This is a genomic window from Deefgea sp. CFH1-16 (assembly GCF_016881365.1).
GTDB lineage: Bacteria > Pseudomonadota > Gammaproteobacteria > Burkholderiales > Chitinibacteraceae > Deefgea.
Map to the genome: position 1 here is coordinate 1 of NZ_WLYT01000001.1, position 57,071 is coordinate 57,071.

A 57,071-nucleotide genomic window follows, 5' to 3' on the forward strand; every position below is an offset into this window, starting at 1 on the left:
CTTTACTGGCGTTGGCGAGGCGGGCTTCGAGACGGTCGGCGAAGGCGAATAACGTTTCGACCCGACGGACGATTTCGGTTTGTTCGTTTAGTGATGGTAATCGAATTTGAAATGCTCTAAGACCTTTAAGAGATACAGTCAATTGCGCTGTACCTGTTGCAACAGCGAGACCTTGCTTTTTTATATCCTCCGAAGACAACACGAAATACAAAAACTTAGAGGAAATCAGCTCGGTATTCGTCTTTAAAATTGCGATATGACGCTGAAAGGTAAAATTAGTATTTTTTTCAACCAAAGCTGGCATACAAATGGAGCCAGTAACAGAAAAAAGAATGTCCCCTCTACTTGGCTTGCGGCTATCTTTCAATTGTTCGAAATATTCTATTGGGACATATCGACTTGCCTTCTCTAAGCGCAAAAAACCATCATTAATTGCAGATATTGTAATGAATGGGATTCCTGTTTTGGCCTGCGGTGGAGCTTGGTGGTCGCCATCAGTAATTGAGTGACACAGCTCAGATAGCTCTTTTTGCCGCCATCCATCGGGGGTTGGAGCCCAACTTTCATCATGGACCGCCGATATTGGACGTTCTTCGTCAGACCAACCTACATTGTGCACATTTGTATAACCTTGCAGCTCTTTATTATCAATACCTAGATGGCTATACCCTTGCTTCTCACGCCAGTCGGCGGTGAGTTGGCCGCTGGTGGCGGCGGCGAGGACGGATTGGCGGAAGCGTTTGAGGAGCGGCGTGACGCGTGCGAGGCGTTCGCGGCAGGCATCGACCCGCGCCAAGGTCGCGTCGAGTTTGTCGGCGATGCGTTTTTGTTCGGGGAGCGGAGGAACTGGCAACTCCATAGCAATTAGATTTCCTTTGGAAATCCGTTTCCGAGTTGTTCCAGAGGAATTAACGTCTATGTATGCTCTGACAACTGGGGAATTAATCCAATTCATCAACCATTTATTCAGAACACCCGCTTTACCAGTTCTAAAAATAGCAACATCTACTACCGTCAAGCAACGCTGAGGCATTTTTGGAGCAAGGCAAGCTCGTCCAAGGGGGTCGGGCATCCGTGCAATTAAGACATCACCCTCATTAATTGCAGTGCAATTTAAGGCAGAGAATTTTTCGTTATTAACGAAACGGAAGATTTATCGATAAAAAACCCATCGCCAATATCAGCCAATTGGAGCAACCGGTTTTCACCATTCGGGTCTTGGTCTTTGCTTTCAATCCAATCACCATCAGTAAACAATCCATCTGCGGAATACAAACCGCCTAATTTTGCTTTCACCCACCCATTCGGCAACCCACTCATTCCGTCACCTCTTCACCCAACTCAGCCAGAATCGCTTCCAGCTCGGCCAATGCGCCGCCTAGCTCGTCCATTGCTTCGCGTGCCAAAACACTTGGCTCAGGCAAGTCGGCAGCGTCTTCGGCGTTGTCGTCTTTCAGCCAGCTAATATCTAGGCTGTCGCCGCGCTCGCGTATCCAGTCGCGACTAAACACACGGAAGCGGCCAGCTTCACCTTGGTCGCTTCGCTCGCTTGTGCCGTGCGGGTCGCTGCCGTAGGCGGCTTCAAACTCTGTGAAGTGAGCACGGGTAAACGGCGTGCGTTTGCCGAATTTGGGCATATTGGCGCGAGGCAAGTCATAGACCCAGACGTTTTTGGTGCTGGCGGCGGCCTTTTGGCTGACCTTAGTAAAAAAACAGCACATTGGTTTTGACACCCTGCGCGTAAAAAATGCCCGTCGGCAGGCGCAGAATGGTGTGCAGATTGCACTTATCCATCAAGTCGCGGCGGATGTCGCTGCCGACGCCCGCTTCGAATAACACGTTATCGGGCAGCACGACGGCGGCGCGGCCACCGTCTTTCAGATGGCGGTAGATATGCTGCAAAAAGGCCAATTGTTTATTGCTGGTTTCAAAAGTGAGGTCATCCCGCGTTGGTCCGCCGCCGCCTTTGGCGGTGCCAAACGGTGGATTGCTGAGCATGATGTCGCTTTTCGGTAAGTGGCTACCGGCGCTACCGAGCGTATTGCCCAGATGCACTACGCCTTGCTCGTCGCCTTCCATGCCGTGCAGCAGGCAGTTCATCAGCGCAAGGCGGCGGGTATCGGGCACCAGCTCCATACCCAGATACGCTTTGGTGCGCTGGAAGGTTTGCTGCTTGTCGTTCAAGTCGTACAAATCATCGGTATTGGCTTTGATGTAGCTATCAGCGGCAATCAAAAAGCCCGACGTGCCTGCGGCGGGGTCTTGGATGGTTTCACCGGCTTGCGGCTGAACCAGCGCGATGATGCTGTCAATCAGCGGGCGCGGCGTGAAGTATTGACCGGCACCGGATTTGGTTTCGGTCGCATTTTTCTCTAATAAACCTTCATACAAATCACCAAGCCCATCCTTCGTTGCCGAAAACCAATCAATGCTATCCAGAGACTTAATCAAAAGCTCTAAATGGCGTGGCTCGCGAAGGCTAGTTTGGGCGTTAGCGTAAATGGCAGAAATTAGCGGGTCCGAATGAACGCTGAGCTTGAGCAGCATAGCGCGGTATTCGTTGAGTAGGTTAATGCCGGACAATGAGGCCAGATGATTCCAACGCGCGTATTCAGGCAGCTTGTGAGCCGCCATTACACCGCTTTGGGTGCTCTCATACTCCATCTTGATAAATAGCAGCAGCACCAGCTCAGTAACATAGTTGCTGTAGTTAATGCCATCATCCTTCAGTATGTTACAAAGGTTCCAAAGTTTTTGGACGATATCGTTGTTGTTCATGGTGTTTCCTGATTCAAAATTGTGAGGTAGCCGCTATAAGCGAAAATACGGTTGCGTTTTTGGCCGGTGACTTCGCGCACGATGCCAAGGTTTTCGAGTGCGTCGAGTACCTTGCCGATGGTGGCTGGCGTGAGGCTGGTTGCGGCTTGCAGCGCGATGATGTTGGATACTGGCTTGGCAAACAGCGCGTCGAGAATTTGCGTGGCTGAGCCTGCAATGCGGCCTAATGGTGCAAGGCGGGCTTTGTCTTCGGCCAGTAGGCGTTGCAAGGCTTGCGCGGTGGCAACGGCTTGCGTGGCAGTAGCGGTAATCGCGTCAACAAAAAACAGCAGCCACGCCTCCCAATCACCGTGCGTGCGGACTTGTTGTAGCAGCTCGTAATAGGTTTGCCGGTATTGCTTAAAGAACACCGACAAGTACAGCAGTGGCTCTTTGAGTACGCCCGCTTCAACCATAATCAGCGGAATCAATAAGCGGCCCAATCGACCGTTGCCATCCATAAACGGGTGAATGGTTTCAAATTGCACATGCGCCAGCGCGGCTTTAATCACGGCAGCCGTTGGCGTTGGGTCGTCGTTGATGAATTTTTCTAGCGCCGACCAACAGGCATTGAGCTCGTTAGCCGGTGGCGGTACGAAAGTCGCTTCGTCAGCCCGATGGCCGCCAATCCAAACCTGATTTTTACGAAACTCACCTGGACTGCGTTGAATACCCCGCCCCGAGGTCATCAAGGCTTGGTGCACTTCGCTAATTAAACGGAAGGTAATCGGATGGCCTTGGCGAATGCGCTCTACACCAAGCGACAAAGCTTGCACGTAACAAGAAACTTCTTGCACGTCGTCCATCGGTACGCCTGGCAAGCCTTCCATTTCGTACAACAACAAATCGCTCAAGGACGATTGTGTGCCTTCGATTTGCGACGACATGACGGCTTCTTTGCGGACATAGCCGTACAGGAAAAGCTGGGTATCTGGCAGTAAAGTCGCGATGGCATCGAGCCGACCCAAGGCCAATAGCGCTTCGTTGAGGCGAGCTTGCAACTTGTCGTCAAACAATAGTGGCGGTATTGGCGGCAATGCATTGGGTATAAATGCTTGGCAAGCAATACCTCCGGCAATGCTTGAAGTGAAAGTACCCGTGACTCCGCGTTGCATTGAATTCTCTGAACTTAAAATAAGACGGGCGCTATTTTAACTTGGCGACAAAAATAAAATAAGGCCTTAGTTAATTTTATTTTCGGGCGTTTTCAACAAACGCACCTACCGCTACTAGCACCTTGTCTACGCGGCTTGCGGCTGACTGGCTTGCAAACTTGTTCGCCATAATTCATCAGCCAAGGTATCCAATACGGTCGGTAACTGGTTACCGAGGATTTTTTCTAATTGCTTCACACCGCCGTCCTTGGCAAAAGCATGGTTGACGAAATCACGGTCGATAACGATTTCATGCGTGAGCTGCTTAGCAATGCGGTCAAGCCACTTGCGTTGAATCGTCGTCCAGTTGTGCAGCGTGTAGATTTTTTGCATCGCATTGGCGACGCGCTGCTCGAATGGCAATAAGGCTTCACCAATGGCGACACGGCGAATGTAGCCGATGATGCTGGCGGCAATTTCCTGATTAGTGGCATTACGCCAGGCGGTTTTTAGCGTGCTTTCGGTAAAGCCGTTCGCATCAAGCAGTAAGCGGATTTCTTTGAGTTGAGCACGGGTTAAATCTCGCGGGCGATTCACCACCAAACTGAGCGCCGCTGATTGATTAAGCGAACGATTTATAAAATCAGCGAAGCTTTCCAAATAATCGGCAGGCTTATCGTACTTGCCGTAGGTCTGTTCGCGCAGCACCAGCTCATCTTTGTGGTGCGCAATAAAGGGGCGGTAATCGGTGCCAATGAGCTCATTGACCTCACCGAGCTGCTCTAACAGGCGCGTGTTTTGGTTGATAAAGTCGGCGGCGGCTTTGGGTCCAAGCTTGCGCAAGTGCGCGTGCATTTTGGCTGGCTCTATGCCCCACTGCTGCTCTAGTTCGGTGAGTTTTTCTTTCAATGCTGGGTTTTTGTCAGACTTTTTCTCGGCCTTGCGCAATACGCGCATCACCTTTTGGCTAACTGCAGCTAGCACATCATCAGCATGTGTTTTGCTTGGCGTGCTTAGGACTGCACCATCGCTAGACGGTTGTTGTTCGGCTGGCGTGGTGTAGCTGACAGGGTTATCTAATTCTTCCAGCAATTGCGCCAAGGTGATGTCGGGATTTTTCACCAAGGGCTTCATGGTGTTGACGTCTTCTAACGCGGCGTAAATATCGACAGGGTCGTAGATTTTGAATTCCGTCTTGCCGATTTCATCGCAACGGCGGGTGGCACGCCCTATCATTTGCTCGTATAAAATCCGTGAACGAACGCGGCGCATAAACACTAAGTGACAAATCTTGGGTACGTCGATGCCCGTAGTGAGTAGGTCAACGGTAATGGCGATGCTTGGATAACGCTCGTTTTTGTATTGCTTAATCATCTGGCTAACTTTGTCGGTCTTGCCGGTGATTTTTTTAACGGCAGCTTCGTTGTACTCATCGCCGTAAAAGTCTTTAAATGCGGTATCCAGTAAGCGTTTCACCATATCGGCATGCGCATCGGTGGCGCAAAAAATCATGGTTTTCTCGTCGCCCAGCGGATCGATTTCTTTGGCCAGCTCTTCACAAATTACACGGTTAAAGTCTTCGGTAATCACGCGGCGATTGAAGCTTTCGACTTCAAAACTCACTTCATCACTAAGTTCAGCGACATCAATTGCGCCCGTACGCGTATCAACCACCGAAACGGCTTCGCCTTTGTTGAAAGTGATGCCATGTTTGCTCAGTTGCGTTTCATAACGAATCGGTGGCTCATGGTCAATCAACCAATCATCGGCCACCGCCTCACGATAGCTGTAGGTGTAAACCGGCTTACCGAAAATATCGCTAGTGTGTTTGGCTGGCGTGGCAGTGAGGCCGATTTTGACGGCATCGAAGTATTCAAGCACTTGGCGGTAACGCGACAGGTATTGTGCTTGGTCGCGCACGGCTTGTTCGCCCTCGGTCATTTCTTGGTCGAGCGTGTAACCTCGATGCGCCTCGTCAACGATAATGCAATCGTATTCCCCCACCAGCGGCGGCGAGTCGGCATCATCAAAAATACGCCGCACCATCGCTTGCACAGTAGCGACTTGTACGCGGGTTTCGGCCTCGGCGGCCATATCACCCAAGTCGGCAATGTTATACGCCTTAGAGAGCGTTAAACCTTGCTCTAATGGCGCCTCATTAAACACATCTAACGCTTGCTCGCCCAAGGCAGTGCGGTCGACCAAAAACAAGATTCGACGGAAACGTTCGGCTTTTAGGAAACGATATATCAGGCCGATGATAGTGCGCGTTTTGCCTGTACCTGTTGCCATGGCCAGCAAAATATTACGTTGATTATTCGCCAATGCAGCTTCAACGCACTCAATTGCACGTTGCTGATAATCACGCACTTGTAGATACGCAAAGCCTTCAACTTTTAATTGGGCTTCAGCGTCTTCACGACTACGTTTGAGTAAATCTAGTAACTGATCGGGCGCGTGAAAACCCATTAGCGCATTTGCCAAATTGGCAGGATGACGTACATCGCGAAACCAAATACCGCTTTGCTCTAGCAATTGCTTGAAATATGGTCGGCCATTGCTGGAATACACAAACGGGATATGAAATAGCACCTTATCGCCGGCATGAGCGCCATCAATCCATGCGGTGCTCAACCCAGCTAATTGCCATGCGGGTTTGTGTTGCGCATCAATACGGAAATGATGCGAATAGCGCTCAGCCTGCCCGATTTTGCCAGCAACGTTTTCATTCTCGCGCTTGTTCAACGACGGCGATGGGAGTTAGGCCCGCAAACAAAACATAATCAGCTGACTGCTTACCGGCACACGGCCATTCAGCGATGGCTTTGTTTTTGTTACGTTCGGGGCGAGCGCCTGCGGCATAGGTGAGCATTTGCGTATCCGCTTCCCAACCTGCGGCAATCAGCTGCTGGTCGATAATGATGCGGGTGAGTTCTTCACTCAGCACGATATGCTTGGTGGCGGCAGTGGTTTTTTTGCGGGTTTGGCTGGCGGTGTCTTTATTGATTTGCTGCTGCAAGGCGGCGATTTGCGCGGTAAATTCTTGCTGTGCTTGCGCGTACTTAGCTTCATGCTCAGCGGCCATTGCCTCGAAAGTACGGGCCTCAACATCCATTTGGGATGCCAGTACCGCATATTGCTCTTTCTCTTGAACAATGAGGTCAGCCAACTGCTGATTACTATCGAGCGCTTGCTGGGTATCAGTCAGTTGACCACGCAGCTGTTCAATTTGCTTTTGCAATTCACGTAATTCTGCGCTTGGGTCGCTTGGTGCGACAAATGCCCCTGCTTTAAACGAGACGCCTTGCTTGCCAAATGCTTGGTGATACCAAATGGCCAACACCCGTGCCACTTTGAGGCCTTCCATGGCTTCTCGGTGCTGGGTTTGGAACTGATGCGTTGCGCGGTTACCTTCGATGCGCAACGTATGAAATAGCGTGCGGATTTCAGGCTCTAGTTCACGATTGAGTTTGTAGAGCAAGTCGCTTTGCGTCGTTTTGTCATCAAACTCGACACCATAACGCACTGCTAAATCCTGCGCTAAGGCTTCGCCAAATTGGCGTAGCTTAATCAGAGTGGTATTGGGGTCACAGGCAAAAACGAGTTCAGCCGTTCCGGCAAGTTGCACCAATAAAGCGGAGTGTTCGGCTAGAAAGCCAAAATTACTTGAAGCTGAAAATTTATTCTCAATCACACCGCGCACTCAATTAAGCAATATCACGCCACTTTACGCGAAAACTGACATTTGCTGAATGAGAAGCAAGGAAAAAGACCAAAGTCACTCGATTTTACGCTCATGCAAAAAGCGCGCTTTATTGCTGCACACTTAATGCATCCAACACTTTATTCAAAATATAGCTTTAACTACTGATCGAAATTGGCCTTTGCATTGGCCAGCATATCTTCTAGCGCTTGGATTGATATAGTTGCTGGTGGCGTACTGGATGGAGCTGGAGCATTTATGTCATGGGTCATTTCATTGATTCTTAAAGCTTGTCGCTCTAGTGTGATGACCACTTTAAGCGCGCTCATCAAGTCACGTGCCACCCTTGCATGGTCAGCTAGATTGATTACGCGCTCAATGGCGAGTTTTTGATAGATTTGCCGCGTATTTTCATCATAGTCATCATTGAATGCCAATTCGAGCAACTCCGTTAAGCTTAGCGAGCAGTTTGGTCGTAATTCATGCATTAGTTTGTTCACCACTTCACGCGCTTTGGCGATGTCTTGCCGATGGGTGCGCATTATGTTGATGATGGTTTGACCCGATACGCTTAAAGCGACTTGCTCGCCATCATCGGCATATGTGGACGCACTTTCGCCTCGCGCGCGTAGGGTTTGCGTCAGCAAGGACTGAACGCCGTGATGACTGAACGCAGCACCATTGTCTTGCTGGGTTTTGCGTCGTTCACGTTCTTTGTGCTCATCACCAATATCAATCAACATTGAATTTTGAGCCGTCGCCAATACGCGCGGGGCGAGATTGCGTTGCCAGCCTTCTAAAGAAGCTTTGCGCCGAACGGTGATGTCAGCAATATTTGCACCTGATGCAATCGCTCGAATCGACAATATTCCGGCGATAAAATCACGCTCTATCGAGCTCCAGTCAATTGCATTGCCTGCACGGTCATTGCGGTAGCGTTCGCTATCTGGCTTTGCATTTGTGCCATGTTTTACTGGCTGCTGACTAGATTTACTCGTCATATTCATTTCCTCTCGACATAAAAAAACCGCCGAAGTGGCGGTTTGATGTTGCGTGGTTGTTTGTGTATTCGCTATGTGTTTTGTTGCCAAATGATTCAAGTCATCGACATGGCATGCTTGAATAAAATCAACCTCCCCATCTAACTCGCGGTCATTGAGAGGTTTAAGTCTATGTTTAGTGGGCAATGGCATTAAATCGTGATGGTTAATCTTTGAACGCCCATACAATCGTCGACCATGAGTAGGTATTTTGGTTTCTACTTTTGCGATGTAGCTCGCATGCCACTTTGCCTCCTGATAACCCTCTACGGTCTTTAAATCGTGTACTTTTGTTGAGCCCGCGTCCTTGCTAAGGTGGAAACTATCTAGCCAGCCAGTTTTTTGCAAATCAGTGCATATCGCATAAAACTTAGCTAACGTATGCACGGATTTATCCAAAATACATATCACATGATAATGCTCATAGTCACATTCAACCCCTTCATAATCATGCGACCTAATCTCATGACACCAGACATAGTGCATTCTCGCCCCTTTCCGTAACATGCGCCCTGACAAGGTTTTCATGACCTTCGATATGCTTTCATTATTGAGGGTTGTAAACCGAACCACAATCGCGATAGGTCGCTTAGATGTTGCCAATCCTTCATTGAATACTTGCTCAATGCCTTGCCAGATTGGTTTAAAAACTTGTCGAAATTTCTTTGCGCTCGATGCGACCTCGGTGATTTCATTTCGGACTTTCATCCGTGGATTTTTGGGGTCGGGTGTATCACAAGCTAAACCAGAAGCTAAACCACTAGGTTTAAACCCCTTTTTGCTAGGGCTATTCAAACCCTTGCGGCGCTTGGGATGAATAGACTTTACATTTTGGGTTTGGCGAGCAAGTTGTGTCATTCAAATTTACCAAAAAAAATGGCAACCCAAAGGTCGCCTTAGTGCTACTGGTTACTCGTAATTACCCGAAAATTTAATGACTACTTTGGTTGCCAGTTAGTGCTCGTCACATTGAAATACGACGCCAAAACGGGCTTATGTTTTTTCCACTGGTAGGCCGATAATCTTGTGATTTGCTGCAAGATTTTGTCGTTATTCGGAATGCCGCCATTAATTCGGCTGGCCGTTAGTAGCAAGTAATAAGCCCCAATCTGCTCGGTTGAAAGCCCCCATGTGTTATTCAGGCTATCTTGTAGCGTTTCCATAAATTGCTCCCAAAAAAAAGCCCCACCAAGATGGCAGGGCTAGAAACGAAAAAACCCGCAAAAGCGGGCTTGGCGGATAACGATTATTATGAGTTCTGGATGAGGTTGATCCCCAACTATAGCAAAATCTTACGTTTGACATATCAAGCGCGTCAACTTCGTTAATAAATTCCGTTGTATTTTTGATTAAATTTTAACCAAAAGATATTGAAGCCACGTCTTCAGCAATCAAAACAAAGATTGCTGCGGTGAGGGTATGAGGTGTGACCGAATTTGCGGTAAGGCATCCGCGCGCATCAATTCAGCTGGATAATTTCTTTAAAAACGTTCGCGCTAGCTCAGGGCTTTTGCAACTCAGCCACGCGTCATAGTCGGCCTCGGGAATGATGACTAGGTTTCGCTTTTCATCGTTTGGTTTGTGCATGCGTTTCATCAGCGGATGCTCATCCGCGTTGATGGTGATTTGCGTGAACGAATAGCTGCGTCGGCCATTTTCTTCTTCCCATGCGCGCCACAATCCGGCCACCGCAAACGGCGCATCATTGAGCAAGCTGATTTGATGCCTTACCGCTTTGCCTGATTCATAACACGGTTCAAAAAAGCCCATCATCGGCACCAGACAAAGCTGGCTGCGTTGCCATGCGCCTTGATAGCTTTTGAGTTGGCCTATGGTTTCGGCACGGGCGTTCATGGTGCTATAGCGCGCACCTTGCGGTAGTTGGGCCTTGGGCAAAAATCCGTAGTTCGCGACCACAGCTTGTCGACCTTGGCGGCCATGCACAATCATCGGCGCAGCGTAGTCTTGCCACACTTCATCGGGCCAGTCGGCCTTGGGCTCAATCGCGGCAAATTGGCTAAGCACTAACCGTTTAGGAATTGGAATGTAATTTACGCACATAAAAAAGAACGTTCGTTCTATAATATTCTGATTCAGATGGTTTCAGGATAACTCATGTCATTGCATTTGCACCCGCCAATCCCCGCTGCACTTGAAGCAAAGTCACTCTATTTACCTGTTATGGGTGTTTCGGTTTCGGCGGGATTCCCGTCGCCAGCCGAAGATTGGGCCGAAGAGCGTGTCGATTTGAATCAGCGCTATGTGCAGCATCCTGAGGCAACCTTTTACTTTACGGTTGCAGGTGACAGCATGGTCAGTAGTCTTGCCGAACGCTCCATCCCTGATGGCGCAACGCTGATTGTTGACCGCGCATTGAGCGCCAAGCACGACGATATTGTTGTGGCGGTGATTGATGGTGATTTTACCGTGAAGCGCTTGTACTGCCGTGGCGCACGCTTGGCTTTGATTGCTGAAAATCCAGCCTATCCGCCGATTGTATTGGGCGACGAGCAAGAGTTATCAATTTGGGGCGTGGTGACAGCGTGGATAGCGAGGCCACGATGATTGCCTTGGTCGATGTGAACAATTTCTATGTATCGTGCCAGCGGGTATTTGAGCCCAAGCTGATGGGTAAGCCCGTGGTGGTGCTCTCGAACAATGATGGTTGTGTAGTGGCGCGCAGCAGCGAAGCCAAAGCACTGGGCATCAAAATGGCAGCACCATGGCATCAACTGCTAGACTTTGCGCAGCAAGAAGGCATCATCGCTCGTAGCAGCAATTACGCGCTGTATGCCGATATGAGCCATCGGGTGATGACCATACTCAGCCGCTTTAGCCCGAACCAAGAGATTTACAGCATCGACGAATGTTTTTTGAGTTTTGATGGCTTGCTGCAAGACCATACTGAAATAGCGCAAGACATTCGCCGCACCGTATTGCAATGGACGGGCTTACCCGTCTGCGTTGGCATTGCGCCAACCAAAACGCTCGCCAAACTTGCTAATCACATCGCCAAGAAACAAGCGCCATTCAATGGTGTGTGTGCATGGCAGCAACTCAACCCCAACCAACAAGACGCGCAAATGCAGGCTTTGCCAGTGGGTGACGTATGGGGTATTGGTCGCCGAATATCAGAGCGCATGGCGCAGGAAGGGATACATACCATCGCGGATTTAAGGGCCAGCAACGCTGACCAGATACGCCAACGCTACAGCATTGTCGTGCAACGCACCGTGCATGAACTACGCGGCATACCCAGTATTGAATTGGAAGAATCGACACCCGACAAACAGCAAATCCTGTGTTCACGCAGCTTTGGCCAAGCGATTTATACCGAGCAAGAATTAGGTGAAGCCATCAGCACCTACATCGCTCGCGCGGCTGAAAAACTACGTCAACAAGGCTCACTCGCAGGCAGTTTGGCGGTGTTTATACGCACCAACCCATTTCGCCCTAAAGACCCACAATACAGCCAGCACATCCTCGTTCCGCTCACGCAAGCCAGCGACGATACGCTACTGCTGACTCGCGCCGCGCTATGGGTGCTCAAACGTATTTATCGAACGGGATTTGCCTACGCCAAAGCAGGCGTAATGCTGTGTGACTTGCAACCCAGAACGGCAGTCCAAGGCCATCTATTTCTACAAACCGCCGACCCCATCAAACGTGCGGCACTCAATAAAGTGATGGACGACATCAATCGCCAATGGGGACGCGGCTCAATCCGTGTTGCCAGTGCAGGATTTAATCACGGCTGGAAAATGCGCCAAAAAACCTTATCGCCGTATTGGACCACGCGGTGGACGGATTTGCCGATTGCTCGATAAATTTGAAGAAATGTGGCGTGACAGCTTGCCATCGCATTACAAAATTAAAGCCCCGTTATATGTCACTCTTGCATGGATGCTAGCGCTCTCAAGCGTAGCCCATCGAGCCTATAGCTGAGTCTTTCTGTAACCCGCTCGGCACCAAGACTTTCGTAAAAAGAGATGCCTTGGGTGTTGGATGATTTGACCGGCCAATCCACTCGACAACAGCCGTTATCTAATGCGTACTGAGCAACCCAAGCTAAAATAGCTTTGCCAACCCCAAGGCATCTTCGGCCTGAGAGTACATAGAGCTCTTTTAGTTGTACTTGTCGGTTTTTCTCCGGCATCGGATCGACAAGCGAATAGGTCAATGTCATGGCGGCGAAACCGACAACAGTACCCTCATCACTACAAGCAACTACTAAACGAAGCGGTGACATAGGCGCCAAGATATTTTGAAGCAAATGCTCTTGAACAACCAAGCGAGAAAGCTCTGAGCCATCATTGTAGAAAGTGTGAAGCTCAAGCAACAGGTCAACTAAAGACTCGTGCTGAGCTTCTGAAACTAATTCAACACGCATTGGCACCTTTTGTATAAACAAAATTCTTTTTTTAATTGGGCTGCATTTCATTTAGCCCACCGTGTTGCGGAGACTTGTTAAATATTAATTGTGCCTTCGAGATAGCTAACACAGAAACCAGAAACGAAAACTTTTGAATTTTCAACTTTGCAATAGAGCACGCCAGAACGACTTGAAGCCTGTAAGGCAACCAGTTCTTGCTTATTAAGTATTTTAGCCCAATAAGGTGCAAGACCCGCATGAATTGAACCCGTTACTGGATCTTCAACTCCACCATTCGCAGGCCAAAAATACCTAGATGCAAAATCAAACTCTTTACTCCTTGCAGTAACTACTACGTCGAGTGGCCCTAGTGTTTTCAATTTTTCCAAATCAGGCACAACAAGTTTAACCTGCTCTTCATTCTCCATTACTGCAAAGTAAGCCTGTTGATTCTTTAGATACGCAATTGGACGCATTGATAGACCTTCCTTCAAATTTTCTGGAATTTCTGTGATTTCAACAGGCTCTCTATTTGGGAACGCCATTTCAATTAGACCATTCTCCCTCAGGTTAACAATTACATTTCCTACAGCTTCAGCCCAAAATGTAATTTCAGATATAACAGTGCTCGTTGAGAAAATTACAAATGCACTGGCCAAAGTTGCATGACCGCAAAAATCAATTTCTTTAATAGGAGAAAACCAGCGAATTTCATAAATTCCAGAAGAATTACATACAACAAATGCAGTTTCTGATAAATTATTTTCACTTGCTATACTTTGCATAAGTTCGGCAGAAAGCCAGCTCTCAAGCAAGACTACAGCGGCTTGATTTCCGCTAAATTGTTTCGTAGTAAACGCGTCTACTATGTTTATATTTAACTTCATACCTTCCCTATTTAATTATTAAGTAGACCTCACGTTGAGGCCTAATTCTATTCAAGATGAGGTCTAGCTCTATTTTTCTCCTAGTCTGTTGATTTTTTATAAGCGATCAACCGTTGAAGGAAAGTTTAGCGTAACCAACTAAATCAGACATCTAACTAGGATTTACCTTTGCACTAACAACCGTTTTTACACTCTTGGCTGGCTGCCGCTAGTGGCCAACATCATGCACACGAAATGTGCCCGCTCCCGACCCAAAGGAGCCACTCTAGTCAATTAGTAAGCTTGCTAACTCAAGGGGGGCGACTTCCAAACCTGCAAGGTCGGCATTGAAGTTAACTCCAGCAAGCAGGCCATCTTTATGCATTCCATTAAGCCAATTATCTATAAATGATTTAAGTTCGATTTCTGCTGGTTGATAGTTCGCCCACTCTGCTTTTGCATGCCGCTTTGCGTAAGCCTGCTCAGACCAAAAAAGTAAAACTTGGCAGTCAAACTCATTTGAGTCGCAATTAGCCCAGCCATTCTCAGATTTCAAACCCCAAACGATTTTAGACTCACGAACCTTCTTAATGAAGCGCACATAGTTATCATGCAAATCTGAAACGAGATGTAAATTCATTAATTTAGCCTCCTGATTCTTAATAAGTTCCGCCTGTAGCCGACTAGCACCTGTTATCGACCCTAAGCGGAAGGAAATAAATTATGTAGAGCCCTGATTTCTTGACCACGCCTGAATTTCATTTAGTCGTTTTTCAAGGTGGCTGATATATCTAAAATCCTTGTTGATGTCATCATCTGCCTGCAAAATCTTTATTGCTCTGATGACTCGCCATCCATAGCCTTTTGATGTCGATTTAATAAATGTTTTAACAAACAAATCAAGTAGGCTCTGTTTTTTCTTGATGACAATTAAAACATCAACAGAGCACCATTTACTTAAAGGGTCCATAGGTGAATTTATTTCTTTCATGCACTGATGAAGGAATTCATTCATTAAATTTTCACGATTTCTATTTATCGCTACCAGCAGAGGCCTGCAGGCAACACAAACCCGCCGGTTGGAATCATGGCACATCATTGCAGATTGGAAGGACTCACTCAGTATTTTGTTTATTGAAAAGTCTGATGCTTTTTCTGCGACAGCACTTAATGCTTGGCAACGATACCAAGGGTGTCGAATTGATTTTGCAAGTAGATAAGCAGCATCAATATCCTGACTGACAATCTGGTTAACTTGCTTCCTGAGTGCAACACCTTGCGCCCAATCAGATTGATTATTTCTCATTAAGTTGCTCGTTTGTTTGGAAGCAGAGGCGAGGTTTGTTGTAGCCGTCCGCTCTTGGCCGACTGTGGCCTGTCGCTCAGTCTAACCTAGTCGATTCAACCAAGCATTAACCCTAGTTTGTTGGTGGTGAAATTGGTCAGCACACAGGTGAATGTCGATAAGATTTGGCGGATAAATCGAGTTAAATTTACAACCTAGGTCGACGTCTAATTCGTCACATACTCAACATCAAGCACAGCAAGCCAGACACTCCAAATTTACCGTGACTCACGCAGCATTTATAAGTCTTGCGTAGACGAAAAAATCAAAACTTGCCCTATCCTTTTTTGACACAACGCAGGGGCAATGCTGACAAACTATTGAACGACACGCATGGTGCGATTCTGTACGTGGCCGCACTTCAATCTAATGATTGATTGAGTTGCAATACCAACTGTGAGCGATACCCTATCAAGCCACACATTGAAAAATAGACATTTTGTCACGACTAGCGAGATTAAATTAACACCACCAACACACTCAAAGGGGGTGTTAAATCAACACCAGCAGCACACCCAAAGGGGGTGTTAAATCAACACCAGCAGCACACCCAAAGGGGGTGTTGAATCAACACCAGCAGCACACCCAAAAGAGGTGTTAAATCAACACCACCCACAAAAAACAAAGACAATTTACCCCACAACATGTCCTGCCCTACTTATCAGCGGTAAAGTTAAACCCGACATTCACAAAATTTTGTAGTCGGTACTACATCAAATCAAAAGTACCAATAAGGTATACCTCACCGAAACCACACAAAACCGCTTATCCATTAGTTCCAAAATAGGCATTTACCACTTAAACGGCACTACCTATATTGAAACCATATAAACGGAACTTTTAATGGGGTTTCACCATGTTTGTTCGAGCCTACCTGCGTGCCAGTACCAAAGAGCAAGATGCCAGTCGTGCGCGCGCCAGCAACTTGATGCGTTTGCCGCTGAACATAATTTACGCATTGCCAGTTATTACATAGAGAATGAAAGCGGCACCAAACTCGACCGCCCCGAGTTAATGCGACTCTTGAATGATGCAAGTCACGGTGATGTCTTACTTGTTGAGCAAGTCGACCGCCTCAGCCGGATGAAAAACTCAGACTGGCTCACGCTGCGGCGCATGATTGCGGAAAAAGGTGTGCGAATTGTGGCGCTGGATTTGCCGACCAGTCACAGCATGCTGAAAGATGGCGATGGCTTCACCGCGCTGATGCTGGCTGCCATTAACAACATGCTACTCGACATGCTCGCCGCGATAGCACGCAAAGATTACGACGACCGTCGTCGCCGTCAAGCCGATGGCATTGCTAAAGCCAAGGCGCAAGGCCTATACGCAGGCCGCCCGAAAGACGCTGAGCTGCACCGCAAAATTGCTAGCTTGCTGGCGGAGGGAAAATCGTGGAGTGCCATTCAAGATTTGCTCGGCTGTGGGCGTGGGACGATTAAGCGGGTGAAGGATGAACTAACGTTAGTTAACTCAAAAATAGCCGTAGACCTATAAAAACGTCGCTCAAGGCCTGAACAAGTGCTTGCCTGCTGGATAATGAAATCTAAAGCGAGTTGCACCGATTTCCCAATGCATCATTCTATGCACCATACTACATAGCAGGCAATAAAAACCCTTTGAAATCAAAGGGTTGTTGGCACAGCTGGCGGAGAGAGGGGGATTCGAACCCCCGACAGGGATTAACCTGTGGCCGCTTTCCAGGCGACTAACTTAAACCACTCATACATCTCTCCGCAAGAGAGGCCGAATCATACCGAAGCCACCTCTTAAAGGCAAGCGCGGCGCGGGATTAATTCAAATCCAGTGCGCCCTAGCCTTTTATTAGATCAAACCTCAGCGACTGGGATTTTACCAATTTTGGCTTGCCACTCTTTAGGCGCAGTTGCATGTACCGACGTGCCATTCGAATCCACGGCGACGGTAACAGGCATATCGACCACGTCAAACTCGTAAATGCCTTCCATGCCCAAATCGGCAAAACCGACTACGCGGCTGGCCTTGATCGCTTTCGACACCAAGTACGCAGCGCCGCCAACGGCCATCAAATACACCGACTGGTGCTTTTTGATCGCATCGATCCCAGCTGGGCCGCGCTCTGCTTTACCGATCATGCCCAGCAAGCCGGTTTCTGCCAGCACTTGCTCGGTAAATTTATCCATTCGCGTCGCGGTGGTTGGGCCAGCAGGTCCGATAATTTCGTCACGTACAGCATCAACTGGGCCAACGTAATAAATAAAGCGCCCAGCAAAATCCACTGGCAGCTTCTCGCCTTTATTAAGCATATCGACCATGCGCTTATGCGCTGCATCACGCCCAGTCAACATTTTGCCGTTGAGTAGCAGCGTTTGGCCGGGTTTCCAGGTTGCAACTTCTTCACGCGTTACCGAATTCAAATCCACGCGGGTGGCGGCGCTCGATGGCGTCCACGTTACATCGGGCCAATCTTCCAATTTAGGCACTTCCAATACCGCAGGGCCTGATCCATCGAGCGTAAAGTGCACATGGCGCGTTGCCGCACAGTTCGGAATCATCGCCACCGGCAAGCTAGCGGCGTGCGTTGGGTAGTCTTTGATCTTCACATCAAGTACCGTCGCCAAGCCACCCAAGCCTTGCGCGCCAATACCTAGTGCGTTGACTTTCTCATACAGCTCGACACGCAGTTCTTCAACGCGATTTTGCGGGCCACGGGCGATTAATTCGTGAATGTCGATTTCTTCCATCAACGCTTCTTTGGCCATCACCATGGCTTTTTCGGCCGTGCCGCCAATACCAATCCCCAGCATGCCGGGTGGACACCAGCCTGCGCCCATCAAAGGTACGGTTTTCAACACCCAATCGACGATAGAGTCTGAAGGATTCAGCATGACAAATTTGGTTTTGTTTTCCGAGCCGCCGCCCTTGGCTGCGATATCAATTTCCATCGTACAGCCCGGCACGATTTCATAGTGAATCACCGCTGGCGTATTGTCCTTGGTGTTTTTACGTAAGCCTGCTGGATCCATCAAAATCGAAGCGCGCAATTTATTGTCGGGGTGCATGTAAGCACGGCGCACGCCTTCGTTAATCATATCCGTCACGCCCATCGTCGCGCCTTCCCACTGCACGTCCATCCCAACACGAACGAACACCGTCACAATGCCAGTATCTTGGCAAATCGGGCGATGGCCTTCGGCACACATGCGGCTATTGGTTAGGATTTGCGCGATGGCATCTTTAGCAGCAGGGCTTTCTTCTAATTCATAAGCCCGACCTAAAGCTTGTATATAATCCTTAGGGTGGTAATAGCTAATGTATTGCAAGCTATCGGCAATGCTGGTGATGAGATCGTCTTGGCGAATCTTACTCATTATATGCTCCGTAGGGTCCAGTTTTACGCCCAAATTGTAGCGTATCCTGCGGCACTACCGATCATCGATCAGCTAGATATTTCACCTACATCGTTAAATTTAATTTTTAGAGCTCAAGATGCCAACGATCGCCCACTACCTTGCGCAACAACCGGTGTTTAATCCTGCGGGATTACTGCCTTTTTATTTCGGCACTAATCAGCTCGGCTGGGTTGGGCCGGAAATCGCAACGCTATTATGTAGTCAGACTCAAGATTGGAAAATAAATCAGCAAACACTCTATCTTGACAGCCCGCAGCCCGCACAAGCCATGAACAAGGCCGCCAAGCTATTGCAGCAGCAAGGCTTAATTCAAGGGTGGCGTAATGAACAATACGGGGTATACGCCCCGAGTTTGATTGCGGCTAACGATTTTACTCAGCCTGTATTGGCATTAGAGCGCGCCGCCTTTCGCCGCTTTGGCCTACTCAGTCGCGCAGTGCACATCAATGGTTACTATCCCGATGGCAGCCTATGCATTGCACGGCGCGCGAAAACCAAGAGTATTGATCCAGACCGATTAGACAATATGGCCGCTGGCGGCATACCCCTTGGTGAAGACCCTAAAGATTGTGCAATCCGTGAATTATTTGAAGAAGCGGGTTTAAATGCCCAATTCAGCGCTACGCTGGTGTTGCAAGAAACCATCCTCATGCAACGCAATGAAATCGATGGCACTCACCGCGAACTACTGTATTGCTTTGATTTGGCGTTGCCAGCCGATTTTATACCGCACAACCAAGACGGCGAAGTCGCCGCTTTTTATCGTATGTCGCCAGAACAAGCGATCATAGTTCTTCCGCAAATGACGTGGGACGCTGGTGTTGTCACTGCCCATTTTTTACAACGACAACAACTTTAGTACTTGTGATCGCAACAAAGCCCTAAATCAACACCAACGCCCAATTGGCGCATCACCATTGCGTTGCAAAAAAATCTAGTTAGCCATTTATTCACTAATAAACCAATAAGTTAAGGCAAAATAGCTAACTAAGCTAAAAATGCAATCAATTCATTTAAAAACTTTTCAAAAATTATTTTCTCGGCTCACACGAAACGAGATAAATAATAAAAACACATGACAACAGGAATACAACCCATGCCCAATTATGCCATCTATGCCAAGCTAGCTTTAGTTTCATTGATATGGGGTGGTACATTTGTTGCCGGTCGCTATCTATCTGCAGATGTGCCACCATTATTATCCGCTTGCCTGCGATTTTTCTTAGCGAGCATGACATTAATTATAGTTATTAGCATAAAAAACAATTTAATTATTGAATTATCAAAATCACAAATACTAAGATTAATTACACTTGGGTTCTTCGGTGTATTTTTATATAACGTTTTCTTTTTTTATGGACTGCACTACACCGATGCTTCACGAGCCTCTCTGATTGTTGCTCTCAATCCTGCATTAATTGCATTAACCGCCTTTTTTATTGAAAAAGAAAAAATATCTCGCACCAACCTGATAGGAATAATGGCCTGTGTAATCGGCGCGACAACAGTTATTCTCAGCAAAAATACATCCATTACTCACTCAAGCAGCGAACTATGGAAAGGTGATTTACTCATTTTGGGCTGCGTAATCAGTTGGGTAATCTATACGGTTTTCGCCCAAAAAAATAGTTTTGGAAATTGGACCAATTCATACCGTGACTTATTCTGTGATTGCAGGTACGAGCATGTTATTTATGGCGCTTGTTTTTCAAGGCGGAGATACCATTTCAGCAATGACCTTCATCACGCAAAAACAAATATTGAGTCTGATGTATCTTGGCGTCATTGGATCCGCTTTAGCTTATATTTTGTATTACGACGGAATACAAAGCATTGGCGCTACAAAGGCAGGAGGATTTATTGCGCTCAATCCGCTATCTGCGGTGGTCCTTAGTTTTTTGATTCTGGGTGAAAACTTAAGTAGTTCCATGTTGCTCGGCGGCATCATCGCCATTACGGGCATCTATTTTTACAACAAATAACGCACTCACTGAGCAACTAAAAAGTGATTTCTACAATCATCTCATTCCAACAAAACCAACAATAACAGTCAAAACATCTGACTTTTCATGGCGCTTAAAAGTTTGACATGCTCGGCGGTGTTAACTCGGCAGGCAGGTGTGGCGCTTTGGCCAGCCAGCTCACTAAAGCGGCGCTACTCATGGGCTCGGCGATTAAATAACCTTGCACTTCGTCACAGCCCATCACGGCCAGCGCTTGCCAAATTGCAACGGTTTCCACCCCTTCGGCGACGACTTTCAGACCCAATATATGCCCGATTTCAATCATGGAGCGAACGATAGATACGCTCTCAAACGTGCTATTCATCGACATCACAAACACTTGGTCGATTTTTAATTCATTCACCGGCATTTTAGCCAAATAGGCAAAGGACGAATAACCAGTACCAAAATCATCAATGGATAGCCGCACCCCAAGGGAGCGTAGGCGAGCAAGATTTTGCAGCATCACGTCGGGCTTATGCATGACACCCGTTTCGGTGATTTCAAGGCAAAGATTCGCGGCGTCACCCGCCTTAATCAGCTGCGCTTCAACAAAATCGACAAATTGCACATCCTCGACATCGCTCACCCCCACATTCACTGAAATCAGTAAGCGCAGTCCGGATTGTTGCCATGCGATTTGCTGACGCAATACTTCGTGCAGCACCCACTCAGTAATGCCGCGTAATTTTCCGGTTTTTTCTGCAAATGGAATAAACAAGCTCGGAGAAATCCAACCGCGATTCGGGTGCTGCCAACGCACTAACGCTTCGGCTGCATTCACCAGCCCTGTGGCCACATTAATTTTGGGTTGGTAATACACCACTAAATGATTTTCTTGCAAGGCTTCGCGCAAATCACCCAATAAAGTAAATTGATTTAAGCGATTTTCTTCACGCGAAGGATCATATAAAACACTGCCCTCTCGATTTAACTTGGCAAAGAACATCGCCACTTCAGCATGACGCAATAAGCCCTCTGCGGTATTGGCATGCTGTGGAAAGATGGCAATACCTGATCGGATTGCAATATGAATTTTTTGCTCGCCCAATAAGACCGACGCAGACAAGGCTTCTTCAATTTGTCGCATTTGCAGCTGAACTTGCGATTCATTCTCTGCCGAGAGTAATAAAGAAAACACATTGCCCGACACTCGCCCCACTAACCGAACCGGATTGGCTTGCAGCAAAGAAAATCGATCCGCGATAATGCATAAGGCACGGTCACCCGCTTCAAAACCAAACGCATCATTGACATAACGAAAGTCAGCCAAATCAATCATCGCCACCGCCAGCCACAATGGGTTTTTACTGAGTGCCACGGTTAAGGCCTCAGCAAACTTTACGCGATTGGGCAAGCCGGTTAATCGATCGGTAAATGCTAACTGATGCAATAAATGTTCACGCGCCGAAATCGCGTCGCCCATGGCATTAAACGCCGAAGCCAAGCTACCCAATTCATCATGCCGATGAATTGGCATGCGGACATCAAATTCACCTGCGGCAAAACGGCGCACCGCCAAAGAAAATCGCCGCAATGGGGCGGTCATTTTGGTGGCTAAAACCCACGCCACCCCAGCGCCAATCAAAAACAAAATCAAGCAACACAAAGCAGCTCGAATTTTAAGCTGAGTTTGCTGCGCCAACACCGATTGCATCGAGATATCAGCAGCTAAAACATAAAATCCGCCACCATTGCGCGGCATCGCGATCGCCGCGGAACGAAAAACACCATACTCATCCCTGACCTCACCAAAATAAGTTTTCCCGGTATTGATCGCGGCTTTAAATCGTAACTCTTGATCGGCATACGGTTGCAAAAAATGCCCATAGCGACCCTCTTTAACTTCGGCCGGACTGGCGCTGTCTGCCAGATAGCGCACCTGTCCTTGCTCTATGGCTAAGACGTATAAATAACGCACACCAACTTGCTCGGCATAGCGATTTAACTGCAGCACATTGTGCTCATAATCGGCACTGGGAATCGATCTACCGCTAAGGGCACGATCTAGATATTGCTCAGGCAAAACAAAGGGGATAGCTCGCGCTGCGGTCAATAAACGACCATCCAGCTCGGCAATTAAGGCCGTATTTAAAAACACATACAGCGCCGCAGACAAAGCCATAGAAATTAACAAATTCAGCGACAGCAAAACCAATAGAACTTTGGTTCTTGCTCCCCTAAATTGATTAATCAATCTTGTGCGAATGTCCAAAATGGCGCCTCAAACTCAATTCATATTCATTGAGCTTAATTAATAGACCGATTTGCTGCGACGCGCAAAGAAAGTTACGTGAAATTTACCCAATCAACCACTTTCTTCTATCTTTCGACATCACCTGGTTTTCTACTGGGTTTAACTGCAAACCAATGGTATCCAAAGCCGCCCATTGTGGCGTTACTTGGCAGCTAAACAGCACATCACGGCGAAACGCATGCACTTCAAGCGAGCGCACCGGTAACTCAGCGCCTTGCGTAGCAGTCGCTAGCATGGCATCAAATTGACTGGCATTCACCCGCAAACCATCGATTGCCACCAGCACGTCTCCTGCTGCCAAGCCCGCTTCTTCTGCGGCACCGGCCGTCATCACATTGAGCAACTTCACGCCCATCGCATCACTTGCGCTCTTCACGCCCAAACTCAACTTGGGCGCGGCTGCTTGTGCTAGCCACCCACCCCGATCTTGCGCTGAATCGGCCGCCCTTTGTTGCCATACAATATCTAAATCGGCGAGCAAATCTTGCAGTGGCAGCGGCGCAGTTGAACGTAAGCCTAATTCAAATAAATCGGACAAATCAACGCCCGTCACCCGTTGGGCCAAAGCTTCCCACTCGGTTTCGGCAATTCCTCGTCCTGTGGTCTCGAAAGTCGAGCCATACTCTTGCCACAATGCACGCATCACATCATCCAACGATCTTTGCTGCTGCGTGGCTTGGCGTATCGTTAAATCCAAACACAATGCAAATAGCGCCCCTTTGGTGTAATAGCTCACCAGCGCATTGGGGCTATTTTCATCTGGTCGATAATACTTAATCCAGGTATCAAAGCTGGCGTCTTCTAGATTCTGCACTAGACGGCCATACCCCCGCTCTACACTAGTTATGGTTTGCGACAATAAATCCAAATAGGCCTGCTCGGTAATCAGCCCCGCGCGCAGCAAACATAAATCATCGTAATACGATGTAATGCCCTCAAATGCCCACAACAGCCGCGAATAATTCTCTTGGCTTAAATCATACGGCGCATACGCTGCAGGTTTAATCCGCTTCACATTCCAGCTATGAAAATATTCATGGCTGCACAAACCCAAAAATTGACGATAGCCCGACTTCACTTCAGCTTCATCCGCACGAGGCAAGTCACTGCGATTGCAAATTAACGCCGTCGATGCCCGATGCTCTAAGCCACCGTAGCCCTCGCCCACTGCCAGCGTCAGAAACAAATAATCTTTAAATGGCGCCGGTGTGCCAAAAAATTGAATTTGATACTCACAGATTTTTTGTAAGTCCTGCGCCAATCTGGGCAAATCGGCTTGATGGCGACCGGCAATCACGATGCGATGCGGCACACCTGCCGCCATAAACTCAATTTGAGAAAAATCACTCATTTCAACCGGATGATCAATGAGATCATCATAGTTTTGCGCCAGATACTGACCAAAACCAGCGGCATCGACCTGCTGCGCAGGTAGACTGGTAGCCACTCTCCAAGTGCTATTCTGGCTAGGAACAATCTTTAAGCTGCAAGGTTGATCTTCTTGACCGGCCACCGCCAAGAAAACGCTAGTGCCATTAAAAAACCCGCGTTCATGATCCAAATACGCACCGCGTACCGATAAATCAAAAGCGTACACTTGATACGTCACTCGCAAAGGCGCTGTAACCGCAGCCGCCTGCCAGCTCGATTTGTCCAACTTAGTTAGCGGCACCCGAACACCGGCTGATTCGGCTTCAATACTGACGATATGTTTGGCAAATTCACGCAGCAAATAACTACCCGGAATCCAACTTGGCAAATGCACGATCTGCCCTGCCGCATCAGGCTGCTCAATCGTCAGCTCAACCGCAAACAAATGCGCGGCAATATGGTGGGGCGTAATTTTGTATTGGATGCTCATGATCAATAGAGTCCTCAAAATGGGTGTTGCATCTTTTATTCAAGCCAATCGTTCGATGCGGCTCGCATTGAACGGCCTAGCTAGCTAGTCACGACTTCTTGAAACAAAAGACCTTCGCAAAAAAATGATCCTCAAGTGTTACCTAGGGTCTGTTGACGTTTGGTTTTCCGCCGCGCTGGATCGATTTTCGCGGCGAATCAAGGCGTAGTAAGCGACGCATAGTCATTCTATGTGAGCTTGCTACAACACAGAGTCGCCGCGAAAAGCGCCCAGCCCGCAGGGTTTGGCGGATTTTGGCCTGATGCTGCGTTACCAAGCGCTGGCGTAGAATGACTACGCTGCGCGCTTCGTGCCTTGCCTCAGGCCAAAATCCGCGCAAACGCGGTTGGCAAACCAAATGTCAACAGACCCTAACGATCAATCACTTTAAATCTGTTGATGGGCTGATTCGATCATGTCGCCGCGCCAGCCCATAGCAAACTTTATTCTCGACGCCAGCCAGTACCTTGCGCCGTATCTTCCAGCACAATCCCAGCGGTGGCCAATTCATCCCGAATTCGATCCGATTCGGCCCAGTTTTTTTGCCGCTCGCGCCGCTTTACGCGCCGCGATTGCCGCTTCGATTTGCTCTGGTTGCCAAGCACTATCGCTGCTACCGGCTTGCAAATACGCCTCTGGATCGCGCTGCAATAAACCCAATACATTGGCCAAGGCTTTTAATAGACTCGCCGCAGCAATGCCTTGCTCAGTGACGCCGTGTTTATTGGCTTGCAAGGCCAATTCAAACAACACTGCCACCGCTTCGGTGGTGGCAAAATCATCATCCATCGCCGCTTTAAAGCGCGCCGCCATCGGGTGTGACCAATCGATGGACATGGTTTGAGCAGGAATCGACTTTAACGTGGTGTATAACCGCGTTAAGGCATTTTTAGCATCGTCCAAATGCGCGTCGCTGTAATTGAGTGGGCTGCGATAATGCGCGCGCAAAATAAAGAAGCGCAAAACTTCCGCATCGTACTGCGCTAAAACGTCACGAATAATGAAAAAATTACCGAGGCTTTTCGACATTTTTTCATTATCAACATTGATAAAGCCATTATGCAGCCAGTAATTCACATACGGATGGCCGTGCGCGCCCTCCGATTGGGCGATTTCATTTTCATGATGCGGAAACTGTAAATCCTCACCACCACCATGAATATCAAACTGCTCGCCCAAATGGTGGCAACTCATTGCCGAGCATTCAATATGCCAGCCGGGACGACCGCTACCCCACGGTGAAGCCCACTTCACTTCATTAGGTTCGTCAGACTTGGCGCTTTTCCACAACACAAAATCCGCTGGATCTTGCTTATTTTCGTCAATATCAACGCGCTCACCGGCACGCTGATCATCTAAATTTTTACGTGATAATTTGCCGTAACCTTGGAATTTACGCACCGAATAATACACATCGCCATTAGGGGCCGAATACGCTAAACCACGATCAAACAACTGCCCAATAATCGACTGCATGCCATGAATATGCTCAGTGGCACGTGGCTCATGATCTGGACGAATAATGCCCAACGCAGCGAAATCTTCATTCATTGCGGCAATAAAGCGCTCGGTAAGCGAATGAATCGACTCGCCATTTTCAGCGGCACGGCGAATGATTTTGTCATCAATATCAGTGATATTACGCACATAATTCACTTTGTAACCCGACTCGCGAAACCAACGCGTGATGACGTCAAACACCACCACCATCCGCGCATGGCCAATATGGCAATAATCGTAAACCGTCATCCCGCAAACATACATGTTCACAATGCCGGGCGTCATCGGTTTAAATTCCTGCTTCTCGCGGGCCAAGGTATTGTACAAAGTGATCATAAAGGGCTCGTAATTGGATTTAGTCCGTCATTCTACCAAAGCTACCGAGTACGCCCAACGCTGTTTACTGAAAAATTCAAACTTCACCTGCGCTTTAACGTGATGCGATCAATTACTTACACGCACCACCTTACGCCAGCGTCACTTTACACATCAAACGCACTATTTTCGCAAAAAACCAAACAATGCCACTAAAAAATCACGACCACTGTAAATTACTCAATAAACAATAAGGCACAAATGAGAAAATAACTAAGCACAAATTCAACTCAGCTATATAACCACTTCATTTTTTTTTACTAAGAACGACTAATAGCAATCCAAAAACAATACATGAAGCACCCCATAAGCTTCCTATTGTTAATATTTGACCAAATATTAAAAATCCAAACAGAGTAGCAAAAAGTGGGTCGCTAGTTTCTATAATTTGAACCTTTCCTGCCTCACTACCTTCTATCGCTTTTGTAGTAAAATAAAACCCACCAATAGTAGGAAAAACAACAAGGAAAAATATTGGCACCATTGCATTATAATTAATTTCTATAGGACCAGAAAAAACCGCAGGCACAAACAAATAAAGACTACCAAAACCAAAAAGCCACACCAACTGACTAAAACCACACCCAACCTTAAGGAATTTAGATAAAAATATAAATAACGCATAACCCAAACCGCCGATCAACGCCAAAAACATTCCAAAATAACTACCTGTAACAACAAACTCATAGTTAAATATTAAACAAACTCCAAACACGACAAAACCAAATGACAATACTTTTACTCTAGTTAATTTTTCCTTCAAAACATACGCGGACAGAATTAAAGTTACACCACCCGCGGCATAGGTCAAAAAAGAAACCAGAGGAATAGATGCATTTGAAAATGCCCATGTTTCAAAAAAATATAAGCAAAAAAACACCAAAAAATGAAAGTATCGCAAAGTCACGCCATTTAGCACTATGCTCAACAATTTCTCTTCGTGTATTTTTAAACATGCAGCCGTAAGTCAGCAAAATTGAAAAACGCGACAAAACACTTGTAAAAAGCGATTTGTTGATGTGACGCACCACTAGACATTCCAAACTGAGTCAAAACACCAATAGAGCCATTCAAGATCGCGGCAATAAGCGCATATAATTCAGCTCGGTATCGATTATAAAATTTCATTAAGTTATATCTTTTATCGTATCGAAAACAAATATTTCACTAGACTTAGGGAAGTCATGATAATTAACCACATAACTTATCAAAATTAATTCTTTTATCACCACGAGATGAGAATATACCGCCCCATTGATCATCCCACACTTCGAACTCATTATCTTCGCGAAGAATTTCGGTTGCCTTTTTTAAATTCCAAAATGGTATACCAGGAAGCAAATGATGTGTTAGATGCAAGTAATCACAATGAGCACCAATAAACAATCTTTCGCGGATCGCACTATAACAATTTAGCTGCTTATTTGTAAATTAATGCCTAATGTCCGGTATTGAAACACAACATGCAAAATAAAATACTGCGACCATTCAATTGTTTGCAGCCCATAAACAGATTAGACATAGGGCCTTCAGGAAAGCCTAGCTTCATTTACTTGGGAGTTTTATAAGTGAAACGGCCCCAGATAGTTTAAATGAAAAAAGATCATTTAAATCAACACCCTGCGCATCCATCATTCAAACTGCGTAAGACAGCCGTACTTATAAAGGGAGATCCTTTATTCGAGGTATTTCCTTCCACCGTAACCCGAAACACCGAGCAGCAGCCGAACTAGTCCATAACAAGTCCACACCACAGCGCGGCGTAAATAACTGGCTTGATGCACATGCTCGGGCAAAATGAGCACCGCATCACGCTGCAAGCGGCATTGCAAATCAGATCGCAGCTGCTGCGCAAAAGACGCATCCTCAATCACAAGATTTGCCTCGCGCGCCAGCAACAAACTAAATGGATCAATATTGCTTGAGCCAACGGTGGCCCAAGCTTGATCAATCACCGCCACTTTGGCGTGCATAAAGCCGCTTTTTATATTGATAAATTTCAACGCCAGCGTGTAATAAATCACGGTAATACGCCCAGCTAGCGTATTGCAGCAAGGCATGATCGCGCTCGTCTTGCAGCAATAGCACCACCTTTACCCCACGCTTAGCGGCACGCATCAACGCTTGACGTAAACGCAGACCGGGTAAAAAATAAGCATTGGCAATCATGATTTCGGATTGCGCCGCTTCAATCGCTTGCAAATAGGCTTTTTCAATCGCGTGCCGATTGCGCGCATTATCACGCACCACCAGGCGCGCTTTAGCGCCCCCTACTACGGCCGGTAATGGCCATTGCCTGCGCGCAAAAATTGATTTTTTAAATTGCATCCATGCGGTGTACTGCCACTCACGCAGCAAAGCCTGCTCAATCTCCAGCACCACCGGTCCTTTAACGGCAACGGCATAATCATAGCGCGGCGCCATGCCGGGGCCATCATCGTCACTAATGATATTGATGCCGCCGATAAACGCCAGCTGGCCATCAATACAAGACAATTTGCGATGCAAACGCCGTAAACGTGAGCGCTTAAGCGCGAAACGACTCACCTCGGGGCGAAAAAACAAAACTTGCACCCCCGCGTCCTGCATCTCTTGGCGCAGCGTTGCTGGAAAAGCATAGGCACCAAAGCCATCCAGTAATAAGCCGACTCGAACGCCGCGCTTAGCGGCGGCCATCAAGGCGTGAGCAACTGCAAGACCGATGTCATCGGCCGCAAAAATATACGTTTCAAGGCGAATTTCAAACTGAGCTGCGTCAATCGCCGACAGCAGCGCAGGGAAAAACTCTAAGCCATCACGCAATAAAGTCAGCTGATGCCCGTCCAAGTATTGCGTCATGCCTTTCGAGCACCTGCCAAAGATAATGTGGCCAATAAAGGCGCGTGGTCTGACAAACTGCGCCAAGGCGCGCCTTGCAACACCTCGGCCGATTCAATGGTAAAACCACGGGTATAAATACGATCTAATGAAAAAAACGGCATTCTGGCTGGAAAACTACGCGCATGCGCCCCATGCAAAGACTGAAAAACTTCATCCATGCCCAATTCAGATTGCAACACTTGGCTAACTTCACCGCGCCAATCGTTAAAATCCCCCGCCAGCACCAGCGGCGCATCTTCAGGCACTTGTTCAGCAATGGCGCGAATCATCAGTTGCAATTGCTTACGCCGATCCGAAGCACGTAAATTCAGATGCACACAAAAAGCATGCAAAGACTGTGTCCAATGCGGTAAATCCAGCTGACAATACAATAAACCGCGTTGCTCAAACCGGTGCAAAGTTAAGTCGTGATTACTGCGATGCAAAATCGGAAACCGCGACAACAAGGCGTTGCCGTGATGCCCGAGCAAATAATGGGCATTACTACCGTAAGCAGAAAACAGCGCGTCGCCAGCCAAATATACGTGCTGCGCATCCAGCGGCCAAGTATGGATTTTCTTGGCTAAATCATGGTGCAGGCCCTGTACTTCCTGCAAAAAAACAATATATCTGGATCGAGTGCTTTTAAGGCGTGACGCACGCCATGCAGTACAAAATTCTGATTGAGCGGTGACATGCCTTTATGAATGTTGTATGTAGCAATACGCAGTATATTTTTGCTTTTTAATGGCATCGCAGCACCCTCCCCAAAATCCCAATGTCAACATTGAATCGAGCAAGCTTAGCACAGCCTTAGACGCTACAACGGGATTGCAGTTCACCATCGTCAGCAAAAATAAAAGGGCCATCGGCCCTTTTATTTTTAGTACTGCCACCATCCTTACCTTATTCCAAGGATGTACCCGCTTCCGCTTGCAAGATGCCGCATAGCAAACGGCTCAATGCCGGATAAAACGCCACTTGCGTATGTATCGTTTGGCATTTCTCGCTAAACATCGGCACCCAGCGCAGCAAAGACGCCACCATCTCTTGCTCGTCCTGCGCTTTGCCCGCCATGGCCAGCCATGACAACAACTCCAGTTGAATCGCCAAATGATCGGCCGCTTCAGGATAGTTACTATCTAAGCCAAGGCCATAGAACTCAAGCTTTTCACGCATGGCTTTTTCTTCTGGGCCAAACAGCGTTTTATGCTCCCCGACATAACAAGAAGCATATGGCAAAGCACTGCTTTTAACATCCAACAGAAAACACATGGTGTAATCGGCCGCTAATTCAAGTTGGGCATCGGGCAAATCACGTAAAGCATTGATCGCGCCTTGCATCTGCTTCACTTCAGCGGCAAATCCAGCTTGCGCCAACACGTCAAATAGCGGATCAGCAGCACCAGCCAGCCAGTTTTGTAACTGCACCTCATCCATCTCACGGGCATAGAGCGTAGCAAACCAAGCGTATAAAGCCGCGCGTTGATCGGCGGGTGCCGCTTCTGCTTGTTCCGATGTTACTGTGCTTGCATTCATTTCGGCATCACCTCAGTTGGGCCACCAAAGGCGGTGACCGCCGGTGCTTTACCCTTATATTTTTCGACCTGAACCACACATGTACTGGCACTAATCGCCTGTGCCAAACTGGACGAGCCAATGTCTTGCGTCATGGTATTGGGATCGCCATAGGTATCGAGCGCACCGATTTCTGGCCCGGTTGGACCATACCAAGCCCCTTCTTGCAAACGTACCACGCCTTTCGGGTAATCACTAGACACATGCGCACCCACCAAGGCTTGGCCACGATCATTAAACACCCGAACCAAATCACCATGCTTAATGCCACGCTGACGCGCGCGTCTTCTGGACTCATAAAAAAAGGCTCGCGGCCTTGAATGGCATACGTTGCCCGCATTGGTTCCGAGTCACACATTTGCGAATGCAAGCGTTTATCTGGGTGCGCCGACTGCATCCACAATGGGTAGCGTTTTGAATTCGGGCCACCATGCGAGCGCTCGCTTTTTTCCATCCACACCGGATGCCCCGGGCAATCGGCGTAGTTATAGCTGGCGATTTTGCGGCTAAAGATTTCAATAAAGCCCGATGGCGTACCCAAAGCATTGAGTTCCGCGTCTTCACGGAAATCGGCATGGCGCACCCACGGTTTACCCGCCGGAAATAATACAAATCCTTTAGCCCAGAATTCTTTAAACGGTGGCATTGGGAATTTACTACCGTTTTCTTTACGACAGTTTTCGTACAAGAATGCCAGCCATTGCATTTCATCCATACTGCGGCTGTATTCTTTATCGCGACCAAAACGCTGCGTTAAGCCACGGAAAATTTCAAAGTCCGTTTTAGAACTAAACAATGGATCAACCAGTTTTTGCATCGCAATCACACCACGACCGCTGTATGAACCATACGCGTCAATGTCATTACGCTCAAATTGCGTACACGCTGGTAACACGATGTCGGCAAAACGGCAGGTTGCCGTCCAGGTGTAATCAACCGCCACCACCGTTTCGAGGCGATGAAAGGCTTTTTTCATCTTGTTACGGTCTTGCTGACGATGCCATTGATTGCAACCGCTATACACCGCCATTTTATACGGTGGCAATTTGACTTTTTGGCCGTTGTAATCAATCACCTTACCGGGCTCTAGCAATGCGTCGATGGCTCGAGCGCACGGAATCATTGGGCTATAGCCTTTGTAATCGGTGTTGGTGTATTTCGGTTTTTTACCCGGATCTAAATTCAACGGGAAAGAACCTGGCATCGCAGCGCCCGAAGACGGTACGCCAATCGAGCTATAGTGATGGGCATAACTAATCCCGCCACCTGGCAAACCAATTTGTCCCAACATCGCCGCCAATACCGCGCCCATCCAATACGGTTGCTCACCATGCTGCTGACGCTGCACCGCCCAGCCAAAAATCAGCTGCGTGCGACCGCTGGCCATCAAGCGCGCCAATTCACGGATTTGCTGGGCTTTTACGCCGCAAATCTTCTCGGCCCATTCAGGGGTTTTCGCGGTTTTGTCTGCGCCTTGACCCAATAAATAAGGCAAGAATTTCTCAAAACCGAGGGTATACGCATCAAGGAATTGCTGGTCATGCAGTTTCTCGGTATACAGCGTATGCGCCAAACCCATCATCAAGGCCACATCCGTCAATGGATTGACGTATTGCTTTTCGCAGCCGAGATAGTTTTGCGTTTTGCTTTTCACCGGATCAATGCTGATCACGCGAATTTCTTTTTTGGCGATCTTGTTTTTCAATTGCTCCAGGTAGGCGAACGATTCATGCGTTTCGCAATTCCAACCCACTTGCAAGTTTTTAACCGGATCGCTGGCCCAAAAAATAACGGTTTTACTTTCTTTGAGAATGATTTCCCACGAAGTGCCTTGTGAATACACTTCAGTCGAGCCCAATACGTAAGGCAAGATCACCTGCCCTGCGCCTGTTGAGTAATCACCGGCAGTCGAAATGGTATGCCCGTGCATATTCATGGCCCGCAACATGTGATTGCCGCAGGTATGAAATTGCCCAGTCTGGCGCCAACCCACTAAACCGGTGTGCATTGCCCACGGGCCATAGCTGGTTTGCACCCGCTCTAATTCACCGAATAAAACAGATCTAAAGCTTGGTCCCAAGTCACACGGACAAAGCGATTGTCACCGCGTTGGGTGGTATCACTTTTATGACTATTTTTAAGCCAATCTAAACGCACCATTGGATAACGAATCCGCGATGGGCTGTAGATCAAGCCAATAATGCCTTGGATCATTTCGGTCGGGTATTTGTCAAATTCAAAGGCTTTAACTTCAACCACTTTGCCACCGGCAACTCGGGCACGAATCGCGCCCCAATGTGAACCAGTGATTTTCCAATCGGTGCCACTGCCAGTAACAGCAGCCGCTTTGGCCTCGCTTTCGCGAGAGAGTAATAAACTAGGGCTTACTAACGCAGCCACTGAGGCTAGCGACAAACCCTTTAAAAATACACGGCGTGAGTTCTGAGTCATGAGCTTATTCAATTAGTGGCTAGGTTTTTTAAAATCAGACGAATTATTTTGTAAGTACTTCAGTACTAAGCCTTGGGTATCTTTATCCATGCTAGTAAAGCCGACCATCCCACCAAATAACCCCGGCCAGGTATTTGCATCAAAATGCGCTTCATCCGGCTGCTTATGGCAAACACTGCAGCTATTTTTGTAACTGTCTTTGGCCACGGACCAGATAGGATCGGTGCTGGCCACCACTTCGCCCTTCTTGATCCAGAATGTGGCGGACGATTTTTGCCAAATCAACCCGGTATTTGGATCTTCTTTACTTTCTTGCACTTTCACCAATTGCTTGTCTTGCGCAACGGTTTTTTCCAGCGTGGCAACGGTGATGTTTTTAGCAAAATGGCCATACCAAACGCGGCCAAAGCCTTTGCTCTTACGCCAAGCTGAAACTTCAACTTGCTGTGCATCGCCCTTCTCTTGCAGCACCTTAACTGGCGCGCCGATTTCCAACTTACCCGCCACCTTGCTCATGGCTTCATCCAAGTACAACTCACGCGGATAGACATTAAAGTAAGTGCCACCGACTTTAACGCTCTCATTGCCTGCAGCTTGAATCAAGCCATCAAATGCTGGATTACGGGTGTCGGTTTTTTGCCGGTTTTTTGTGCGCAATCCCTTGATGGCAATCGACACAACTTTGATTACGCTCGGCCGCACCGCGCATGGCTTCACGCGACGTTTCGCGCATTTTTTCAAAGTCCATGCTGTTGTAATCATGGCAAGTACGGCATTCTTTTGAGCCATTGGCTTTAAAGCGATCCCACTCGTTTTGCGCTAAGCGAGCACGATTGGCTTCAAATTTTTCTGGTGTATCGATTTTGCCGGTTAGGTGTGACCAAACCTCAACACTGGCTTGAATCTTACGGGCCATTTTATCGGTAAAATCATGCGGCACATGGCAATCAGAGCACTGCGCCCGCACGCCAGAGCGATTGCTCCAGTGCACCGTTTCTTTGAGTTCTTCTTGGTTTTGATGCATGGTGTGGCAGCTCACACAGAATTCTTCCGTATTGGTCGCCGCCATCCCCGCATTGAAACCTTGCCACGCTAAAATACCGGCGATAAAACCCACCGTTACCAGAACACCAAGACCAATCTTGGCTGCTGGCTTACAAAACAAATTCCGTAGCCAGATCCACATATTTTTCATAAACAAATCCAATTCATCAAAAAAAAAGCGAGATAACAATCTCGCTTTACGCTCCTGGCAAGCCGATTAAAAAAATCTGCAATAAGCGCACAATCAAACCATAGCTTGCAATCGCACCAAACATCGCAATTGGCAAGCCTACAAATGCCAATAACAAAAGCTTTTTCCATTCGCTTTTGCGCGTTTTTTCTGTTGTCATTTCAGTCATTATTTAACACTATTCCATTACTTCAATTAAAACCAATGCCCACCGCGATACACAGCAAACCCCATATATATTTATAATTATCCACGCTCTAATTCATTATTTCAGTTAACTTTTACCTATAAAAAATTATTTAAACCATGTAATTTATTTTTTCTGGTAGCTACTTTACAAATCGCCACCCAAGCGCGAACAATAATAGCCACATCTAAATGGGCCACAGAAAAATAAATTAGAAATAATTCGGTCAATTAAAACAGAGGCCGTCAGATAAAAGCATAAAAAAAACAAAAAATACCGCTAATTTATTTAAAATTAACCCACAAAACAAAGCGCAACATTGACCTCAATCAATAAGGCCGAGCACGTAAAGATACAGAAAGATACTCAACATAAAAACCAATCATTGGTCAGTTAACAAAACTCAACAAAAACAACTTATCTACAGCAAAATCCCAAAAAACAATCACATTACTCGTCGTAAATATTAACACCAACACTTACAAACGACCCCTTACAATGGCTAGCACCAAATACTAACCAGACTGACAAAAACTCGGTTTACACCGACTCGTTTGATTCTTACTTACAAGGTACGCGATGCATTTAAATACACTGTTAACGCTGTTTACTGTCGCATTACTGAGTGCATGCTCAAGCGGAGAAGATCTGCCCGCACCCGAAGCATCGAGCACTCCCACTCCGGCCACTAGCAGCTCGACCCCAGCCGCAAGTAAGGCTCCAAATTCAAGTAGCGCTCACCAAGAAAATGGCCTTCCTCCTGTCATTGAGCAATTTTAAATTGCCCGACGAGGGCACAGATTCAATTTTTCAAATCATAAAATCCAAGGCCACACCCTAATGAAGCGTCATTTCATCCAGCATTTACTCATATCGACCAGCCTACTTGCCACCAGCATCGGCGCATTCGCTCACGGCTATATGACCGAACCGACTTCACGGGCTTATTTATGCAAAATTGGCGGCAATAACCAATGCGGTGCCGTGCAATGGGAACCACAAAGCATCGAAGCCCCGTCTGGATTTCCAGCCCAAGGCCCTGCCGACGGCAAAATTGCCAGCGCCGGCCATATTCAGTTCTCGGAATTAGATGCACAAACCAGCGATCGCTGGACCAAGCGCGACATCAAAGCCGGTCCACAAAACATGAGCTGGTTCTTTACCGCCAATCACACCACGCGCAATTGGCGCTACTACATCACCCAACAAGACTGGAACCCGAATCAGCCACTGACTCGCGCAGCCTTTGATCTCAAGCCTTTTTGTGAGGTCGACGGTGGCATGCAAAAGCCAAATCCACAAACCAGCCACCTTTGCACCGTACCGCAGCGCACCGGCTATCAAGTGATTTTGGGCGTCTGGGAAGTTGGCGACACCGTGAATAGTTTTTACAATGTGGTCGACGTGATGTTTGACGGCAACGGCGGACAACCGGCTCCTAACTGGCGTCAAGGCGGCAGCATCCACCCTTCGGTCGACCTAAAATCGGGAGACCGAGTAATGACGCGGGTTTTTGACCAAAACGGCGAACGCCCGCAATTGCAAACTGCACTGACGATTGCCAATAGCACCCAAGGCCAGCGTAACAATTGGGCACATGCGCTTGCGAGCAAAATCAATCAAGAACAACAACACATTCGTGCTGGGCAAAAAGCCAGCAATGGCCAATTTGGCCCTGTTTATGGCTTAAATCCAATTTATCTTAAAACCAGTAGCGGCCTAAGTCGGGTTGAGATTCAAATCGAGCAAAAACAACCCCCACTGGTTCATCGCGTTCAAGTCAGTAATCTCGCTCGTGAATACCGCATCCAAGACGGTAAAGTGACGCTAACTTTTAATGTCGCCGCGCAAGGCGACTTAAACGTCAGTAATACGGTTTACAACCACGGTGGTGTTGCGCAAGGCCAAAGCGAGGCTAGCCTGAACAACAGCAATCAAACCTTTACCATGGCGCTGAGCAATGTGAAAGCCGGCCATCATCAGCTCGTAGTGAAAGGCACCCCAAAAAATGGCGGCACTTATGTGCAACAAACGCTCGACATGATGTTTAACGACGCCACTGCGGGCGGGCAATATGACTTTGTATTCCCAGCGTCGATCAAGTCTTATCAAGCAGGCACTTTGGTGAAGCAAAACAAAGACGGCAAAACGTATCGTTGCAAGCCGTTTCCATACAGTGGTTACTGCTCACAATGGTCAAATAGTGCAACACAATACGAGCCCGGTGTTGGCTCACACTGGGCATCGGCCTGGGATGAAGTGAAATAATTAATCGAAATTAAAGCACACGATATGGTGTGCTTTATTAAATTGACGGCGTAAGTATTATGTCGTCAATTTAATAATATCGACGCCGTTGTTCATGTGCATTATTGCCCTTATAAAGGGTAATTTATCCTCTTCGGATATTGATTTAATTCTGCGACACTCAAATGCATGATTGACTTAAATAAAAGCACACCGAATGAACTGGATTGACATATTACAAGCCCAAGCAATTAGCTATGCGCCTAAATTATTATCAGCACTGATTGCGCTGTTTATTGGCTGGAAACTCATCGGCGTTGCCAGCCAGCTATTAGAAAAAATGCTGACGCGTAGCAATGTCGAAGCCACACTCAAGCATTTCTTAGGTAGTCTGGCCAATGTGGCATTAAAAGCACTGCTACTCATTAGCGCGGCATCAATGATCGGCATTGAAACCACGTCATTTATTGCGATTTTAGGTGCGGCAGGTTTAGCCATTGGTTTGGCACTGCAAGGTAGTTTGAGTAATTTTGCTGGTGGCGTACTGATTTTAATGTTTAAACCCTTTAAAGCGGGTGACTATATTGAGGCACAAGGCCAAGCGGGCACGGTTGAAGGCATTCAAATCTTCACTACGCGTTTACGCACGCCCGACAATAAACTCATCGTCATTCCCAACGGCCCATTAGCCAATGGCAACCTCACCAATTACTCCGCCATGCCGACCCGCCGCGTCGATTTTGTCTTTGGCGTGGGTTATGACGATGATATCGACCACACTCGCGCAGTGATTTTGTCGGTACTCAATCAAGATTGCCGCATCCACTCAGACCCTGCCCCATTGGTCGTGGTGGCCTCACTGGGCGAAAGCTCGGTGAATTTCACCGTTCGTGTTTGGACCAATAGCGAAGATTACTGGCCGGTGTTTTTTGATACGACCGAAAAAGTCAAAAAAGCCTTTGATGCTGCCAAGATCTCGATTCCTTACCCACAACGTACCGTGCATCATATTCAGCATACTGAAAAATAAACGGCACCCAATGAGCGCACTCGGCTGATTACGAGCGTGATAGAGAATAAAAAACCGGCAATGCCGGTTTTTTATTCTCTATCACTTTAACGTGGTTCGGCCCACTGCGCGTATTCGGGCAGGTCAACAAAATTCAGCCAAGGCACATCGTGCGACGTCCAGATGTGCTGACTAGCACGCAAACTTGGGTCGTCATCTAAAGTGGCCACACGTAGTACCCACATTGGTTTACCAACCTTTTTAGCCAATAGATGGCTGCCGCATTGCGAGCAAAAAAAAACGCACTTTATCCGCTGACGAAGCATACTCACTCAGTTTTTCCTCACCCGCGAGCCAACGAAATTGCTCAGGGCGCACACCTGCAGCTGAATTAAATGCCGCCGCATGCGTTTTACGGCAAGTCTGACAATGACAGTGCGAAATGGGCGTCGCCAATTCATCGACTTCGTAACGCACTGCCTTACACGCACAAGATCCTTGCAAGCTCATCTCTATTCACCTTTATCAGTTATTCAATCACAGCACCAGCGATATCAAGCTTCATCACCCGCAAGCAGTTTTTTAAGCACTTCAGCTTTGGCAGCATCGTAATCAGCAACCGTAATCAAGTCTTGCGCCAGCAAGGCTTTCAATTGCTGCAACTGCAATTGCGCCGCGCTCATTTGGGGGGGTAAGTTTGCAACATCGGCATGGTTTGCACCATCCGCCACTTCAGCCTCTCGATTGGGCTGCGTGGTTGGTGCCAGCGCAGAATTCATCGCTGATGCCATCACTTGGCCAGCGGCCACACCGGCACCTAAACCCACGCCCAAGCCAGCCAGGCCACTGTCGTTTTGCGCAGCGAGCACCATCGATTGGGCCGCCTGATACTGGCCAAACGCGCCTAGATCACCGATCATTTGCATTGAGATTTTATTGTCGAGGGCTTTTTGTAATTCATCGGGTAAGGAAATATTTTCTAGCGTAAAGGTGTCGAGCACCAGGCCGTATTGCGCAAATTGCGAACGCAGTGCAGCGCCAATGCGCTCGGCCATTAAGCTTTGATTATTCGCCATATCCAAAAAAGGCACGTCCGAGCTGGCTAAAACCTGCGTCATCGTCGACACCACCTGATTACGCAACTGCAGCTCTAAATCATCTCGGGTATAAACATCACGCGTACCACTGATTTGACTAAAAAACAGCTGTGGATCGACGATTTGGTAGGCATAAACGCCAAAAGCACGCATGCGTATCATGCCAAAATCAGCATCTCGCAGTGTAATCGGCTGCGGCGTGCCCCACTTGCGGCCTAGTTGCAAACGCGTACTCATAAAATACACATCCGACTTAAACGGCGACTCGAACAATTTGTCCCAGTTTTTAAGCGCAGTCAGTACTGGTAAAGTGCGCGTGGTCAGCGTATATCGACCCGGGGCAAATACATCGGCAAACTGGCCTTCATTTAGAAACACCGCCATTTGCGACTCGCGCACCGTCAAACTGGCGCCATATTGAATTTCACAATTGGCCTGAGGAAAGCGATAAGCCAATACGCCATCTTCATCTTCATTCCACTGCAGTATGTCGATGAACTGATTATGAAAAAACGACCCTAGCCCCATACCCTCTTCCTCACACTCAAATCGAGAAAAAACCGCCCCATTGACACCGACAACAACAAGACGCCCCACAACGCAGTGCATCTGCTGTATGCAATATCGCAGTTTTGTCAGCGGTCAGCAAGCAAATGGCCGGTTTATGCTTGGCATTGCTAAATTGGAAACAATTGTAGATTTTAAAAACCAAGGGTTTAAATACTGAACTTATTCGCTAAGCGACGACGCACTTAAGCTAAGGTCACACAGCACATGAAGTAGAACTTGACGATTGAACGCCTTCACCTTAAGCCTCGGTCAAAGCCAGCCAACTAGATCAATAAGTGACTTGGCAATTGCCGTAATGCATCTGCATTGGAAGGGGAAAACACCATCTCGATGGCCTCTTCCAAGTTCACCCAACGATATTGGGTGTGTTCCCGTGGGGAAATCGTTACCGAGCTGCCGTTTGCTACCGCAACACTAAATACATGCTCGGTATTGTGCGTAACCCCGGGCGCGTAACGATGGCGCCAGCGCTCATAAATTTCAAACTCACTGGCGTAGTGCCAATCGCGCACCGCATCAGCACTGACTTGCAAACCAGTCTCTTCAAAAAGTTCACGCACGGCAGTGTCAATCAGGGATTCATTGGCTTCGCAGCTACCGGTTACCGATTGCCAAGCGCCAGCAAAATCACAACGTTCGAGCAGTAAAATCTGCAAATCCGGCGTATGAATGACAAGTAATATAGAAATAGGCTGTTTATAGGGCATGGCGCATTATACAATTGCCAGTCCAAGCTGCCAGCTGTTCTTCAGGCAAAACACCATGTTTGACGCACTTACCCTCAAAAAACAGTTCCCGATTTTTAGTCATTATCCCGAACTGATCTATTTAGATAATGCCGCGACGCTGCAAAAACCACTCGCGGTGCTCGATGCCGAGCGTTTTTTATTACGAACACCATAATGCCAATGTGCATCGCGGCGCGCATCGTTTAGCCACTGCGGCCACCGAAGCTTTTGAAAACGCGCGGCATACTGTTGCGCAATTTATCAATGCGGCGAGCGACGATGAAATCGTTTTTACTCGTGGCACCACTGAAGCCATCAATTTAGTCGCCAATACTTGGGGCAATACGCTGACTGCGGGCGACGAAATTATCCTGTCAACGCTCGAGCATCACGCCAATATCGTGCCGTGGCAAATGCTGGCCGAGCGCCGTGGCCTGACATTAAAAATCATCCAGCTTGATGCGCAAGGCGCGCTGGATTTAACGCATTTTTTAAGTTTGCTATCGAACAAAACCAAATTAGTCGCCATCAGCCAAGTGTCCAATGCCATCGGCAGCATTCAACCGGTGCAATGGATTTGCCAGCAAGCCCATCAATATGGCGCAAAAGTGCTGGTTGATGGTGCACAGGCCATCGCCCATAGCGTAATCGATGTGCAAGAAATCGGCGCTGACTTTTATGTGTTTTCGGGTCACAAAATCTATGGCCCTACGGGTATTGGCGTAATCTGGGCGCATGCTAAGCTCTTAAATGAGATACCCCCTTGGCAAGGTGGCGGAGAAATGATTGCAACCGTGTCATTTGAGCGCAGCACTTATGCCGCAGCGCCCTATCGCTTTGAAGCAGGCACGCCGCCGATTGCGCAAGCGGTCGGTCTCGCGGCGGCGCTCAATTGGCTCAATCAACAAGACCGCACCGCGCTCGCCGCGCATGAAATCGCACTACGCCAGCAACTTGAAGCGGGGCTGGCCCAAATACCAGCCGTCAAAATTCACGGCCAAAGTGCCAATAAGGCCGCCATTACTTCAATGACTTTTATGGATGCGCATCCGTATGATGTTGCCCAATTTCTCGATCATCAGCACATTGCCGTTCGGGTTGGCCATCACTGCGCACAACCTTTACTGCACTCGCTGGGTTTAAGCGGCACTTTACGCGCCTCATTTGCCGCCTATAACACCGCGCAAGATGTCACTCGCTTTCTTAGTCACTTGCAAAATACCTTAGACCTATTGGATGAATCATGATTTTACCGCAGCATCCTTTTGGCGTTAGTACCGACGCCATAAGCCTTGACGAGCTCAGCCAGCGCCTCGCTCAAGCCCACGGCTGGGAGGCCAAAAATCGCCTACTGATTCAATTGGCTAAAGCACTACCAGAATTTGCTACAGAATTTCGTCAAGATGAATACCGTGTGGCGGGCTGTGAAAGCCAAGTCTGGTTATTAATTCAAGCCAGTAACGGTAAATACGACATCGCCGCCGATAGCGACTCAAAAATCATCAAAGGGCTACTCACCTTGATTTTGGCGGCTTACCACGGCAGCAGCGCCGAAGAAATTCAGCAATTTGACTTTAATGCTTGGCTCAATCAACTCGGTTTGCATCGTTTTTTGTCGGCCAGTCGTGGCAACGGCCTAGCGGCAATAGTGACAAAGATCAAACAGCACACAATTTCAATGAGATAATGACGTTTTTCTTGCACCGAGCTGCTATTTTAGCGGGCTAATTGGTCGCAAACACTCTACTCAGGGAGACAATACATATGCTTAAACTAAAAACAATCATTAGCTGTATCGGACTATCTGCCGCCATCATTGCGATGCCGGCTGCCGCTGAAAAAACCTATACCGTGGCCACCGATGCTACTTTTGCACCATTTGAATCTCTGAGCAAAAACCGCGAAATCGTTGGTTTTGATGCCGACATTATTAAAGCCGTCGCCGCCAAGCAAGGCTTCAAAGTTAAAATGAACAACACCCCTTGGGAAGGTTTGTTTGTGAGCTTAAATAATGGCGAACGCGACATTGTCATTGCCGCCGTGACGATCACCCCTGAGCGTCAAAAAAGCATGGATTTCTCAGCGCCGTACTTTGATGCCAAACAGCTGATTGTGGTAAAAGAAAACAGCCCGATCAAACAATTTAGCGATTTGAAAGGCAAAAAAGTCGGCGTACAAAATGGCACTACCGGTGACACTGTGGTGCAAAAACAATTTGGCAAAAACCAATCCAAATATTCGCCGTTACGAAAACATCACTTTAGCGCTATCTGAATTAAGTAATAGCGGCGTGAGCGCGGTGGTTGCTGATAACGCGGTAGTGCGCAACTACCTCGTTAACAATCCAAAACAAAAATTCCGTTTAATTGACGACACCAGTTTTGAAGTTGAGCACTATGGCATCGCCGTACGTAAAGGCAATACCAAATTACTCAACGAAATTAATGCCGGTCTTGCGGGCATTAAAGCCGACGGCACGTATCAAAAAATACAAAATAAATATTTCGGCAAATAATTACGCTAAATCTCTATTAAAAACGGTGCATCAATTGCACCGTTTTTTTTATTTATGTTGATCGCTTTGTTTTGCCATGCCATTTTGCATGCATGCAAGAATGGGTAAAAATGAGATTTTAAACGCCAGAAAGTACCTTGCAATACAGCAATCGCTCTATTAGTATCTAAAAATCATCTCGGTGGAAACAAATACTCCCTTGAATTACGATACTCGAGCTCTCATTGCGTGCACAGACTGCGATTTGCTAATCCAATCGCCGCAACTTAAACCGGCAGAAACCACCAACAGCACGGCACTTTGTCCGCGCTGCAATGCTGTATTGTTAAAACAAGTTAACCACAGTGTTTCACGCACTTTAGCTTTAGCCATTGCCGCTTTTTTTTTATGCTTTTGCTGGCCAATGCCTTCCCGATTTTAACGCTACAAATTGGTAGCGAAAGCATTTCATGCTCTATTTTTGGCGCTGCCGAAACGCTTTATCAGCAAGACATGTGGTATTTATCGGCCATTATCATCATCACCACCATCATCACCCCTGCTTTGCAGCTACTTATCTTATTGTATTTATTAATCCCCATCGCATTGAGAAAACGCCCTCAGTTTATTATTGTGCCGATGAAAATATTTAATGCCTTACACCCTTGGAGCATGATTGAAGTATTTATGCTCGGCATCTTGATTTCACTGAGTAAACTTATGGGGATGGCTCGCATTGAGCCGGATATCGCACTCTGGTCGATCGCTATATTAATGCTACTATTAACCGCGACATTATCCACCTTCAACCCAAAGAAAATTTGGCAGCTATTAACACCGGCGCCCCAATAATGGCCAAACCATTAACCGCCAGCGCGCTGCGCCTATTTAACTGCTCGCAATGCGGCCTACTCTCCAAACAAATCAGCCAAGTCCAATCTTGCCCACGCTGCCAAAGCCAGCTGCATTTTCGTAAGCCCAATAGCCTACAGCGCACATGGGCATTTATTATTGCAGCGTATATTTTATATATACCGGCCAATTTACTACCGGTAATGAATACCAGCTCTATTCTTAGCAGTGAACAAGACACTATATTAAGTGGCGTATTTTATCTTTGGACTTCGGGATCTTGGCCGCTGGCCATTTTGGTGTTTGCTGCCAGCATTACCATTCCAGGGCTTAAATTGCTGATATTAACTTTGCTCGCTTGGACGGCAAGCAAAAAAAAAACAATGGCGAAACCTAGAAAGAGCAAGATTATTTCGTATTGTTGAGTTCATTGGTCGCTGGTCAATGCTGGATATTTTTGTCACCGCAATGATGGTCGGATTGGTGCGTTTTGGCCAAATTGCCTCCGTCACCGCAGGACCTGGTGCAATCGCTTTTGCCTTAGTGGTGATTTGCACCATGTTGGCGGCACTTTCATTTGATCCTCGATTAATCTGGGATTTACCATCGGACGAACACGACAAAGAAAATGACTGAATCACACAATACACCCGCAGCCGATGACATCAATGACGGCAGCATTGCACAAGCTAAAATCAAACCCAAGCGGAAACGCCCTACCTTAATTTGGTTGATCCCTTTTATTGCTGCTCTGGCTGCCAGCTGGATTGGCGTACAAGCGATACTCAACAAAGGCCCGACCATCACCATTGAATTTAATAGTGCTGACGGCCTAGAGTCAGGCAAAACCAAGGTCAAATATAAAGATGTGGTGATTGGAACGGTCAGCAACGTGACATTAAGCCAAGATCATCAACGCGTTAAAGTCACAGCTGAAATGACGCATGGCAGCGATAATTTACTCGGAGAACAATCGCGGTTTTGGGTTGTTCGACCTTTAATCTCTGGCGGAACAGTTTCCGGCTTAGGGACCTTACTTTCTGGGTCATATATCGCACTTGACCCCACCAGCAAACCAGATAGCAAACGGTTTTTTACTGGTTTAGAAACTCAACCCGTCATCACGTCAAACCAACCCGGCAGAGAGTTCACACTCAAGGCCCAAAACATGGGCTCAATCAGCAACGGCACGCCCATTTTCTTTCGTCGTCTACAAGTCGGTGAAGTGACGTCATTTAAGCTTGATCCCAGTGGCGAATTTATTTCGGTCTCGATTTTTGTCCACGCGCCTTATGACCAATTTGTCACTGATAACAGCCGTTTTTGGCACGCCAGTGGTTTTGACGTTGCACTCAATAGCAACGGACTGAGCATTGAAACTCAGTCATTGGCTTCTGTTGTCATCGGTGGCTTGGCATTCCAATCGCCACCTGGAGAAGATCCCGGTGCAGTTGCCAAAGCAGGTAGCCGCTTTTTATTAGCCGATAATAAAGCCGCTGCGATGAAAAGCAATGATAGCTACAAACTACCTTTTGTCATTCACTTTAAAGACTCGGTCCGCGGCCTTGCAGTTGGTGCCGCCGTTGATTTTCGCGGCATCCAAGTGGGTGAAGTGCAATCGATTAAATTAGTTTTGGCTAAAAACAAATCCGATATTGAGCTGCCCATCACCATTGCGATTTACCCCGATCGTTTCCGTAATTTACAAACTGATGACAATCAAGCCCTCAGCGTGGCCGATCAGAAAAAAATCATCAATCGCTTAGTCGAAAACGGCATGCGCGCGCAAATGCGAACCAGCAATCTGATTACAGGACAACTTTATATCGCGCTGGATTATGTACCCAACGCCAAAAAAGCGCGAATCAATTGGGCCAGCAATCCGCCACAAATGCCGAGCGTAAACAGCAGCCTAAATGAAATTCAAAACAGAATTGCATCGATTGTTAAAAAAATAGACCAAATCCCACTGCAGTCGATCGGCCAAAATACCGACCAAACACTCAAAAAATTACAAGAAACGCTCACGTCAAGTAATGCATTGATTCATAAAATTGATCAAGAATTGCTTCCCGAAGCGAAAGGCACGTTAAAGAGTGCTGAGGGTGCTTTTAAGCAAGTACAAACCACCTTGCAGCCAGAGTCTCCGGTACAGCAAAATCTAGATCAAACGCTACAAGAACTCAGTAAAGCCGCACAATCATTACGTGCATTATCAGACTATCTGAATCGTCATCCAGAGGCACTCATTCAAGGTCGTAAGGCAGATCAACCATGAAAATAACACCATCGCGCCTCATCGCTTTCATCGCGGTATTCTTACTTTCGCTAACTGGCTGCAGCAGCCCGAAAGAATATTTTTACACGCTGAGCGCAACAACAACGCCTAATTTGCAATGGCAAACCGCAAGAAACATTTACATCAACCCGATCCACATTCCTGCCAGCGTTGATCGACCACCGATTGTCATCCAAAAAAACCCGCAACAAGTCACCTTACTTGAGCAACGCCTCTGGGCGTCTCCCCTGAAAGAGCAAATCCTCAATGTGCTGGCGCTCAATCTAACGCGCCTCAGCCAAAACCCCAATATTAATACTTGGCCGCAACTCCCGGCCAAAAACACCGAACTGACTATTTCGATGCAAGTACTTCGTTTCGAATCAATGCCCAGCCAAGGGATTACACTTGAAGTGCAATGGACTTATTTAGATCACAACTTTCAAAGCATCAGCACCCAACATGAGATCATCCATGAAGTGGCGAGTGACAACAGCATTGATGGACTGATTGTGGCGCATAACCAAGCGCTGGCTACACTGGCAGCAAAAGTAATCCAAACTCTCCCAGCCACCGAGCATAAACTATGATGTTTGGCGATCAATGGCTTGCTGCAATTGACGCCGCCATTTTTTACTCGGGCGACCTTTAATATCCGGATGATCAAAATGCGGCTGCAATTGCTGCGCATACTGCTCGCGTTCACGCTGCACTATACTTTCAGGGGTTTCTTGATATAAAGTTCGCGCTATTTCAGCCGACCCGCGCTGCTGACTCAATTGCACGATCTGCACTTCAAACACGCCATGCGCAGCTTGCACTTTAATCAGGTCTCCAACTTTAAGCGGCATCGCACATTTAGCACGTTGACCTTGGAAATGCACATGCCCCGCGTCAATCGCACGCGCAGCGCATGAACGGGTTTTTAAAAAATCGTGCGGCCCACAGCCACTTATCTAAGCGAATTTTTTCTAGCATGATTAAATACAGTTGAAATACAAAATGACATTCTACGATGATTCGAAGTGCCAATATGGATAAAGAAACAACGCAACAGTTAAAGCGTTTACGTAAGCAACTGCGTGAAGCAAAAAAAGCTCCCCACCTACCAGCAGCCAAGACCAAAACCGCCCAAGAGAGCGATCACGCACTATTTTTAGCCGCGATGAAAGGCGTGCAAGTATTATCTGGCCCACCAACAGTACAGCATACACGTCCAACGCCAAGCCCTTGGCCCAAAGGCTTACACGTTGCCAGCCCCATTTTAAATGACACAATGAGCGATTTTTGGCCATGGGACGAGCTTGAGGCAGGTGAACAACTCATGCACATGAAGCCCGGCCAAAAACTCGATACCTTACGTAAACTTAAACGTGGGGAATGGCGCGTCGAAGCCGAGCTTGATTTACACGGAGAAAACATTGACTCCGCACGCCGGCAAGTGGCGCAATTTTTACATCACTGCCAGCAACGGCAATTGCGCTGCGCTCGAATTATCCACGGTAAAGGCTTAAGCTCTACCGATGGTATTCCGGTGTTGAAACTCAAGCTAAAAAACTGGCTAGTCCAAATGCCCGAAGTATTGGCGTTTGCTCAAGCCAATCCATTTCAAGGCAGCGCTGGCGCGGTCTTAATTCTTATTAAATCAGGTCAGCTATGAAACACTCAGCCAATAAACCGTATTTACGTTTTGCCTTTTATCTGTGGATGGCCGGTATTTGGATCGGCTCTTTAATTCCGCTTGGACCACCGAGCGGCAATCATGGCGATAAAATTGAGCACTTTATCGGCTACGCCGTGCTTGCGGGTTTAGGCCAACTGATTTGGCAGCAACCACGGCGAGCTTGGCTATTAGCAAGTTTAATGGGCGTTGCCGTCGAATTTGCTCAAGCCTGCACCTCGTGGCGCAGCTTTGATCTATATGACATGCTGGCCAATGCCATTGGCGCAGCAATCGGCATCACCTTAGCATATCTGTATTTACGCCATACTCAGGCCACTTAAACCCAAACGATCAAAGCAGTGAAACAGTTCGGTTTGGTAACAATGCATTGCTCGAAGCTTAGAGAATATCGTATGGTATAGCCATCAAGATTATTTGCACTAAGGGGGCTATAGATATACCCATGAATCAATTTATTGAGCACTCACTGCCATTTTTACTTGATCGTTCAACCTTGCGCGACGCACTGTTTACGCTGTTTTTACTCATCGCCATCGTTTCAATGCGCGCAGCAATTCGCTCGGCCATTTTGCATCGCAACGATCTATCGGTGGAAATCAAGCGCCGTTGGCTGGTGACCTTACGCAATATTGCACTGGGCTTTTTTGTTCTCGGCATTATTTTAATTTGGGGTAATGAGATCCAAGCCTTTGCCGTTTCTTTAATTGCTGTCGCCGCCGCCTTTGTGCTGGCCACGAAAGAAGTCATTTTGTGCATGCTCGGCTCAATTTACCGCACCAGCAGCCATGTTTATGAAGTCGGCGATCGCATTGAAATCGCGGGCATCAAAGGACAAGTACTCGATATCAATTTAATTTCCACCACGCTAGTCGAATCGAGCCGTGCCGAGCACCATAAAGGCACAGTGGGCCGTGGCATTAAAATCCCCAATTCAATGCTGTTTGGTAACCCCGTCTACAATGAAACCATGATGGGTAATTTTGCCATTCAAACGATTCATATCAATGTCGCCCGAGATGCCGACTGGGAACTGGCCGAAACCGTGCTTTTACAGTGTGGTCGCGAGATTATTTCGGAATACATGGATGAATTAGCGCAACACGCCAAAGAGATTTCAAGTGACTACGTGATGGACACGCCACTTCAAGAGCCACGCGTGCGCCTGATTCTCGACGAAATCGAATTCATTGGACTTCAGCTGCAACTTCCCGCACCATGGGTTTGCGCGCACAAATTGAGCAGCGCGTATTGCGAGACTTCCTCAGAAAAGTCCCCATCTATCCCATCGCCTAGCAGCTATTGTGTGACTATTCAAACAATCACAACAAATATGTTGCATAATTGGCAACAAGTCGGCATAATTCGCCTCCTTCATCCGTGCCTCTATTTTTAGCGCACGATACTCGTTAGCCCCGTCATCGCCTCTAACCTTATTCCCGCGTGCTTTTGATAAAGCGGTTGTTCCTGGTTGGCGTCGATGCTGCGCTGGATTTTCCAGCCCGATACCTTACAAGGACAACTCAATGCCGCATACTACTGCGCCTGAAACAACTACGCCTAATGCTTTTGTAACACTAGGCCTTGCCTCGCAACTGACTGACATTTTAGCCGCACAAGGCTTCAACACCCCAACACCAATTCAAGCGGCATCGATTCCAGAATTACTTGCTGGCAACGACGTTATGGCTTCAGCACAAACCGGTACTGGTAAAACAGCCGCCTTCTTGCTGCCTGCCCTGCACCGCCTGACTAAAGAAGCAAAACACACTGCCCGTGGCCCACGTATCCTCGTTTTGACACCGACTCGCGAACTCGCTGAGCAAGTATCAAAAGTAGCGACTGATTTGTGCCGCAACATTCCACGCTGCAAAGTCGTGACTGTTGTGGGTGGCGTGCCTTACCCAGTACAAAACAAATTACTATCGCAACCTTACGAAGTTTTGGTAGCGACACCAGGTCGTTTAACTGACTTGATGCGCAGCGGCCGTATTGACTTCAAACGCTTGGAAATGCTCGTTCTTGACGAAGCCGATCGTATGCTGGACATGGGCTTTATCGACGAAGTTGAAGCCATTGTTGATGCACTACCAAAAGAGCGTCAAACTGCCCTGTTCTCTGCAACCTTGACCGAATCAGTTCAACGCTTCGCCGTGCCAATGTTAAAAGCACCGAAATTGGTTGAAATGGCCGCTCAAGCAACAATGCAAGCGCAAATCGAACAATCAGTACATTACGCTGATGGTTACGAACACAAACAAAAATTAACGGCAGCCTTGCTCAAGAAAAACGAAGGCCAACAAGCCATCGTCTTCACTGCAACCAAAATCAGCGCTGATGAATTATCAGAATGGTTAAAAATGGAAGGCTTCCGTGCAGCAGCAATGCACGGTGACTTAGCACAACGTGATCGTCGTCGCACCTTAGATCGTTTGCGCAAAGGTGATATCGATGTATTGGTTGCTACTGACGTTGCCGCACGCGGTATTGACGTTGCCGGTATTACATTAGTATTGAACTTTGACTTGCCACGCTTCTGCGAAGATTACATTCACCGTATCGGTCGTACTGGCCGCGCCGGTCGCACTGGTGAAGCGGTGTCATTAGTAACAAAAAATGATTTCACTTTATTGACGCGTATTCGTCGTCAATACAATCTTGACTTCAGCACACAAGTCATCGAAGGCTTGGAAGCGCGCTTCCAACCTGGTCGCGCTGGTTCTGGCGGCGGTCATGATCGTGGTCGTCCAAGTGGTGGTCGTGGTCGTCCAGCCGGTGGTAACGGTGGCGGTCGTGGCTATCAAGGCAACCGTGAAGGCGGTGGCTACCAAGGCAATCGTGATCGTGATGCTGGTCGTAGCGAAGGCTATAACGGCGGCCGTAGTGAAGGCACTCACCCACGTGGCGAAGCTGGTTACCAAGGTCACCACCGCCCAAGCGATTCGTCACCACGTGATGGCGGCTATCAAGGTCAACCCCGTGAACAACGTTCATTCGGCACCGGCCAAAGCCGTGACCGTGATGGCGCACCACGTACCGGCGGCTACCAAGGTAACCGCGATGGCGCAGCACCTCGTTCAGGTGGCTATCAAGGCAACCGCGACGGCGCAGCACCACGCACCGGCGGCTACCAAGGCAACCGTGATGGCGCAGCTGCACCACGTACTGGCGGCTACCAAGGTAACCGTGATGGCGGCACCGGCGGCGGTTACGCAGGTCGTGGCGGTGACGGTCAACGTCGCAGCACTGGCGGCGGCTACCAAGGCAAGCCAAGCGGCAATCGTGGCGGCGGTCGCTTCGAATAAAGCTTTCGCTTAAAATAAAAAGGCAGCCTAGGCTGCCTTTTTATTTAGGTATCTCGCTAGAAACGAACCACACCAACACATCCTAAACAATACACCATGATTAGCCGAAAAATTCGACTCATGCATCCCGATGACTTTAATGCCATCCTCGCATTGCAATCGGACTGCTACCCCATAGAATTCATTGAAACTGCGCAGGCACTACAACAAAAGCAGCAGCTTGCCCCTCATTCCTCATGGGTGATTACCCTCAATGAGCAAATCAGCGGCTATTTATTCTGCCACCCTTGGTTCGGTGAAAAACCGCCAGCACTCAACACCCAGCTCAGTCATCTACCCGCAGCCGCTGATCGATTTTATATTCACGACCTCGCTATTTCACCCGGCGCTCGTGGCAACAAATTAGCCGAGCAACTCATACAACACGCCGTAACATGGGCAATCCACGCTAATTTTTCACAAGTGATGCTCGTTGCGGTATTGGGCGCAGATCATTTTTGGCGAAAACACCAATTCAAACCGCTACCCACATCATTACCAGCCGCCTATGGCGAAGATGCCATCTGCATGCTGCGCCAACTATAACGACCGCTCTGACCACACCCAGCGCAGCCAAACCCGCCACTGTCGCAACGATTCGCTGGGGGCACTATCTGGCCACAAGATCAAATTAATCTTATGCTGGTCTTCATCTTCAAAATGCAAAACAATCAACGCCTGCGTGACCACACTACTTGGCAATAAACGCGCATTAATTTCTCCACCCTGATGATCAAACAGCCGAAATTCCCCCTCAGAGCACGCACGAACCACCGCAATCGTTTCGGTATGAGTCCAGTAAAAAGGAAAAATGCCGAATAAAAACAAAGCCAAAAGCAGCGCCCAAGCCGCCTGAAGCACTAGACATGCCGCAATCGCCAACAGAAAAATCAATAATAAAAAACCCCGTCGCCAAAATGACACGGGGTTAATTTGCAAATCAATCGGTAACATCAATCACCCAGTTGAATACTGCCATTCACATTCACCTGCACATGGCTTTCACCACTTTCGATCGGCGCTGGCGCGGCAGACACCGCCGCATCCATCATCGGCGCACTACGCATCATCATGACACGAGGCTCAGGACGGTAACCAGTATTAATATTCATATTCACCAACTTCCAATCCTTGGCCGACATACTGCGCTGAATCAGTGCCGCCCGGCGTTTAAATGCCGCAATACCTTCTTCGATCAGCAACTCCTCGACTTTGCTTTTGGCAGCATCAGATACGCTATAGCGCACCCCAGCCAATTGCAACCCAGATGAGGCTTGCAAATCACCAATCAATTGCGACAAAGCCGCAAAATCTTTCGACGTTAATTGCAACTCACCTCGGCTACGCCAACCTTCTTGCTTATTACTTTTATTACCATAAACCGGGTAAGTCGCATACGTCGTCCCCGCCGATTGCACCGCAGGATATTGCTTTAATGTTTTCAACGCACCCGACAAAGCCAGATTCACTTTTTCCGCCAGTCGCGCAGGATTAGCATCACTTAGCTCAACAAATAAAGTGGCCGTCGCCAGATCATTACTCACTTCACGACTGGCAACCGCCTCAAAATTAACCAGATTCCGTTGCGGCACCTCTGCCGCCCAAACTGAACCCGCCAACAAAGCACACATCAAACCCAATTTATGCATCATGAAACCTCATATAAAAGTCATTGCAATTAATGATAGCTATGATCTGCGGGGGTATTATGAATTTCTTCCGCAACGGCATCCATCACACCCAAATGGATTTCTACATCAAACCACTCCCAAAACAATTTTAAATTGCGCTTTTCTGGCCACAAAGTCTCATCAATGATCCATGACGCCAATTCCATCGCAAATATTTTATCGGCGATTTCATCAATATACGCAATCGCATCTTCTGGCTCGGCCGCTTCTGGCACCATCAGCACAGTACAATCCGCTCTAATTTCATCCAAGGTTAATACAACGTCATTATCTGGCAATTGATTTAACCAATTCAAAAATGCCAGCTTTGGGCGAATAATCGCAGCAGAACGGTCAACAATAAACATACATTACTCCAAAATAAGTCAGTTTTAATCTCAATTTAAATAATAACAAGCCAAATTAGGCCAATAGGCTTTAAACTGGCGCAGTTCCTGTGTCATTATTTATTTTTGGTAATCATTTAATTCATGTCGCAAAATACAATCAATTTATCCAATTCTAAACGCAAATTCGTTCGTTGGCGCGCTGCAATTATACCTAAGCATCACACACAAGCCTTCGAAGGAAAAATTACTGAAGCCAATGCCGATATATTAACTTTAATTTCAGCCACTGAATTTAAAGCCGGTAGTGAAGCACGTCTAATGCTCGAAGTTCACGAATACCTTGGCATGGAAAGCACTAGAAACACCCTTGATTTAACAGGTAAATTTATTAATAGCGCCTTAATTGGGCATGTCAGTGTTTTTCGGCACCAATTTCAATTGCATTCATTAAGTTACCAACAACAGCAACTACTCAACAAACTCACAAACAGCTAAAAACCCAACACACGCCGCAGCTAAATAAACTTTAGCCGCCTCACACTGGCGAGCAAAGTGCGGCATAAAGCCCAATAAAATAGCCAGCCCCAAAAAGGCTGGCTATTTTATTAGCGGCGACGCCGACGACGTGCCGAGGGTTTACTCGTTGCTGCAGGTGCTGCCCCCGCCTTAGGCTGACCTTCCGGCTTCACCGCCGCCGGTTGGCGCAATACAGAACGCGTACCCGTACGCGCTGGGTTTTTTTTCTCCGCCACGTGTACGACTCGATCTTGGCGCAGTCGGTTTAGATTGGCGCTCTCGCTCAGCAGCATCCAGCACCAGCACAAAATCAATCTTACTGGTTTCCAAATCAACCCGCGCCACACGCACTTTAACGCGATCGGTCAAGCGATAGACCTTACCACTATGCTCACCCTTTAACTCGCGGCGCTTTTCATCATAATGAAAGTAATCTGTTCCTAGCTCAGATACATGCACCAAGCCCTCGACATACACCTTATCGAGCAAAACAAACATCCCAAAACCGGTTACCGCCGACACTGAACCCTCAAACTCTTCACCCACTTTATCTTGCATAAAGTAGCATTTGAGCCAGTTTTGAACGTCGCGGCTCGCCTCATCAGCACGGCGCTCAGTCATCGAGCACTGCACCCCTAAAGCTTCCCACTTCATTGCTGGCTTATATTTCTTGCCAGCCAAAATCGCCTTGATCGAGCGATGCACCAACAAATCGGGATAACGACGAATTGGCGAAGTGAAATGCGCGTAAGCCTCATAACTCAAACCAAAATGGCCTTCGTTATCTGGGCTATACACTGCCTGTGACAAACTACGTAACAGCATGGTTTGCAAAAGCGGCGCATCCAAACGGTCTTTGAATGAATTGAGTAATTTGGCGTAGTCGCTGGCGGTTGGATCGTCATCCCCGCCCAAACTCAAGCCCACTGTTTTCAAATATTCACGCAGATTTTTCAGTTTCTCTGGCGTAGGACCTTCGTGCACGCGGTATAAAGCGGGATGCTCTTTTTTCAGCAAAATATCGGCAGCGCAGACATTGGCAGCCAACATGCACTCTTCGATCAATTTATGCGCATCATTACGCACCACAGGCACGATTTCGCTAATTTTGCCTTTGTCATCAAAACGCATTTCAGTTTCTGTCGTTTCAAAGTCAATCGCGCCGCGCTCGGCACGGGCTTTGGCAAACGCTTGAAACAGCGCGTACAGCGTCTGCAAATGCGGCACTTGCTGGGTATATTGCTGCGCGACTTCACCTGCGGGGTTTTGCAAGATATCCCATACCTTGGTATAGGTAAACCGGGCTTTAGAGAGCATCACCGCGGGGTAAAATTGATAGCCTTTAATCGCGCCCTTGGCGCTCACTTTCATATCGCACACCATACACAGGCGCTCGACATCAGGATTAAGCGAACAAAGACCGTTTGAAATTTGCTCGGGCAACATCGGAATCACGCGGCGTGGGAAATAAATCGAATTGCCGCGCTCAATCGCGGTTAAATCCAAAGCATCATCCGGACGAACGTAATGACTCACATCGGCAATGGCTACCACCAAACGCCAGCCTTTGCCGCTTTTCTCGGCATACACCGCATCGTCAAAGTCTTTGGCCGTTTCACCGTCGATGGTCACCAACGGCATATCGCGCAAATCAACCCGTTCAACCCCGTTTTCTGGTTTCCAATCCAGTTTGCGTACTTTTTTGGGCATTTTGCGCGCTAACGCTTCTGCTTCCGCCGAAAACACATGCGGCAAATTATGTTTACGCAGGGCAATTTCAATTTCCATACCCGGATCATCATAATTACCAAGCACTTCGGTCACGCGTGCCACAGGCTGGGTATAACGCGATGGCTGAGTCAGCATCTCAATCATCACGACCTGCCCCACCTGCGCAGTACCACACCCTGATGGTTCGATTTGAATATCACGACTAATCCGCTTGTCTTCCGCCGTCACAAAGAACACGCCACGCTCGCAATGCAAGCGGCCGACTAAACGTAAATTAACGTGCTCGAGCACTTCTGCAATCGCCCCTTCAGGACGACCACGCCGATCAACGCCAATCTTGCGCGCCAGTACGCGATCACCGTGCAGCACTTTGTCCATTTCTTTAGGGCCAAGAAATAAATCATCACTGCCGTCATCCGGAATCAAAAAGCCAAAACCATCCGGATGGCCTTGTACTTTACCAGGAATTAAATCAACTTTTTCTGGCAGACATAAAGCGCCGGCCCGATTAATCAGTAATTGGCCTTCACGGCCCATTGCCTGCAGACGTCGCTCAAATGCGACCTCTTCAATCAACAAAATATCTAATTGCTTAGCCAAATCAAACGCCGACATCGGCGCACCATGCTGCTCTAACACTTGCAAAATAAATTCGCGAGAAGGCAAAGGATTTTCATAGCGCTCGCGCTCACGTGCCAAATAAGGATCTTGTGCTCGCAAACCTTTTAGTTTTTTGGCTCGCACAGGTTTCTTCGCTGGGGATTTCTCATTTTGAAATTTATCCATCGGAACCGTTTTTTTCATAGTTTTTTATTGACACCATTTCTAGGTTTGAATATTATTGCGCCCTTCTGTAAGTGGCGCCGCGATATTGTAGCGCAGTTGAAGAGCCCAGGTGGCGGAATTGGTAGACGCACTAGGTTCAGGTCCTAGCGCCCGCAAGGGTGTGGAAGTTCGAGTCTTCTCTTGGGCACCAACTTTTCAACTTCTTTACACACTGTATCAGAAATGCCCAGGTGGCGGAATTGGTAGACGCACTAGGTTCAGGTCCTAGCGCCCGCAAGGGTGTGGAAGTTCGAGTCTTCTCTTGGGCACCATCAGTAAATACAGTAGAATGCAAAACCCCATAAAACTTAGGTTTGTGGGGTTTTTTGTATGTACGCGCCGCACTCAAGGACGTAAACCACCTAAAGCCACTTGCAATATATGCGCCACGATAGCGTCGTTGTCCATTTTGCTAAATTTTTGCAAATACTCGACTGCCGGATCACAGGTGCGTGAGTAATAACTAAATAAAATGACATCACTTGGCAGCTCTGGGTTCAAATCCCCCTTTTTTTGCGCTGCCAGCACCAGCTTTTCAAGCTGCCCATTGAGTTTCAACACCCGAGTGACATACTTCAAGTTACGCATCAACATATCACGCACATGCGTGCTGGTAGACGGCAAAAATGGCATCCCACCCTCTAGTCGTACTCGCAACGCCCACTCCAGCAAAGCCACCAGTCGATCAATCGCACTTAATTCATTA

The 57,071-nt window shown here is 47.7% G+C and carries 59 protein-coding genes, 3 tRNA genes and 6 pseudogenes (2 of these 68 only partly in view); 25 read left to right on the forward strand and 43 right to left on the reverse strand.

Annotation, left to right across the window (positions count from 1 at the left end; all coding sequences use genetic code 11):
* From GKO28_RS00005 to GKO28_RS00045, 10 genes are all read right to left on the reverse strand, one after another.
* Positions 1-1,018 (reverse strand): restriction endonuclease subunit S (locus tag GKO28_RS00005; protein WP_182074927.1); only part of this gene is annotated, 1,018 nt, incomplete at its 3' end.
* Between the two features lie 95 nt (positions 1,019-1,113).
* The gene (locus tag GKO28_RS00010; RefSeq protein ID WP_182074929.1) at positions 1,114-1,320 is read right to left on the reverse strand and encodes a hypothetical protein; all 207 of its coding nucleotides are present in this window, start codon (positions 1,318-1,320) and stop codon (positions 1,114-1,116) included.
* The gene (locus GKO28_RS20750) at positions 1,317-1,721 is read right to left on the reverse strand and encodes a hypothetical protein (protein ID WP_282099175.1); all 405 of its coding nucleotides are present in this window, start codon (positions 1,719-1,721) and stop codon (positions 1,317-1,319) included. The genes GKO28_RS00010 and GKO28_RS20750 overlap by 4 nt, the downstream gene beginning before the upstream one ends.
* Positions 1,702-2,778, reverse strand: a complete 1,077-nt coding sequence (locus tag GKO28_RS20755; protein WP_374220694.1) for an N-6 DNA methylase — start codon at positions 2,776-2,778, stop codon at positions 1,702-1,704. The genes GKO28_RS20750 and GKO28_RS20755 overlap by 20 nt, the downstream gene beginning before the upstream one ends.
* A complete protein-coding gene (locus GKO28_RS00020; RefSeq protein WP_182074931.1) occupies positions 2,775-3,932 on the reverse strand; it encodes a Fic family protein in 1,158 nt (385 codons plus the stop codon). Before GKO28_RS00020 ends, GKO28_RS20755 begins: the two co-directional genes overlap by 4 nt.
* A gap of 126 nt (positions 3,933-4,058) precedes the next feature.
* Positions 4,059-6,656, reverse strand: a complete 2,598-nt coding sequence (gene hsdR, locus GKO28_RS00025) for a type I restriction-modification system endonuclease (protein ID WP_203563781.1) — start codon at positions 6,654-6,656, stop codon at positions 4,059-4,061.
* Positions 6,637-7,605 (reverse strand): DUF4145 domain-containing protein, encoded by a 969-nt coding sequence (locus tag GKO28_RS00030; RefSeq protein ID WP_203563782.1) that lies wholly within the window; start codon positions 7,603-7,605, stop codon positions 6,637-6,639. The genes hsdR and GKO28_RS00030 overlap by 20 nt, the downstream gene beginning before the upstream one ends.
* A gap of 170 nt (positions 7,606-7,775) precedes the next feature.
* The gene (locus GKO28_RS00035) at positions 7,776-9,182 is read right to left on the reverse strand and encodes a hypothetical protein (RefSeq protein ID WP_182074946.1); all 1,407 of its coding nucleotides are present in this window, start codon (positions 9,180-9,182) and stop codon (positions 7,776-7,778) included.
* Between the two features lie 410 nt (positions 9,183-9,592).
* Positions 9,593-9,817 (reverse strand): DUF1376 domain-containing protein, encoded by a 225-nt coding sequence (locus GKO28_RS00040; RefSeq protein ID WP_182074948.1) that lies wholly within the window; start codon positions 9,815-9,817, stop codon positions 9,593-9,595.
* A gap of 301 nt (positions 9,818-10,118) precedes the next feature.
* Complete coding sequence (locus GKO28_RS00045; RefSeq protein ID WP_247646222.1) at positions 10,119-10,715, reverse strand: SOS response-associated peptidase family protein; 597 nt, start codon at positions 10,713-10,715, stop codon at positions 10,119-10,121.
* Positions 10,716-10,769: 54 nt separating this feature from the next.
* Between GKO28_RS00045 and GKO28_RS00050 the strand changes: the two genes are divergently transcribed.
* The gene (locus tag GKO28_RS00050) at positions 10,770-11,219 is read left to right on the forward strand and encodes a LexA family transcriptional regulator (protein ID WP_182074950.1); all 450 of its coding nucleotides are present in this window, start codon (positions 10,770-10,772) and stop codon (positions 11,217-11,219) included.
* Complete coding sequence (locus GKO28_RS00055) at positions 11,198-12,481, forward strand: Y-family DNA polymerase (RefSeq protein ID WP_203563783.1); 1,284 nt, start codon at positions 11,198-11,200, stop codon at positions 12,479-12,481. Before GKO28_RS00050 ends, GKO28_RS00055 begins: the two co-directional genes overlap by 22 nt.
* A gap of 62 nt (positions 12,482-12,543) precedes the next feature.
* Here the strand turns inward: GKO28_RS00055 and GKO28_RS00060 are convergent, their stop codons facing one another.
* From GKO28_RS00060 to GKO28_RS00075, 4 genes are all read right to left on the reverse strand, one after another.
* Positions 12,544-13,095, reverse strand: coding sequence for a GNAT family N-acetyltransferase (locus tag GKO28_RS00060; RefSeq protein ID WP_203563784.1), 552 nt, complete (start codon positions 13,093-13,095; stop codon positions 12,544-12,546).
* Positions 13,096-13,121: 26 nt separating this feature from the next.
* On the reverse strand, positions 13,122-13,913 hold the full coding sequence (locus GKO28_RS00065; protein ID WP_182074952.1) for a PhzF family phenazine biosynthesis protein: 792 nt from the start codon (positions 13,911-13,913) through the stop codon (positions 13,122-13,124).
* A gap of 265 nt (positions 13,914-14,178) precedes the next feature.
* Positions 14,179-14,532 carry a DUF2750 domain-containing protein gene (locus GKO28_RS00070; RefSeq protein WP_182074954.1) on the reverse strand — a complete coding sequence of 118 codons (354 nt, stop codon included), beginning with the start codon at positions 14,530-14,532 and terminating at the stop codon, positions 14,179-14,181.
* An 81-nt stretch (positions 14,533-14,613) separates the two neighbouring features.
* A complete protein-coding gene (locus GKO28_RS00075) occupies positions 14,614-15,198 on the reverse strand; it encodes a hypothetical protein (protein ID WP_182074956.1) in 585 nt (194 codons plus the stop codon).
* 882 nt (positions 15,199-16,080) lie between these two features.
* Between GKO28_RS00075 and GKO28_RS00080 the strand changes: the two genes are divergently transcribed.
* The gene (locus GKO28_RS00080) at positions 16,081-16,734 is read left to right on the forward strand and encodes a recombinase family protein (protein ID WP_247646223.1); all 654 of its coding nucleotides are present in this window, start codon (positions 16,081-16,083) and stop codon (positions 16,732-16,734) included.
* Between the two features lie 149 nt (positions 16,735-16,883).
* On the opposite strand, the gene GKO28_RS00085 is transcribed toward GKO28_RS00080, so the two are convergent.
* Positions 16,884-16,973, reverse strand: a tRNA-Ser gene (locus GKO28_RS00085).
* A 93-nt stretch (positions 16,974-17,066) separates the two neighbouring features.
* On the reverse strand, positions 17,067-18,587 hold the full coding sequence (locus GKO28_RS00090) for a fumarate hydratase (protein ID WP_182074958.1): 1,521 nt from the start codon (positions 18,585-18,587) through the stop codon (positions 17,067-17,069).
* A gap of 118 nt (positions 18,588-18,705) precedes the next feature.
* Here GKO28_RS00090 and GKO28_RS00095 point away from each other — a divergent pair, with 118 nt between their 5' ends.
* The 3 genes and pseudogenes from GKO28_RS00095 (at position 18,706) to GKO28_RS22515 (ending at position 20,611) form a co-directional block, all read left to right on the forward strand.
* Entirely contained in the window at positions 18,706-19,488 is a 783-nt protein-coding gene (locus GKO28_RS00095) for an NUDIX hydrolase family protein (protein ID WP_182074960.1), read from the forward strand.
* A gap of 237 nt (positions 19,489-19,725) precedes the next feature.
* Positions 19,726-20,079: pseudogene (locus tag GKO28_RS22510) on the forward strand (DMT family transporter); the annotation flags it as partial.
* Positions 20,080-20,296: 217 nt separating this feature from the next.
* Positions 20,297-20,611 (forward strand): EamA family transporter, encoded by a 315-nt coding sequence (locus GKO28_RS22515; RefSeq protein WP_374220695.1) that lies wholly within the window; start codon positions 20,297-20,299, stop codon positions 20,609-20,611.
* Between the two features lie 94 nt (positions 20,612-20,705).
* Here the strand turns inward: GKO28_RS22515 and GKO28_RS00105 are convergent, their stop codons facing one another.
* The 15 genes and pseudogenes from GKO28_RS00105 to GKO28_RS00175 all read right to left on the reverse strand — a co-directional run bounded on the left by GKO28_RS00105 (position 20,706) and on the right by GKO28_RS00175 (position 34,955).
* Positions 20,706-22,757 carry a bifunctional diguanylate cyclase/phosphodiesterase gene (locus GKO28_RS00105; RefSeq protein ID WP_182074962.1) on the reverse strand — a complete coding sequence of 684 codons (2,052 nt, stop codon included), beginning with the start codon at positions 22,755-22,757 and terminating at the stop codon, positions 20,706-20,708.
* Between the two features lie 175 nt (positions 22,758-22,932).
* Positions 22,933-24,750 carry a M61 family metallopeptidase gene (locus GKO28_RS00110; RefSeq protein WP_182074964.1) on the reverse strand — a complete coding sequence of 606 codons (1,818 nt, stop codon included), beginning with the start codon at positions 24,748-24,750 and terminating at the stop codon, positions 22,933-22,935.
* Positions 24,751-25,232: 482 nt separating this feature from the next.
* Positions 25,233-26,625 (reverse strand): annotated as a pseudogene (gene cysS, locus GKO28_RS00115) (cysteine--tRNA ligase).
* A gap of 286 nt (positions 26,626-26,911) precedes the next feature.
* Positions 26,912-27,595, reverse strand: coding sequence for a DMT family transporter (locus tag GKO28_RS00120; RefSeq protein ID WP_374220696.1), 684 nt, complete (start codon positions 27,593-27,595; stop codon positions 26,912-26,914).
* Positions 27,596-27,855: 260 nt separating this feature from the next.
* A complete protein-coding gene (locus GKO28_RS22520) occupies positions 27,856-28,050 on the reverse strand; it encodes a fatty acid desaturase (RefSeq protein ID WP_203563787.1) in 195 nt (64 codons plus the stop codon).
* Positions 28,051-28,340: 290 nt separating this feature from the next.
* Positions 28,341-29,502 (reverse strand): annotated as a pseudogene (clsB, locus tag GKO28_RS00135) (cardiolipin synthase ClsB).
* A complete protein-coding gene (locus tag GKO28_RS00140; RefSeq protein ID WP_247646225.1) occupies positions 29,499-30,140 on the reverse strand; it encodes an endonuclease/exonuclease/phosphatase family protein in 642 nt (213 codons plus the stop codon). The pseudogene clsB and the gene GKO28_RS00140 overlap by 4 nt, the downstream one beginning before the upstream one ends.
* Before the next feature lie 289 nt (positions 30,141-30,429).
* A complete protein-coding gene (gene torD, locus GKO28_RS00145; RefSeq protein WP_182074965.1) occupies positions 30,430-31,062 on the reverse strand; it encodes a molecular chaperone TorD in 633 nt (210 codons plus the stop codon).
* Positions 31,059-31,196 (reverse strand): hypothetical protein, encoded by a 138-nt coding sequence (locus tag GKO28_RS00150; protein ID WP_203563790.1) that lies wholly within the window; start codon positions 31,194-31,196, stop codon positions 31,059-31,061. The genes torD and GKO28_RS00150 overlap by 4 nt, the downstream gene beginning before the upstream one ends.
* A gap of 3 nt (positions 31,197-31,199) precedes the next feature.
* A pseudogene (locus GKO28_RS22525) lies at positions 31,200-31,343 on the reverse strand (hypothetical protein); the annotation flags it as partial.
* Positions 31,344-31,438: 95 nt separating this feature from the next.
* Positions 31,439-33,109: pseudogene (gene torA / locus GKO28_RS00155) on the reverse strand (trimethylamine-N-oxide reductase TorA); the annotation flags it as partial.
* Between the two features lie 32 nt (positions 33,110-33,141).
* Positions 33,142-33,552: a molybdopterin-dependent oxidoreductase gene (locus tag GKO28_RS20760; RefSeq protein WP_203563792.1), complete on the reverse strand. Its 411-nt coding sequence runs from the start codon at positions 33,550-33,552 to the stop codon at positions 33,142-33,144.
* A 12-nt stretch (positions 33,553-33,564) separates the two neighbouring features.
* A complete protein-coding gene (locus GKO28_RS00165; protein WP_203563793.1) occupies positions 33,565-34,209 on the reverse strand; it encodes a hypothetical protein in 645 nt (214 codons plus the stop codon).
* Positions 34,172-34,747 carry a NapC/NirT family cytochrome c gene (locus GKO28_RS00170; RefSeq protein WP_203563794.1) on the reverse strand — a complete coding sequence of 192 codons (576 nt, stop codon included), beginning with the start codon at positions 34,745-34,747 and terminating at the stop codon, positions 34,172-34,174. Before GKO28_RS00170 ends, GKO28_RS00165 begins: the two co-directional genes overlap by 38 nt.
* 46 nt (positions 34,748-34,793) lie before the next feature.
* A complete protein-coding gene (locus GKO28_RS00175; RefSeq protein ID WP_203563795.1) occupies positions 34,794-34,955 on the reverse strand; it encodes a hypothetical protein in 162 nt (53 codons plus the stop codon).
* A gap of 858 nt (positions 34,956-35,813) precedes the next feature.
* On the opposite strand from GKO28_RS00175, the gene gbpA reads away from it, so the two are divergent.
* On the forward strand, positions 35,814-37,241 hold the full coding sequence (gene gbpA, locus GKO28_RS00180) for an N-acetylglucosamine-binding protein GbpA (protein WP_182074966.1): 1,428 nt from the start codon (positions 35,814-35,816) through the stop codon (positions 37,239-37,241).
* A 196-nt stretch (positions 37,242-37,437) separates the two neighbouring features.
* On the forward strand, positions 37,438-38,250 hold the full coding sequence (locus tag GKO28_RS00185; RefSeq protein ID WP_182074967.1) for a mechanosensitive ion channel family protein: 813 nt from the start codon (positions 37,438-37,440) through the stop codon (positions 38,248-38,250).
* 86 nt (positions 38,251-38,336) lie between these two features.
* Here the strand turns inward: GKO28_RS00185 and GKO28_RS22530 are convergent, their stop codons facing one another.
* From GKO28_RS22530 to nudB, 4 genes are all read right to left on the reverse strand, one after another.
* Positions 38,337-38,474: a hypothetical protein gene (locus GKO28_RS22530; protein ID WP_374220697.1), complete on the reverse strand. Its 138-nt coding sequence runs from the start codon at positions 38,472-38,474 to the stop codon at positions 38,337-38,339.
* 16 nt (positions 38,475-38,490) lie between these two features.
* Positions 38,491-38,739: a GFA family protein gene (locus GKO28_RS22535; protein WP_203563797.1), complete on the reverse strand. Its 249-nt coding sequence runs from the start codon at positions 38,737-38,739 to the stop codon at positions 38,491-38,493.
* A 44-nt stretch (positions 38,740-38,783) separates the two neighbouring features.
* A complete protein-coding gene (locus GKO28_RS00200; RefSeq protein ID WP_182074968.1) occupies positions 38,784-39,854 on the reverse strand; it encodes an SPFH domain-containing protein in 1,071 nt (356 codons plus the stop codon).
* A gap of 305 nt (positions 39,855-40,159) precedes the next feature.
* The gene (gene nudB, locus GKO28_RS00205) at positions 40,160-40,603 is read right to left on the reverse strand and encodes a dihydroneopterin triphosphate diphosphatase (RefSeq protein WP_182074969.1); all 444 of its coding nucleotides are present in this window, start codon (positions 40,601-40,603) and stop codon (positions 40,160-40,162) included.
* Positions 40,604-40,658: 55 nt separating this feature from the next.
* Here nudB and GKO28_RS00210 point away from each other — a divergent pair, with 55 nt between their 5' ends.
* From GKO28_RS00210 to GKO28_RS20780, 5 genes are all read left to right on the forward strand, one after another.
* Positions 40,659-40,799: a hypothetical protein gene (locus GKO28_RS00210; protein ID WP_182074970.1), complete on the forward strand. Its 141-nt coding sequence runs from the start codon at positions 40,659-40,661 to the stop codon at positions 40,797-40,799.
* On the forward strand, positions 40,768-41,871 hold the full coding sequence (locus GKO28_RS00215; protein WP_182074971.1) for a cysteine desulfurase: 1,104 nt from the start codon (positions 40,768-40,770) through the stop codon (positions 41,869-41,871). The genes GKO28_RS00210 and GKO28_RS00215 overlap by 32 nt, the downstream gene beginning before the upstream one ends.
* On the forward strand, positions 41,868-42,311 hold the full coding sequence (locus tag GKO28_RS00220) for a SufE family protein (protein WP_182074972.1): 444 nt from the start codon (positions 41,868-41,870) through the stop codon (positions 42,309-42,311). The genes GKO28_RS00215 and GKO28_RS00220 overlap by 4 nt, the downstream gene beginning before the upstream one ends.
* 77 nt (positions 42,312-42,388) lie before the next feature.
* Positions 42,389-42,898 (forward strand): transporter substrate-binding domain-containing protein, encoded by a 510-nt coding sequence (locus GKO28_RS20775; protein WP_282099178.1) that lies wholly within the window; start codon positions 42,389-42,391, stop codon positions 42,896-42,898.
* Complete coding sequence (locus GKO28_RS20780; protein ID WP_282099179.1) at positions 42,840-43,139, forward strand: transporter substrate-binding domain-containing protein; 300 nt, start codon at positions 42,840-42,842, stop codon at positions 43,137-43,139. The genes GKO28_RS20775 and GKO28_RS20780 overlap by 59 nt, the downstream gene beginning before the upstream one ends.
* A gap of 204 nt (positions 43,140-43,343) precedes the next feature.
* Here GKO28_RS20780 and GKO28_RS00230 read toward each other — a convergent pair whose 3' ends face one another.
* The gene (locus GKO28_RS00230) at positions 43,344-43,511 is read right to left on the reverse strand and encodes a hypothetical protein (protein ID WP_182074973.1); all 168 of its coding nucleotides are present in this window, start codon (positions 43,509-43,511) and stop codon (positions 43,344-43,346) included.
* 15 nt (positions 43,512-43,526) lie between these two features.
* Between GKO28_RS00230 and GKO28_RS00235 the strand changes: the two genes are divergently transcribed.
* From GKO28_RS00235 to GKO28_RS00250, 4 genes and pseudogenes are all read left to right on the forward strand, one after another.
* Positions 43,527-43,970 carry a paraquat-inducible protein A gene (locus tag GKO28_RS00235; RefSeq protein WP_182074974.1) on the forward strand — a complete coding sequence of 148 codons (444 nt, stop codon included), beginning with the start codon at positions 43,527-43,529 and terminating at the stop codon, positions 43,968-43,970.
* Positions 43,970-44,606: pseudogene (locus GKO28_RS00240) on the forward strand (paraquat-inducible protein A). The gene GKO28_RS00235 and the pseudogene GKO28_RS00240 overlap by 1 nt, the downstream one beginning before the upstream one ends.
* Complete coding sequence (locus tag GKO28_RS00245) at positions 44,599-46,248, forward strand: intermembrane transport protein PqiB (protein WP_182074975.1); 1,650 nt, start codon at positions 44,599-44,601, stop codon at positions 46,246-46,248. The pseudogene GKO28_RS00240 and the gene GKO28_RS00245 overlap by 8 nt, the downstream one beginning before the upstream one ends.
* A complete protein-coding gene (locus tag GKO28_RS00250) occupies positions 46,245-46,838 on the forward strand; it encodes a membrane integrity-associated transporter subunit PqiC (RefSeq protein ID WP_182074976.1) in 594 nt (197 codons plus the stop codon). The genes GKO28_RS00245 and GKO28_RS00250 overlap by 4 nt, the downstream gene beginning before the upstream one ends.
* On the opposite strand, the gene GKO28_RS00255 is transcribed toward GKO28_RS00250, so the two are convergent.
* Positions 46,833-47,099 (reverse strand): hypothetical protein, encoded by a 267-nt coding sequence (locus GKO28_RS00255; RefSeq protein WP_203563798.1) that lies wholly within the window; start codon positions 47,097-47,099, stop codon positions 46,833-46,835. The two genes, GKO28_RS00250 and GKO28_RS00255, sit on opposite strands and share 6 nt — an antisense overlap.
* Before the next feature lie 164 nt (positions 47,100-47,263).
* Here GKO28_RS00255 and GKO28_RS00260 point away from each other — a divergent pair, with 164 nt between their 5' ends.
* The 5 genes from GKO28_RS00260 (at position 47,264) to GKO28_RS00280 (ending at position 51,819) form a co-directional block, all read left to right on the forward strand.
* Positions 47,264-47,908: a Smr/MutS family protein gene (locus GKO28_RS00260; RefSeq protein WP_247646227.1), complete on the forward strand. Its 645-nt coding sequence runs from the start codon at positions 47,264-47,266 to the stop codon at positions 47,906-47,908.
* On the forward strand, positions 47,905-48,252 hold the full coding sequence (locus GKO28_RS00265) for a VanZ family protein (RefSeq protein WP_182074977.1): 348 nt from the start codon (positions 47,905-47,907) through the stop codon (positions 48,250-48,252). The genes GKO28_RS00260 and GKO28_RS00265 overlap by 4 nt, the downstream gene beginning before the upstream one ends.
* A gap of 122 nt (positions 48,253-48,374) precedes the next feature.
* Complete coding sequence (locus GKO28_RS00270) at positions 48,375-49,325, forward strand: mechanosensitive ion channel family protein (protein ID WP_182074978.1); 951 nt, start codon at positions 48,375-48,377, stop codon at positions 49,323-49,325.
* 130 nt (positions 49,326-49,455) lie between these two features.
* Positions 49,456-51,234 carry a DEAD/DEAH box helicase gene (locus GKO28_RS00275; RefSeq protein WP_182074979.1) on the forward strand — a complete coding sequence of 593 codons (1,779 nt, stop codon included), beginning with the start codon at positions 49,456-49,458 and terminating at the stop codon, positions 51,232-51,234.
* Between the two features lie 96 nt (positions 51,235-51,330).
* Entirely contained in the window at positions 51,331-51,819 is a 489-nt protein-coding gene (locus GKO28_RS00280) for a GNAT family N-acetyltransferase (protein WP_182074980.1), read from the forward strand.
* Here the strand turns inward: GKO28_RS00280 and GKO28_RS00285 are convergent.
* From GKO28_RS00285 to GKO28_RS00295, 3 genes are read right to left on the reverse strand one after another with little or no spacing between them, the layout of a single operon-like run.
* Positions 51,814-52,227, reverse strand: coding sequence for a protein YgfX (locus GKO28_RS00285; RefSeq protein WP_182074981.1), 414 nt, complete (start codon positions 52,225-52,227; stop codon positions 51,814-51,816). The genes GKO28_RS00280 and GKO28_RS00285 overlap by 6 nt on opposite strands.
* Entirely contained in the window at positions 52,227-52,925 is a 699-nt protein-coding gene (locus GKO28_RS00290) for an SIMPL domain-containing protein (RefSeq protein ID WP_203563799.1), read from the reverse strand. Before GKO28_RS00290 ends, GKO28_RS00285 begins: the two co-directional genes overlap by 1 nt.
* Before the next feature lie 26 nt (positions 52,926-52,951).
* Positions 52,952-53,311, reverse strand: a complete 360-nt coding sequence (locus GKO28_RS00295) for a hypothetical protein (RefSeq protein ID WP_182074983.1) — start codon at positions 53,309-53,311, stop codon at positions 52,952-52,954.
* 123 nt (positions 53,312-53,434) lie between these two features.
* Between GKO28_RS00295 and GKO28_RS00300 the strand changes: the two genes are divergently transcribed.
* On the forward strand, positions 53,435-53,788 hold the full coding sequence (locus tag GKO28_RS00300; protein WP_182074984.1) for a hypothetical protein: 354 nt from the start codon (positions 53,435-53,437) through the stop codon (positions 53,786-53,788).
* A gap of 171 nt (positions 53,789-53,959) precedes the next feature.
* On the opposite strand, the gene rnr is transcribed toward GKO28_RS00300, so the two are convergent.
* Positions 53,960-56,326, reverse strand: coding sequence for a ribonuclease R (gene rnr / locus GKO28_RS00305; RefSeq protein WP_182077357.1), 2,367 nt, complete (start codon positions 56,324-56,326; stop codon positions 53,960-53,962).
* Between the two features lie 103 nt (positions 56,327-56,429).
* Here rnr and GKO28_RS00310 point away from each other — a divergent pair.
* Both GKO28_RS00310 and GKO28_RS00315 read left to right on the forward strand, forming a co-directional pair.
* Positions 56,430-56,516 (forward strand) — tRNA-Leu (locus GKO28_RS00310).
* Between the two features lie 34 nt (positions 56,517-56,550).
* Positions 56,551-56,637 (forward strand) — tRNA-Leu (locus tag GKO28_RS00315).
* A gap of 73 nt (positions 56,638-56,710) precedes the next feature.
* Here GKO28_RS00315 and GKO28_RS00320 read toward each other — a convergent pair.
* Positions 56,711-57,071, reverse strand: partial view of a hypothetical protein gene (locus GKO28_RS00320; protein WP_247646231.1) — the 3' portion only. The gene runs 38 nt beyond the window's last position; 361 of the gene's 399 nt are visible here — the last part of the coding sequence; its start codon lies off the right edge, out of view — the gene reads right to left on this strand; it ends in the stop codon at positions 56,711-56,713.
* A protein-coding gene (locus tag GKO28_RS22065; protein ID WP_307838917.1) for a helix-turn-helix domain-containing protein crosses the window boundary here: on the reverse strand, positions 57,069-57,071 show its 3' portion. Its footprint extends 249 nt past the window's final position; only the last 3 of its 252 coding nucleotides appear in the window; the start codon falls outside the window, past its right edge; it ends in the stop codon at positions 57,069-57,071. Before GKO28_RS22065 ends, GKO28_RS00320 begins: the two co-directional genes overlap by 41 nt.

Excerpts from the sequence above, each read along its gene's own strand:
- GKO28_RS00010 (WP_182074929.1), bottom strand. The coding sequence starts at position 1,320 with ATGAGTGGGTTGCCGAATGGGTGGGTGAAAGCAAAATTAGGCGGTTTG.
- GKO28_RS20750 (WP_282099175.1), bottom strand. The coding sequence starts at position 1,721 with ATGTGCTGTTTTTTTACTAAGGTCAGCCAAAAGGCCGCCGCCAGCACC.
- GKO28_RS20755 (WP_374220694.1), bottom strand. The coding sequence starts at position 2,778 with ATGAACAACAACGATATCGTCCAAAAACTTTGGAACCTTTGTAACATA.
- GKO28_RS00020 (WP_182074931.1), bottom strand. The coding sequence starts at position 3,932 with ATGCAACGCGGAGTCACGGGTACTTTCACTTCAAGCATTGCCGGAGGT.
- GKO28_RS00035 (WP_182074946.1), bottom strand. The coding sequence starts at position 9,182 with ATGAAAACCTTGTCAGGGCGCATGTTACGGAAAGGGGCGAGAATGCAC.
- GKO28_RS00040 (WP_182074948.1), bottom strand. The coding sequence starts at position 9,817 with ATGGAAACGCTACAAGATAGCCTGAATAACACATGGGGGCTTTCAACC.
- GKO28_RS00045 (WP_247646222.1), bottom strand. The coding sequence starts at position 10,715 with ATGTGCGTAAATTACATTCCAATTCCTAAACGGTTAGTGCTTAGCCAA.
- GKO28_RS00050 (WP_182074950.1), top strand. The coding sequence starts at position 10,770 with ATGTCATTGCATTTGCACCCGCCAATCCCCGCTGCACTTGAAGCAAAG.
- GKO28_RS00060 (WP_203563784.1), bottom strand. The coding sequence starts at position 13,095 with ATGAAATGCAGCCCAATTAAAAAAAGAATTTTGTTTATACAAAAGGTG.
- GKO28_RS00065 (WP_182074952.1), bottom strand. The coding sequence starts at position 13,913 with ATGAAGTTAAATATAAACATAGTAGACGCGTTTACTACGAAACAATTT.
- GKO28_RS00070 (WP_182074954.1), bottom strand. The coding sequence starts at position 14,532 with ATGAATTTACATCTCGTTTCAGATTTGCATGATAACTATGTGCGCTTC.
- GKO28_RS00075 (WP_182074956.1), bottom strand. The coding sequence starts at position 15,198 with ATGAGAAATAATCAATCTGATTGGGCGCAAGGTGTTGCACTCAGGAAG.
- GKO28_RS00080 (WP_247646223.1), top strand. The coding sequence starts at position 16,081 with ATGGGGTTTCACCATGTTTGTTCGAGCCTACCTGCGTGCCAGTACCAA.
- GKO28_RS00090 (WP_182074958.1), bottom strand. The coding sequence starts at position 18,587 with ATGAGTAAGATTCGCCAAGACGATCTCATCACCAGCATTGCCGATAGC.
- GKO28_RS00095 (WP_182074960.1), top strand. The coding sequence starts at position 18,706 with ATGCCAACGATCGCCCACTACCTTGCGCAACAACCGGTGTTTAATCCT.
- GKO28_RS00105 (WP_182074962.1), bottom strand. The coding sequence starts at position 22,757 with ATGGCTTTGTCTGCGGCGCTGTATGTGTTTTTAAATACGGCCTTAATT.
- GKO28_RS00110 (WP_182074964.1), bottom strand. The coding sequence starts at position 24,750 with ATGAGCATCCAATACAAAATTACGCCCCACCATATTGCCGCGCATTTG.
- torD (WP_182074965.1), bottom strand. The coding sequence starts at position 31,062 with ATGAATGCAAGCACAGTAACATCGGAACAAGCAGAAGCGGCACCCGCC.
- GKO28_RS00150 (WP_203563790.1), bottom strand. The coding sequence starts at position 31,196 with ATGACGCAAGACATTGGCTCGTCCAGTTTGGCACAGGCGATTAGTGCC.
- GKO28_RS20760 (WP_203563792.1), bottom strand. The coding sequence starts at position 33,552 with ATGACTCAGAACTCACGCCGTGTATTTTTAAAGGGTTTGTCGCTAGCC.
- GKO28_RS00170 (WP_203563794.1), bottom strand. The coding sequence starts at position 34,747 with ATGAAAAATATGTGGATCTGGCTACGGAATTTGTTTTGTAAGCCAGCA.
- GKO28_RS00175 (WP_203563795.1), bottom strand. The coding sequence starts at position 34,955 with ATGACTGAAATGACAACAGAAAAAACGCGCAAAAGCGAATGGAAAAAG.
- gbpA (WP_182074966.1), top strand. The coding sequence starts at position 35,814 with ATGAAGCGTCATTTCATCCAGCATTTACTCATATCGACCAGCCTACTT.
- GKO28_RS00185 (WP_182074967.1), top strand. The coding sequence starts at position 37,438 with ATGAACTGGATTGACATATTACAAGCCCAAGCAATTAGCTATGCGCCT.
- GKO28_RS22530 (WP_374220697.1), bottom strand. The coding sequence starts at position 38,474 with ATGTGGGTACTACGTGTGGCCACTTTAGATGACGACCCAAGTTTGCGT.
- GKO28_RS22535 (WP_203563797.1), bottom strand. The coding sequence starts at position 38,739 with ATGAGCTTGCAAGGATCTTGTGCGTGTAAGGCAGTGCGTTACGAAGTC.
- GKO28_RS00200 (WP_182074968.1), bottom strand. The coding sequence starts at position 39,854 with ATGGGGCTAGGGTCGTTTTTTCATAATCAGTTCATCGACATACTGCAG.
- nudB (WP_182074969.1), bottom strand. The coding sequence starts at position 40,603 with ATGCCCTATAAACAGCCTATTTCTATATTACTTGTCATTCATACGCCG.
- GKO28_RS00210 (WP_182074970.1), top strand. The coding sequence starts at position 40,659 with ATGTTTGACGCACTTACCCTCAAAAAACAGTTCCCGATTTTTAGTCAT.
- GKO28_RS00215 (WP_182074971.1), top strand. The coding sequence starts at position 40,768 with ATGCCGAGCGTTTTTTATTACGAACACCATAATGCCAATGTGCATCGC.
- GKO28_RS00220 (WP_182074972.1), top strand. The coding sequence starts at position 41,868 with ATGATTTTACCGCAGCATCCTTTTGGCGTTAGTACCGACGCCATAAGC.
- GKO28_RS20775 (WP_282099178.1), top strand. The coding sequence starts at position 42,389 with ATGCTTAAACTAAAAACAATCATTAGCTGTATCGGACTATCTGCCGCC.
- GKO28_RS00230 (WP_182074973.1), bottom strand. The coding sequence starts at position 43,511 with ATGGCTAAAGCTAAAGTGCGTGAAACACTGTGGTTAACTTGTTTTAAC.
- GKO28_RS00235 (WP_182074974.1), top strand. The coding sequence starts at position 43,527 with ATGCTTTTGCTGGCCAATGCCTTCCCGATTTTAACGCTACAAATTGGT.
- GKO28_RS00245 (WP_182074975.1), top strand. The coding sequence starts at position 44,599 with ATGACTGAATCACACAATACACCCGCAGCCGATGACATCAATGACGGC.
- GKO28_RS00250 (WP_182074976.1), top strand. The coding sequence starts at position 46,245 with ATGAAAATAACACCATCGCGCCTCATCGCTTTCATCGCGGTATTCTTA.
- GKO28_RS00255 (WP_203563798.1), bottom strand. The coding sequence starts at position 47,099 with ATGCCGCTTAAAGTTGGAGACCTGATTAAAGTGCAAGCTGCGCATGGC.
- GKO28_RS00260 (WP_247646227.1), top strand. The coding sequence starts at position 47,264 with ATGATTCGAAGTGCCAATATGGATAAAGAAACAACGCAACAGTTAAAG.
- GKO28_RS00265 (WP_182074977.1), top strand. The coding sequence starts at position 47,905 with ATGAAACACTCAGCCAATAAACCGTATTTACGTTTTGCCTTTTATCTG.
- GKO28_RS00270 (WP_182074978.1), top strand. The coding sequence starts at position 48,375 with ATGAATCAATTTATTGAGCACTCACTGCCATTTTTACTTGATCGTTCA.
- GKO28_RS00275 (WP_182074979.1), top strand. The coding sequence starts at position 49,456 with ATGCCGCATACTACTGCGCCTGAAACAACTACGCCTAATGCTTTTGTA.
- GKO28_RS00280 (WP_182074980.1), top strand. The coding sequence starts at position 51,331 with ATGATTAGCCGAAAAATTCGACTCATGCATCCCGATGACTTTAATGCC.
- GKO28_RS00285 (WP_182074981.1), bottom strand. The coding sequence starts at position 52,227 with ATGTTACCGATTGATTTGCAAATTAACCCCGTGTCATTTTGGCGACGG.
- GKO28_RS00290 (WP_203563799.1), bottom strand. The coding sequence starts at position 52,925 with ATGATGCATAAATTGGGTTTGATGTGTGCTTTGTTGGCGGGTTCAGTT.
- GKO28_RS00295 (WP_182074983.1), bottom strand. The coding sequence starts at position 53,311 with ATGTTTATTGTTGACCGTTCTGCTGCGATTATTCGCCCAAAGCTGGCA.
- GKO28_RS00300 (WP_182074984.1), top strand. The coding sequence starts at position 53,435 with ATGTCGCAAAATACAATCAATTTATCCAATTCTAAACGCAAATTCGTT.
- rnr (WP_182077357.1), bottom strand. The coding sequence starts at position 56,326 with ATGGATAAATTTCAAAATGAGAAATCCCCAGCGAAGAAACCTGTGCGA.